This is a genomic window from Advenella kashmirensis W13003 (assembly GCF_000506985.1).
Taxonomy (GTDB): domain Bacteria; phylum Pseudomonadota; class Gammaproteobacteria; order Burkholderiales; family Burkholderiaceae_B; genus Advenella; species Advenella kashmirensis_A.
The window spans coordinates 864756-922014 of the sequence record NZ_KI650980.1 but is presented as its reverse complement, the minus strand read 5'-3'; the positions used below and the strand labels follow the sequence as shown (position 1 = coordinate 922014).

The 57259-nt window shown below is 54.7% G+C and carries 56 protein-coding genes and 1 tRNA gene (1 of these 57 running past the window's edge); 42 read left to right on the top strand and 15 right to left on the bottom strand.

The genetic code is table 11. The features are described from left to right. The first annotated feature begins 300 nt into the window (after positions 1-300). On the top strand, positions 301-1779 hold the full coding sequence (locus tag W822_RS38985; protein ID WP_024006146.1) for an MmgE/PrpD family protein: 1479 nt from the start codon (positions 301-303) through the stop codon (positions 1777-1779). 33 nt (positions 1780-1812) lie between these two features. Here the strand turns inward: W822_RS38985 and W822_RS38980 are convergent, their stop codons facing one another. Beyond that, a complete protein-coding gene (locus W822_RS38980; protein WP_024006145.1) occupies positions 1813-2718 on the bottom strand; it encodes a LysR family transcriptional regulator in 906 nt (301 codons plus the stop codon). 272 nt (positions 2719-2990) lie between these two features. Here W822_RS38980 and W822_RS38975 point away from each other — a divergent pair, with 272 nt between their 5' ends. The 15 genes from W822_RS38975 to W822_RS38905 all read left to right on the top strand — a co-directional run bounded on the left by W822_RS38975 (position 2991) and on the right by W822_RS38905 (position 17615). Then, entirely contained in the window at positions 2991-4298 is a 1308-nt protein-coding gene (locus W822_RS38975; RefSeq protein ID WP_024006144.1) for an acetyl-CoA hydrolase/transferase family protein, read from the top strand. Next, a complete protein-coding gene (locus W822_RS38970) occupies positions 4295-5077 on the top strand; it encodes an enoyl-CoA hydratase/isomerase family protein (RefSeq protein ID WP_024006143.1) in 783 nt (260 codons plus the stop codon). The genes W822_RS38975 and W822_RS38970 overlap by 4 nt, the downstream gene beginning before the upstream one ends. A gap of 91 nt (positions 5078-5168) precedes the next feature. Further along, on the top strand, positions 5169-6344 hold the full coding sequence (locus W822_RS38965; RefSeq protein ID WP_031243097.1) for an acyl-CoA dehydrogenase family protein: 1176 nt from the start codon (positions 5169-5171) through the stop codon (positions 6342-6344). Position 6345: 1 nt separating this feature from the next. Continuing rightward, a complete protein-coding gene (locus tag W822_RS38960) occupies positions 6346-7218 on the top strand; it encodes an HpcH/HpaI aldolase/citrate lyase family protein (protein WP_024006141.1) in 873 nt (290 codons plus the stop codon). Continuing rightward, positions 7215-8438, top strand: coding sequence for a CaiB/BaiF CoA transferase family protein (locus tag W822_RS38955; protein WP_253272307.1), 1224 nt, complete (start codon positions 7215-7217; stop codon positions 8436-8438). Before W822_RS38960 ends, W822_RS38955 begins: the two co-directional genes overlap by 4 nt. A gap of 8 nt (positions 8439-8446) precedes the next feature. Beyond that, entirely contained in the window at positions 8447-9004 is a 558-nt protein-coding gene (locus W822_RS38950; protein WP_024006139.1) for a DUF2889 domain-containing protein, read from the top strand. A 129-nt stretch (positions 9005-9133) separates the two neighbouring features. Beyond that, positions 9134-10096: a Bug family tripartite tricarboxylate transporter substrate binding protein gene (locus W822_RS38945; protein ID WP_024006138.1), complete on the top strand. Its 963-nt coding sequence runs from the start codon at positions 9134-9136 to the stop codon at positions 10094-10096. Between the two features lie 69 nt (positions 10097-10165). After that, positions 10166-10918, top strand: a complete 753-nt coding sequence (locus W822_RS38940) for an SDR family NAD(P)-dependent oxidoreductase (RefSeq protein WP_024006137.1) — start codon at positions 10166-10168, stop codon at positions 10916-10918. A gap of 39 nt (positions 10919-10957) precedes the next feature. After that, positions 10958-11944, top strand: a complete 987-nt coding sequence (locus tag W822_RS38935; RefSeq protein ID WP_024006136.1) for an SMP-30/gluconolactonase/LRE family protein — start codon at positions 10958-10960, stop codon at positions 11942-11944. Positions 11945-11963: 19 nt separating this feature from the next. Further along, on the top strand, positions 11964-13097 hold the full coding sequence (locus W822_RS38930) for a zinc-binding dehydrogenase (protein ID WP_024006135.1): 1134 nt from the start codon (positions 11964-11966) through the stop codon (positions 13095-13097). A gap of 70 nt (positions 13098-13167) precedes the next feature. Then, positions 13168-14322 carry an ABC transporter substrate-binding protein gene (locus W822_RS38925; protein WP_024006134.1) on the top strand — a complete coding sequence of 385 codons (1155 nt, stop codon included), beginning with the start codon at positions 13168-13170 and terminating at the stop codon, positions 14320-14322. 63 nt (positions 14323-14385) lie between these two features. Continuing rightward, positions 14386-15240 (top strand): branched-chain amino acid ABC transporter permease, encoded by an 855-nt coding sequence (locus W822_RS38920; RefSeq protein WP_024006133.1) that lies wholly within the window; start codon positions 14386-14388, stop codon positions 15238-15240. Then, on the top strand, positions 15237-16154 hold the full coding sequence (locus tag W822_RS38915) for a branched-chain amino acid ABC transporter permease (RefSeq protein ID WP_024006132.1): 918 nt from the start codon (positions 15237-15239) through the stop codon (positions 16152-16154). Before W822_RS38920 ends, W822_RS38915 begins: the two co-directional genes overlap by 4 nt. Beyond that, positions 16154-16918 carry an ABC transporter ATP-binding protein gene (locus W822_RS38910; protein WP_024006131.1) on the top strand — a complete coding sequence of 255 codons (765 nt, stop codon included), beginning with the start codon at positions 16154-16156 and terminating at the stop codon, positions 16916-16918. The genes W822_RS38915 and W822_RS38910 overlap by 1 nt, the downstream gene beginning before the upstream one ends. Beyond that, positions 16905-17615, top strand: a complete 711-nt coding sequence (locus tag W822_RS38905) for an ABC transporter ATP-binding protein (RefSeq protein ID WP_051401772.1) — start codon at positions 16905-16907, stop codon at positions 17613-17615. Before W822_RS38910 ends, W822_RS38905 begins: the two co-directional genes overlap by 14 nt. 12 nt (positions 17616-17627) lie before the next feature. On the opposite strand, the gene W822_RS38900 is transcribed toward W822_RS38905, so the two are convergent. Next, the gene (locus W822_RS38900; protein WP_024006129.1) at positions 17628-18596 is read right to left on the bottom strand and encodes a Bug family tripartite tricarboxylate transporter substrate binding protein; all 969 of its coding nucleotides are present in this window, start codon (positions 18594-18596) and stop codon (positions 17628-17630) included. A 61-nt stretch (positions 18597-18657) separates the two neighbouring features. Then, the gene (locus W822_RS38895) at positions 18658-19626 is read right to left on the bottom strand and encodes a Bug family tripartite tricarboxylate transporter substrate binding protein (RefSeq protein ID WP_024006128.1); all 969 of its coding nucleotides are present in this window, start codon (positions 19624-19626) and stop codon (positions 18658-18660) included. A gap of 211 nt (positions 19627-19837) precedes the next feature. On the opposite strand from W822_RS38895, the gene W822_RS38890 reads away from it, so the two are divergent. From W822_RS38890 to W822_RS38875, 5 genes are all read left to right on the top strand, one after another. Further along, on the top strand, positions 19838-21301 hold the full coding sequence (locus tag W822_RS38890; protein ID WP_024006127.1) for an aldehyde dehydrogenase family protein: 1464 nt from the start codon (positions 19838-19840) through the stop codon (positions 21299-21301). 94 nt (positions 21302-21395) lie between these two features. Continuing rightward, positions 21396-22850 carry an MmgE/PrpD family protein gene (locus W822_RS0123830; protein WP_172642801.1) on the top strand — a complete coding sequence of 485 codons (1455 nt, stop codon included), beginning with the start codon at positions 21396-21398 and terminating at the stop codon, positions 22848-22850. Positions 22851-22920: 70 nt separating this feature from the next. Next, the gene (locus W822_RS38885; protein WP_051401771.1) at positions 22921-23925 is read left to right on the top strand and encodes a Bug family tripartite tricarboxylate transporter substrate binding protein; all 1005 of its coding nucleotides are present in this window, start codon (positions 22921-22923) and stop codon (positions 23923-23925) included. A 126-nt stretch (positions 23926-24051) separates the two neighbouring features. Then, positions 24052-25518, top strand: a complete 1467-nt coding sequence (locus tag W822_RS38880; protein ID WP_024006124.1) for an aldehyde dehydrogenase family protein — start codon at positions 24052-24054, stop codon at positions 25516-25518. A gap of 50 nt (positions 25519-25568) precedes the next feature. After that, complete coding sequence (locus W822_RS38875; RefSeq protein WP_024006123.1) at positions 25569-26699, top strand: zinc-binding dehydrogenase; 1131 nt, start codon at positions 25569-25571, stop codon at positions 26697-26699. An 80-nt stretch (positions 26700-26779) separates the two neighbouring features. Here W822_RS38875 and W822_RS38870 read toward each other — a convergent pair whose 3' ends face one another. Next, entirely contained in the window at positions 26780-27784 is a 1005-nt protein-coding gene (locus tag W822_RS38870; protein WP_024006122.1) for an NADP-dependent oxidoreductase, read from the bottom strand. Between the two features lie 143 nt (positions 27785-27927). On the opposite strand from W822_RS38870, the gene W822_RS38865 reads away from it, so the two are divergent. Beyond that, a complete protein-coding gene (locus W822_RS38865) occupies positions 27928-28608 on the top strand; it encodes a LysE family translocator (protein ID WP_253272306.1) in 681 nt (226 codons plus the stop codon). 38 nt (positions 28609-28646) lie between these two features. Here the strand turns inward: W822_RS38865 and W822_RS38860 are convergent, their stop codons facing one another. The 8 genes from W822_RS38860 to W822_RS38830 all read right to left on the bottom strand — a co-directional run bounded on the left by W822_RS38860 (position 28647) and on the right by W822_RS38830 (position 34009). Further along, positions 28647-28916, bottom strand: a complete 270-nt coding sequence (locus W822_RS38860) for a type II toxin-antitoxin system HicB family antitoxin (RefSeq protein WP_024006120.1) — start codon at positions 28914-28916, stop codon at positions 28647-28649. Between the two features lie 219 nt (positions 28917-29135). Next, positions 29136-29396 (bottom strand): hypothetical protein, encoded by a 261-nt coding sequence (locus tag W822_RS38855; RefSeq protein ID WP_024006119.1) that lies wholly within the window; start codon positions 29394-29396, stop codon positions 29136-29138. Positions 29397-29432: 36 nt separating this feature from the next. Next, complete coding sequence (locus W822_RS46525) at positions 29433-29609, bottom strand: hypothetical protein (protein WP_024006118.1); 177 nt, start codon at positions 29607-29609, stop codon at positions 29433-29435. A 228-nt stretch (positions 29610-29837) separates the two neighbouring features. After that, positions 29838-29913: transfer RNA gene (locus tag W822_RS38850), tRNA-Thr, on the bottom strand. A gap of 118 nt (positions 29914-30031) precedes the next feature. Further along, complete coding sequence (gene infA / locus W822_RS38845; RefSeq protein WP_024006117.1) at positions 30032-30292, bottom strand: translation initiation factor IF-1; 261 nt, start codon at positions 30290-30292, stop codon at positions 30032-30034. 462 nt (positions 30293-30754) lie between these two features. Then, positions 30755-31978 (bottom strand): MFS transporter, encoded by a 1224-nt coding sequence (locus tag W822_RS38840; protein WP_024006116.1) that lies wholly within the window; start codon positions 31976-31978, stop codon positions 30755-30757. A gap of 56 nt (positions 31979-32034) precedes the next feature. After that, on the bottom strand, positions 32035-32898 hold the full coding sequence (locus W822_RS38835) for an amidohydrolase family protein (protein ID WP_024006115.1): 864 nt from the start codon (positions 32896-32898) through the stop codon (positions 32035-32037). 172 nt (positions 32899-33070) lie between these two features. Further along, on the bottom strand, positions 33071-34009 hold the full coding sequence (locus W822_RS38830; RefSeq protein ID WP_024006114.1) for a LysR family transcriptional regulator: 939 nt from the start codon (positions 34007-34009) through the stop codon (positions 33071-33073). A 177-nt stretch (positions 34010-34186) separates the two neighbouring features. Here W822_RS38830 and W822_RS38825 point away from each other — a divergent pair, with 177 nt between their 5' ends. The 15 genes from W822_RS38825 (at position 34187) to W822_RS38755 (ending at position 47898) form a co-directional block, all read left to right on the top strand. Continuing rightward, entirely contained in the window at positions 34187-34888 is a 702-nt protein-coding gene (locus tag W822_RS38825; protein WP_024006113.1) for a pirin family protein, read from the top strand. A 142-nt stretch (positions 34889-35030) separates the two neighbouring features. After that, the gene (locus W822_RS38820) at positions 35031-35684 is read left to right on the top strand and encodes a hydrolase (RefSeq protein ID WP_024006112.1); all 654 of its coding nucleotides are present in this window, start codon (positions 35031-35033) and stop codon (positions 35682-35684) included. Between the two features lie 12 nt (positions 35685-35696). Then, positions 35697-35969, top strand: coding sequence for a XapX domain-containing protein (locus W822_RS38815; protein WP_024006111.1), 273 nt, complete (start codon positions 35697-35699; stop codon positions 35967-35969). Positions 35970-36052: 83 nt separating this feature from the next. Then, on the top strand, positions 36053-38059 hold the full coding sequence (locus W822_RS38810; RefSeq protein ID WP_024006110.1) for an amidohydrolase: 2007 nt from the start codon (positions 36053-36055) through the stop codon (positions 38057-38059). 13 nt (positions 38060-38072) lie between these two features. After that, on the top strand, positions 38073-38522 hold the full coding sequence (locus W822_RS38805) for a DoxX family protein (RefSeq protein ID WP_024006109.1): 450 nt from the start codon (positions 38073-38075) through the stop codon (positions 38520-38522). After that, on the top strand, positions 38512-40131 hold the full coding sequence (locus W822_RS38800) for an MFS transporter (protein ID WP_024006108.1): 1620 nt from the start codon (positions 38512-38514) through the stop codon (positions 40129-40131). Before W822_RS38805 ends, W822_RS38800 begins: the two co-directional genes overlap by 11 nt. 361 nt (positions 40132-40492) lie before the next feature. After that, on the top strand, positions 40493-41038 hold the full coding sequence (locus W822_RS38795; RefSeq protein WP_031243081.1) for a MarR family winged helix-turn-helix transcriptional regulator: 546 nt from the start codon (positions 40493-40495) through the stop codon (positions 41036-41038). Next, complete coding sequence (gene ectA, locus W822_RS38790; RefSeq protein ID WP_024006106.1) at positions 41035-41601, top strand: diaminobutyrate acetyltransferase; 567 nt, start codon at positions 41035-41037, stop codon at positions 41599-41601. Before W822_RS38795 ends, ectA begins: the two co-directional genes overlap by 4 nt. Positions 41602-41687: 86 nt before the next feature. After that, a complete protein-coding gene (ectB, locus tag W822_RS38785; protein WP_024006105.1) occupies positions 41688-42986 on the top strand; it encodes a diaminobutyrate--2-oxoglutarate transaminase in 1299 nt (432 codons plus the stop codon). 5 nt (positions 42987-42991) lie between these two features. After that, positions 42992-43390 carry an ectoine synthase gene (locus W822_RS38780; RefSeq protein ID WP_024006104.1) on the top strand — a complete coding sequence of 133 codons (399 nt, stop codon included), beginning with the start codon at positions 42992-42994 and terminating at the stop codon, positions 43388-43390. Positions 43391-43415: 25 nt separating this feature from the next. Then, entirely contained in the window at positions 43416-44333 is a 918-nt protein-coding gene (thpD, locus tag W822_RS38775; RefSeq protein ID WP_024006103.1) for an ectoine hydroxylase, read from the top strand. Between the two features lie 316 nt (positions 44334-44649). Next, positions 44650-44907, top strand: a complete 258-nt coding sequence (locus W822_RS38770; RefSeq protein WP_024006102.1) for a hypothetical protein — start codon at positions 44650-44652, stop codon at positions 44905-44907. Continuing rightward, positions 44904-45398, top strand: coding sequence for an ATPase (locus W822_RS38765; protein WP_024006101.1), 495 nt, complete (start codon positions 44904-44906; stop codon positions 45396-45398). Before W822_RS38770 ends, W822_RS38765 begins: the two co-directional genes overlap by 4 nt. 208 nt (positions 45399-45606) lie before the next feature. Continuing rightward, entirely contained in the window at positions 45607-47049 is a 1443-nt protein-coding gene (locus W822_RS38760; protein ID WP_024006100.1) for an aldehyde dehydrogenase family protein, read from the top strand. Positions 47050-47145: 96 nt separating this feature from the next. Further along, complete coding sequence (locus W822_RS38755; RefSeq protein WP_024006099.1) at positions 47146-47898, top strand: glucose 1-dehydrogenase; 753 nt, start codon at positions 47146-47148, stop codon at positions 47896-47898. Positions 47899-48052: 154 nt separating this feature from the next. Here the strand turns inward: W822_RS38755 and W822_RS38750 are convergent, their stop codons facing one another. The 3 genes from W822_RS38750 to W822_RS38740 all read right to left on the bottom strand — a co-directional run bounded on the left by W822_RS38750 (position 48053) and on the right by W822_RS38740 (position 52675). Further along, positions 48053-48910: an aldo/keto reductase gene (locus W822_RS38750; protein ID WP_031243079.1), complete on the bottom strand. Its 858-nt coding sequence runs from the start codon at positions 48908-48910 to the stop codon at positions 48053-48055. 300 nt (positions 48911-49210) lie between these two features. Further along, the gene (locus tag W822_RS38745) at positions 49211-49762 is read right to left on the bottom strand and encodes an OsmC family protein (RefSeq protein WP_024006097.1); all 552 of its coding nucleotides are present in this window, start codon (positions 49760-49762) and stop codon (positions 49211-49213) included. A 72-nt stretch (positions 49763-49834) separates the two neighbouring features. Further along, positions 49835-52675, bottom strand: a complete 2841-nt coding sequence (locus W822_RS38740) for a valine--tRNA ligase (RefSeq protein ID WP_024006096.1) — start codon at positions 52673-52675, stop codon at positions 49835-49837. A gap of 181 nt (positions 52676-52856) precedes the next feature. On the opposite strand from W822_RS38740, the gene ndk reads away from it, so the two are divergent. From ndk to hisS, 5 genes are all read left to right on the top strand, one after another. After that, positions 52857-53264, top strand: coding sequence for a nucleoside-diphosphate kinase (gene ndk, locus W822_RS38735; RefSeq protein WP_024006095.1), 408 nt, complete (start codon positions 52857-52859; stop codon positions 53262-53264). A gap of 42 nt (positions 53265-53306) precedes the next feature. After that, positions 53307-54488, top strand: coding sequence for a dual-specificity RNA methyltransferase RlmN (gene rlmN, locus W822_RS38730; RefSeq protein WP_024006094.1), 1182 nt, complete (start codon positions 53307-53309; stop codon positions 54486-54488). Next, positions 54485-55003, top strand: a complete 519-nt coding sequence (locus tag W822_RS38725) for a helix-turn-helix domain-containing protein (RefSeq protein ID WP_024006093.1) — start codon at positions 54485-54487, stop codon at positions 55001-55003. Before rlmN ends, W822_RS38725 begins: the two co-directional genes overlap by 4 nt. Before the next feature lie 78 nt (positions 55004-55081). After that, complete coding sequence (ispG, locus tag W822_RS38720; RefSeq protein WP_024006092.1) at positions 55082-56383, top strand: flavodoxin-dependent (E)-4-hydroxy-3-methylbut-2-enyl-diphosphate synthase; 1302 nt, start codon at positions 55082-55084, stop codon at positions 56381-56383. A 59-nt stretch (positions 56384-56442) separates the two neighbouring features. Further along, positions 56443-57259, top strand: partial view of a histidine--tRNA ligase gene (hisS, locus tag W822_RS38715; RefSeq protein WP_051401770.1) — the 5' portion only. It continues 446 nt past the right edge of the window; only the first 817 of its 1263 coding nucleotides appear in the window; the start codon lies at positions 56443-56445; its stop codon lies beyond the right edge, outside the window.

Genomic DNA, 57259 nt, shown 5'->3' with positions numbered 1-57259 from the left:
ATCCTGTTATTTCAGGCACTTGAGAAGAGTATTTCAATTGCTGAACTGCAGTATGTATGGCACATGATGGTTTTCCCGAAATTGACCGCATAAATCACAAGCAGCATATTCAGAACCTCGACGGATTCTGAAAAGCGGGCACCGAGAATGCCAGCAACTGGCAGATGCGATAGGAAGCAGCAAGCACACCAGAAACTCCCGGGTAACGCAAAGTCGCGACGAGCTTGTTCGAGCTGTGATGACAGATAAGCGTCATTTGTGAAAAACAGAGACGCAATTGATTCTATCCAAAGGACATACATGAAAATCAACCGCAGAAGTTTATTACTGAGTGCCGCTGCGCTCCCTTTCTCCGTTGCCCATTCCGCTGGTGCGCAAACCTCCAAAATCAACAACATGCGGTCAGAATCGGATAAAACTAAATATCTGAATTCAGATGAGCGAGCGACTGCAACCGACATGGTGTTGGATGGAATTGGGCAGAGACGCTTTGAAGAGCTTCCCGCGGCAATCACACATGAAAGCAAGCGAGCATTGATTAACTGGTTTGGCTGTACATTGGGTGCCGCTCGGTCCGATCCGGTGGGTCTTGCCGCGCAGACAGTGGCGGCCGGAATGACGCCGGTATACGGTATGCAGACACTGACATCTGCAACAGATGCAGCATTTTTGACTTGTCTGAGTTCTGCCGTCTATGCCTTTGACGATACTCACGTCCCGACGATTACCCATCCAACCGGGCCGGTCGCTTCTGCATTGCTGGCGCTTGCGCACAATGGTCACAAAATTTCAGGAAAAGATTTTCTGACCGCATTGACGGCAGGGCTGGAAGTGTCGTGCAAATTGGCTAATGCCTTAACGCGCTATGCACCGAAACCCAACTTTGGCCTCTATTTGACGGGAATTACAGGGCCGGTAGGCGCAGCAGCGGCGGGCGCCATGGTGCTGCGTGCGAATCGTGCCGTGACAGGGTGGGCCATTGGCCTGGCTGCGACACAAGCTGCGGGTCTGCGGGCGACACATGGTGCCATGTCAGGAATGGTCGTGCCTGCATTCGCCGCCAGGGACGGTTTGCATGCGGCATTGCTTGCACAGGCGGGATTCACCTGCACCGCCGACGTGATAAGCGGCAAGCGCGGATTGATTGCCGCTTATGCGCCGGGTGCCGACTGGCGAGCGGCTTTCGCCAGCCTGGGTACGGATTTTGAAATTGAACGTGTGTCCTATAAACCGTATCCGTGTGGGGTGGTAATTCATCCATTGTTGAATGTTCTGAGCCGCGCAGCGTTGCCGACTATGACCAATAATCAAGTACAGGAGGTTCAGGTGCAGGTGAGCTCCAAAACAAAAACACTGGTGGATGATCCGCAACCTAAGGATATGTTTGCTGCGATTGTGAGTGCCCAACACTGGATTGCATTGTCAATTCTGGGTCTGCCATTGGGTATTGATGGTTTGCAGCAAAAGCAGATCGATGACCCCGAGATACGGGCGATGAGACAGAAAATAGCGCTGGTGGCTGATGATATGCTGGAGGTTACCGACTGTGTCATCACGATAAAGCACGCAGAACAGCAACAGCAGGTGCTGCGTGCAAGCAAGGAAGATCAGGCGGAAATGTCGCTCAGCGATTCGGCACTTCAGGAGAAGTACCTGAACCAAGGGCGTAATGCAATGGACGAGACCAGTCTGAAAAAATTACTCGCTCTGATTCTTGATATTGAGCAATCAAATGACATCGGTCGCGACATTGCCGCGATCGTGCAGCCCGTCCAGTGAACGAACAGCCTCCATGCTGAAGGCGTGACTACGCTACACCACTGAAGGTTTCAGACCCGGCCAGACCTGCCTTGCTGCTTCCATAAACCCGACAATCAACGGGTCCTTTTTACGGCTGGCCTGATGCGCAATAAACAGGGGAAGTTCTGTAGTGCCCAGCGGTGAAATGGTAAGAATACCTTCAGCTTCATCTTCAAGCGCGTGTTCCTCGCGCATCAGCATGAGGCCCATACCGGAAAGCAGCATGGAGCGGGCCAGGGAAGAGTTGTCAAAGCGAACGGCCGTATTCAGTTTCAGCCCGCGCGTTTCAAAAAGCCCGGCAAGCATGTCGGAATAGGCTCTGCTACTATCCATGGGCGTGATCCAGGGCATGGCGGCAAGCGTTTTCCAGTCCGCACTCTGAATCTGTTCCTTCCATTCGACCGGTCCCACAATCCGAAAGCTGATTTTTGTCAGTTCGTAATGGATCAGGCTTGGGTCCAGAGAAGGGCCCAGCATAACTCCCACGTCCAGTTCGCCAGTTTTGAGTTCCTGGCGCGTGCCAGCGGACTGCCTGGCGCGCAGATCAATTTGCACTAGCGGATGCAGGCGATGCATGGCGGCTACGATTTGTGCGACACGGCTGACACTTGGATCGCTGCTGGAGCTGACGACGAGCTTGCCTTCCATTTTGCCGCGCAGTTCGCGGGCAAACGCGTTAAATGCGTTCGCGTCATTCAACAAATCACGAGCCCGACCAAGCAGAAGCTCGCCCGCGCTGGTCAGTTTCAGACTTCGATTGGTTCGTATGAACAGCTCGATATCCAGATTTTCTTCTATGGCGCGCACGTGTGCGCTCGCGGCAGACTGACTCATATGCAGTCGCTCTGCAGCGCGGGTGAGATGCTCTTCCTCTGCGACTCCAACGAACGTGCGCAACTGAGCGAGATCAATCAGCATGAGGTCATGACTCCTGTATTTATTTTAATGATTCTATAAATATCAAATACTGGTCGTGCTGCACTGATTTCTGAGTCAGGTCTGTTGAAACACAAGCGAAATTTTCAGGGTTCGGAAAACAAGGACACGGCGTCCTAAAAATCGCCATGGACCAGTATGCGAACTTGATTCTACACTAAATCAAACTTGCAAAGCGTCCGATTCAATTGCCGTATGGCATGAGGAACCCGGTGTTTGCTTATTGATCCAGAACCAGAATTTCAAGAGCCATTATGTCCCACAAAAATCGTGCCACCGCCAGCGGGAAAGTGTCAAAGCAGTCGCTGGCGCAATTTCGTTTTGCGGATTATGTCCGGGCCGACGATGTGATTGGGTGGCCCCAAGGACCGGGAGAACCACGGGCATTAACGGAGAAGCTGGTTTCGCAGCGTGCCGGGCTGCCTCCATGTGCGCTGCTTTTCGGACTGAGTGTCTCTGACACGCTGGACCAGGGGCTATCTGACAATTTCCAGTTTCATGCGCTGAACGGCGCGGGTACGGCCCGCAAAGTGACGGGATGTGCCCGCATTTTTCCATCGCATGTCAGTGCGCTTCCACGGTTGTTCAGGTCGGGAGCGCTACGGATTGACATTGTCCTTATTCAAGTGGTTCCGATGCCGGGCGGCAAGTATTCGCTTGGCGTCATCGCTGATTTTATCCAGGCCATGATTGATCGCGCGCGGCTGGTCATTGCCATTGTCAACCCCGCACTGCCCAGGATGGGCAACGATGCGCTGGTTGACGCGGCCGATATCGACATTCTTGTCGACGGCGATGATCACATTCTGGATATGCCGGATCCGAAACCCTCCGAGGTGGAACGTCAAGTGGCGCTGCAGGTTGCTGCACTGGTTCCCGACCGGGCCACCGTGCAAATGGGTGTCGGAACGTTGCCGACCGCAGTGGCGCATGCGCTTTGTGATCATCGGGAGTTGGGCGTACACAGTGGCGTGGTTTCCGATGTGCTGGTCACGATGGTTGAAAAAGGGGTGGTCACGAACGCCCATAAGGGATGCGATGCAGGTCTGAGCGTGACTGGCGGCCTGTTTGGTACACAACGCCTGCGCGATTTTGCGCAACAGAGCGGTCTGGTGTCGTTGCGCAGTGCAGAGTATACGCATAGCCTGACAACTGCCGAGGCGCTGCAACGTTTTCATACGATTAACTCGGCGATTGAAATCGATTTGACGGGGCAGATCAATGCAGAGGTTGCTGGAAATCGTTATTTGGGCGCATTGGGCGGGCATGCCGATTTTGTCAGGGCTGGCACATTATCGCCGGGCGGGCGTTCCATTATCGCGATCCCATCCGCGACGTCGGACGGCAAACATTCCAGACTGGTCGCTTCATTGGGTATGCGGCCGGTGACCACTTCGCGCGGAGATGTGGACATCGTTGTGACCGAGTACGGCGTGGCGCATTTACAGGGTTGTTCCCTGCAGGAGCGGGTGCAGCGTCTGATCGCCATTGCGCATCCGGCGCACCGTGACGCCTTACTGGCGCAAGTACAGGAAATGAAAAAAGCACAGGGGTTTCAATGAGCAGCGAAATTGTTGTTAAGAATCTTGGCGAGCATGTTTATGAGATCTGGATGAATCGTCCGGATCGCATGAATGCGCTTGGCAAAGAAACAGTGATCGAATTCAGGCTGGCGATTCGCGATGTTGCAAGACGAAATGCGCGCGTCGTCCTGATACGGGGCAGTGGGCGTGGTTTTTGCGCCGGCGCCGATCTTAAGCAACGAGCCGAGATGAATTTTTACGAGCGTCTGGATCATAACGCAGGTATCAACGATGTTGTGAACGCCATAGCAGAGGCACGCTTTGTCAGCATCGCCGTAATGAATGGCGTGGCGCTGGGTGGCGGGCTGGAGCTTGCCATGGGATGTGATCTGCGTTTTGCAGCCAGCGGTATTTCTCTTGGATTGACCGAGAGCCGGGTCGGCGCGTTCCCGGGAGCGGGCGGCACACAACGGTTGCCGCGACTGGTGGGCGTCAGTCGCGCTCTGCAAATGATGCTCAGCGGCGAGCCCGTGAGCAGCGAGTATGCGCTTTCGATTGGGCTGGTCAACGAAGTTATCGAACAGGATCAACTGGAAGCGCGAGCCCACGAGTTCGCCAACCTGCTGGCAGGACGGTCTGCGCCGGCCATGGATCAAATCAAAAGACTGGTATATCGCGGGATAGAGCGACCGCTGGAAGATGCATTGCGCATGGAGCGAGCAGCGCTGCCTTCAATCCTCGGTTCGGCAGATTACGCTGAAGGCTTGGCCGCTTTTGCCGAAAAACGTCCTCCCACATTTACGAGTGTGGTCGAGTGATCTCTTTATCTATTACACATCGTTAAAACACATTGCCTCAATTGTGAGGGCAGAGATTTCAATATTTTATTTTCAAGCAGGGGAGTACAACATGACAAATCCGAAATTACAACTGACATCTGAACAGCGTGCGCTGGTGGGTACGGTGCGGGAACTGGCTCGCGACAAATTCCAGGGGAGGGCGATGGATTACCTGGATGGTACGTTCCCCATGCAGAACATGAAAGACCTGGCCGATATTGGAGTTCTGGGCATGTCTATTCCCGAGCAATACGGCGGTTCGGATATGTCTGTTTTTGATACTGCCCTGGTCATCGAGGAAGTGTCGAAGGTATGTTATGTGACCGCCATGGCCCTGATGGGTGAGGTCGGCGTACAGGTCCGCGTGATTACCAATTTTGCACCGGAAAGCATGAAGAAGGAGATTCTTCCCAAAGTGTGCACCGGCGAGGCGTTGCTGGCGGTCTGCATGACGGAGCCGCATGCCGGCACCGATGTACCCAATTACAAAACAAATACCACCATGAAGGGTGATCGTGCGGTGGTGAACGGTGTCAAGACGCTGATCAGCCGTGCAGATGAAGCCGAGTGGTTCGTGGTCTTCAGTCGCATCGACAACCAGCCGGGCCGTGATGGTATCGGATGTGTGCTGGTCAATCGCAATACGCCCGGATTCAGTGTGACGGCGCGATATCACACCATGGGTGGAGAGAACCTGGCCGAAATTCGTTTTGAAAATTGTGAAGTGCCGGCGGAAAACGTGATCCTTCGTGAGGGTGGATTCAAAAAACTGCTGTCGGCCTTCAATACGCAGCGCTGTCTTAACCCTAGCGTATCCCTGGGACTGGCCGAGGGCGCTTTCCAGGAAGCGATCAAGTATGTGCGAGATCGTACGATTTTTGGCAAAACTGTCGGCGAGTTTCAGGGTATTCGCTGGAAACTGGCCGAAATGTACCGCGATATCGAAGCCGGAAGAAGCCTGCTGTACCGTGCCTGCCTGACCGCCAATCCTTTTCCTGATCCGCATGAAGCGGCGATCGCCAAAATGTTTGTCAACGAAATGGCCATTCGCGTCACCAGTGAAGCACTGCAGGTGCATGGAGGTTATGGTTTCACCGACGAATATCCGGTCTCGCGGTTTTACCGCGGCGTGCGTTACGGTACGCTTGGTGGCGGCGCTACGGAAACGCTGAAAGATCTGGTCGGAAAAAAATTGATGGAAGATTTTGATCCGGTGGATGGCTTTCTGTCCCAGGGAACATTCTGATATGAGATCACTGCTTTTTATTCCAGGTCACGATGAGCGAAAGCTGCAAAAAGGCCTTGTTTGCGGAGCCGATGCATTAATCCTGGATCTTGAGGATGCCGTACCCGCAGCGGAAAAAGCACAAGCACGTGAAGTGACCTGCGCCTTTGTTCGTGCCCACCGTGAGCTGCCGATTTTTGTCCGCGTCAACTCGCTGTCGTCCGGTCTGCTGCAGGACGATCTGGCGGCGGTGGTGGCTGCGCGCCCCTATGGCATCATGTTGCCCAAATGCGAGGGGGGCCAGGACCTGGCCACGCTGGATGCGGCCCTGACCAAGCTGGAAGCAAGTGAACAGATTCAGACCGGCTCTATCGTGGTGCTGCCGGTGGTGACCGAAAGCGCGATTGCTGTTCTCAATTTACCCACCTATCCACGACAGACCGAAAGCCGCCTGTGGGGCATGCTTTGGGGCGGCGAAGATCTGGCAACCGATATGAGCGTACCCGCCAATCGTTGCGAGACAGGGCAGTACACGGCATTGTTTCAAATGGCGCGCTCCATGACCTTGCTCGCCGCCGCTGCGGCGCGTGCGGTTGCGGTGGATGCCGTCTATACGAATTTTCGGGATACCCAGGGACTGCGTGCGGAAGCCGAGCAGGCTCGACGCGACGGTTTCAAGGCCAAGGCCGCGATACATCCTGACCAGGTTCCGATCATCAACGAAGTATTTCAAGTGTCATCGGCAGAACTGGATTATGCCCGTCAGGTGGTGGCTGCCTTCGAGGCAGCACCCCAGGCCGGTTCCGTTTCCATAGATGGGCAAATGGTTGACCGACCCCATTACGTGGCTGCCTGCCGCCTGCTTAACGTGGCAGTCAGCGCAAATCCATTATGAATGAAAGAGGCAGCATGCAGAAAGCACCGCAAAAATTACCCCTTGATGGCATTGTTGTCATCGACCTTTCGCACGTCTACAACGGGCCCTATGCCACCTTTCTGATGGCGATGGCCGGCGCAGAAGTCATAAAGGTTGAGCCGCTTGGCGGAGAACATCTGCGCAGTCGTGGAGATATGGGCGGGGCCGATTTGCCTTTTGCCATGCTCAACTCCAATAAAAAACCGGTAACGCTGAATCTGAAAGAGGCGGCTGGTCGTGCGTTGTTGACCGAGCTGGTCCAGCGGGCTGATATTCTGGTTGAAAATTTCGCACCAGGTGTGATGGATCGCCTGGGTGTCGGGGCCGCGCAGCTGCTTGAAATCAATCCGAGGCTCATTTACGGATCAAGTTCAGGCTATGGCAAATCAGGTCCGTATCGTGATTATCCGGCGATGGACCTGGTTATGCAAGCTATGTGTGGCGTCATCGATTCCACAGGCTACCCCGACCAGCCGCCGGTGAAGGCCGGCGCGGCGATCTGTGACTTCATGGCGGGGATCCATTTGTATGGAGCCATCATGACCGCCTTGTATGAAAGAACACAAACCGGCCAGGGCAGGGTGGTTGAAGTATCCATGCAGGACGCGACATTTGCTTCCCTGGCTTCCAACCTGGGCATGTTGCATGCCCGGGGTGACGCGGCACCGGCACGTACGGGCAACCGTCATGGAGGGCTGGGCATTTCTCCCTATAACGTGTATCCGACAGTGGATGGCTATGTGGTGCTCAATGCCCCCGGTGATCGACACTTCTACGCCATCCTGGATGTCATTGGATGTCCTGAACTCAAGAATGACCCACGCTTTGCAAACCGTTCGGCGCGTGTCGCCCATACGGCAGACGTCGACAATCTGATTGAATCGTGGACACGGAAAATGAAAAAAGATGAGGTTGCGGAGCGGATGCTCAACGGCAAAGTCCCTTGCGCGCCGGTACGCAAGTTGCAGGAGGTGCTGCAGGACAAGAATATGCACGCGCGGGGCAGTTTGCAGACCGTTGATCATCCTTTGCTGGGTAGCGTCGTGTTGCCGGGTTCGCCGCTGGTTTTCGAAGGCGTGGAGCGCAGGCCGATAGAACCCAGCCTGCCGCTTGGGGCCAGCAATGACCAGATTTTTGGAGAGTGGCTGGGTCATTCTGCGGAAGAGTTGGCTCAACTGCGCGCTCAGGGCGTGATTTGAGGGACGTGATGCCATTGCCCGACTCTTCTTCACGGGACATTCTACATACCCGCTCCATTACCATGCATGGCTATCTGCGCTCGGACGGGCTGGTGGATGTTGAGGCTCACATGCTGGATCGCAAACCTGAGGAGTTGGTCTTCGCCGACGGCCGGCGCCTTGCCCCAGGGGAACCGCTGCACGATATGGCGGTCCGTCTGGTCGTTGATCAGAATCTATGCATTGTCGATGCCGTTGCCTGTATTGATGCGTCTCCCTATCGGGTGTGTGCCGAAGCTGCATTAGCAGTCAGAGAAGTGATTGGTTTCACCATTGGCCCGGGGTGGTCGAGCATGCTCAAAAACCGGTTTACGGGGCGCCGCGGATGCACGCACCTGAGCGAATTGCTGCGGCCGCTCGCAACGGTCGCCATCCAGGCGCTCTGGCGGATGCGCAAAGACGCACCAGAAAAGACGGACGGGCAGGGACGGCCGCTGAAGATTGATAGTTGCTATGCGTACGCAGCGACAAGAGAGGTGGTTAAGATGCGCTGGCCTGGGCATTTCAAGGAGGAAGGCACGCCATGAGTGGATTGTGTCTGGGCCAGGACGCTTGCGCAAGCGTAGCGAAGGAGTCTCCCTGACGGTATTTCCATGTTTACGCGATTCTCAAAATAAGCCATTTACCGGCAGTCATACAGAAACAGGAGGCAAGATATGAACACTTTTTTCAAGGCACTGGTGCTGATGGTCCTCAATGGGATTCCCATTTTTGCTCTGGCTGGGGCCTTCCCTGAAAAACCGGTCGAAGTCGTCATCTCGAGCACACCGGGCTCTACATCCGACGTGCTGACACGCTTTATTGGTAAAGGATTCACGGAGGCGACCGGCCAGCCGCTGGTCGTGATCAGCAAGGCCAGCGCGTCCGGTCTGGTGGCCTCCAGCCAGGTGGCACGGGCGCGCCCTGACGGGTATACCCTGCTTCTGGGTGGGAATACGACGATGGCGGCTAACGTGCACTTGTTCAAATCGTTACCCTACGACCCTGTCAAAGATCTGGTTCCGGTCACATTGGCGACCATCAATCCCCTGGTTCTGGTTGTTCGTGCCGACCTGCCGATCGGATCGGTTCAGGAACTGATTGATTATGCCAAGGCGCGCCCAGGAGAACTCAATTATGGTGCGGGCAATTCCGGAGGGAAAGTCTCTGTCGCGCTGCTCAAATCCCTGGCAGGCATGGATGCGACGGAAATCTCCTACAAAGGCGCGTCCCAGGCGGCGCTGGATCTGGTGGCCGGCAGGTTGCAATTTATGATTGTTGATCCTGTCGTAGTGGACTCTTTTATCAAGGAAGGCAAATTGCGTCCGCTCGCAGTGACAACAAAAGAGCGACTGGGTTCGATGCCGGATGTGCCAACCATGGAACAGGCGGGAGTCAAGGGCTACGAATACGCTTCCTGGCTGGGCTACTTCGCGCCGCAGGGCACACCTGGAGAAGTGATCTCCAGCCTGCGCGATGCGCTGATTAAAGCCATCAACTCAAAAGAAGCAACGGATTACTTTGAACGCATGGGCATGATCAAAAAAACATCAACCCCGGGAGACTTGACCGCGTTCGTCAAAGATCAGATTGCAACATGGGGAAAACTGGTCAAAATTGCCGATCTGCAACCGCAATAGTGCTCATGCGTAGCGCTGTGCTCGTGCCGTGATGAAAGGTCGAACGTCATTTAAAAATAGGAGAGACAAATGGACTTGATGCTTGAAGGGCGCCGTTGTCTGGTGACAGGTGCAAGTGCGGGCATAGGCGCTGCCATTGCCGAAGGGCTTGCTCGAGAAGGCGCCACTGTTGTAGCCACGGCGAGACGGCAGGATGTTCTGGATCAATGGGCTGAAGGGCTGGAAGCCGCGGGAGTGCGGCGACCATTGACGGTCACTGGTGATATGACAGACGCAAGGCAAATTGGCCGTATCGCTTGCCAGGCGGCTCAACTCGCTGGTCCCATCGAGGTGCTGATCAATTGCGCCGGCGGCTCGCGTCCTGTCACGCTGGAGGACGGCGAAGAGGTATGGGAGGAAGCCATGTCCCTGAACTTTACAGCGGGCCGCCGACTGGCAGAACACGTGTTGCCAGCCATGAGAGAGGCACGCTGGGGTCGTATCATTAATATCACCGGTTTGATGGAACCCCATTTTCTGAATGCAGCGCTGGCAGCCAAGGCCGCCCTGCATTTGTGGGCAAAAGGCTTATCAAGGGATTTGGCTAAAGAAGGCATCACGATTAATAGCATTGCACCTGGGCGAATCGAAAGTGAACAGGTTCAACGTCTTTATCCTGAATCTGAGCGCGCCGCTTTTATTGAACGTTACATTCCTGCCGGCTATTTTGGTGAGCCAGCCGATCTGTCCAATCTCGTGGTGTTTCTTGCATCACCGTTGGCCCGGTACATTACGGGCACCCTGATTCCGGTCGACGGTGGCATGAGCCACAAGGGAGCGTGACCAATGGAACGGATCGAACACCACGGTGGACGAAATGAGATGAGAAATATTTTAAGCGACGACCCTGAAGATTCAAATGTGCAATCTCGCCTTGACTACACCGAACGCACCCGTGGACTGGCGCCGATTCCTCCGTCGGAACGCACGTTGCCGACGGCCGTCGCCGAGCCGTTTTTTCAGGTTTCCGACGGTTTGGTGGCACTCGAAGGCCCGGCCTTTGACCGTGATGAAAACTTGTTGTTTGTCGACGTCTACGATGGAAACGTGATGAAGCTGACACTGGACGGTCAGCTTTCCACACTTTATACCGACAAGGCCTTATGTCCGGCTGGTGTGGCTGTCCATCGTGACGGTCGCATTTTCCTCGGTGGTATCGGAAATCTGTCGTCAGGTGCCATTGTTAGTATCGCCGCTGATGGCTCTGACCCGCAAGTGATTGTGCCACCCGCTGCGGGTTATGTAGTGGATGATCTGGTTTTTGACCGTCACGGGGGAATCTACTTTACCGATTTCAAGGGAAGCAGTACCGAGCCTTGTGGCGGTGTTTACTATGTCACGCCTGATTTTTCCATGACTATTCCGGTCATTCCGGATATGGCATCTGCAAACGGCGTGGCGCTCAGCCCAGACGGTCAGGTTCTGTGGTCGACTGAGTTTTGCAACAGCCGCCTGCACAGGGTGGAACTCGCCACGCCCGTTTTACCCAGGCCGTTTGGCACCTCGGTGCCGTATCGCTTCACAGGCCGGGCGCCGGATTCGATGCGCACCGATTCCGATGGCAATGTCTATGTGGCCATGTATCTGCAGGGGCGTGTGCTGGTATTCAATCCCTTCGGTATCCCTATCGGTCAGATTCTGCTGCCGGGGCAGTGGAATAACCATTTTCTCAAGTTGACCAGTATGGCGTTTCGTCCTGGATCGCGTGAAATGGTCATTGTTGCGCGTGACGAAATCGGTGGTAAGGGTTCCATGATCTTTCGTGCAGAAGGCTTGGCTGAAGGAACCCGTATGTATTCACATCAATGACGTCAGGGAGATAAACGCAATGCGAATGCTTGCAGCTGTGATGTACAACCAGGGTCTGCCGGCTCCGTATGAGCAAAGCCAGCCCTTTCGTATCGAAGAAGTGGAGCTGGAAGGTCCGGCCGACGATGAGGTCCTGGTCGAAATACGGGCTGCGGGCCTGTGTCATTCCGATCTGTCCCAGGTAGCCGGGCTGCGCAAACGCAAGCTACCCGTGGTCGGCGGACATGAGGGCGCCGGCATCGTTCGAGAAGTGGGGCGTAGTGTCAAGACTCTTAAGGAAGGCGATCATGTGGTCATGGTGGGCGTGTCCGATTGTGGGCATTGCCAAATGTGCATTGAAGGACGCCCGGTGCTTTGTAATAGCGTTGCCTGGTCACGTTCCGAGGGTTTGTTGCCTAATGGTAATCGCAAGCTCAGCAGGCAGGGTGTACCGTTGAATCATTACAGCGGGGTGTCGTCATTTGCCCAATACGCGGTCACCATGCCTCAGACGCTGATTAAGGTGGACGCTAGCGTTCCACTGGATATTGTCGCCATGTTCGGTTGCGCCGTGGTAACCGGTGCCGGCAGCGTCTTTAATGCGGCGCGGGTTCGGCCGGGGCAGAATGTGGTGGTTTTCGGGCTGGGCGGCGTCGGTCTGAATGCGGTCATGGCGGCCAAATTGTCTGGCGCCGGCCGGATTGTCGGGGTCGATATTCATGAGGGGAAGTTTGCGCTTGCACGGGATCTTGGCTGTACCGATTGCGTACTGGCAACGGACCCTGACATTGTGCAGCAGATCCAGGCATTGACCCACGGCGGCGTGGACTTTGCATTCGAGGTTTCTGGTAGTAAACCCGCTATGGAGACTGCCATTGCAGTGACGCGCAAGGGAGGAGAAGTGATCGGTGTCGGACTGGGCGCTTCTGGTGATCTGTATGCCTATGATCATGCCCGGTTGGTGAGCGAGGAGAAAGTCATTCGGGGGTCGTTTCTGGGCAGTGGTGTGCCGGCTCGCGATCTGCCGGTCTATGTTGATTATTTTCGGGAGGGCAGACTCCCCGTTGATCGCCTCAAAAGCGGCACCATGGGATTTGAGCAGTTGAATCGCAATCTGGATATGCTGGCCAAAGGAGATGTCGTACGCCAGATTTTATTGCCGCATGGCGCTTAGCGTGATTATTTCGCGAAATCGCAATACTTAATAATGATTACGATGAACGTCGTTCATCAAGGAGAGAGACATGAGATATCGCAACGCATTACGTAGTGCAATTGTAGCGCTGGGCCTGTGCGTCATGCAGGCATGGGCCGCCGAACCCATCAAAATCGGCGTCATTGCCGCGACCACGGGCGGCGGCGCGCCCTGGGGGCTGGCCGCTGTACAGGCGGTCAAGATTAAGGCAAACGAAGTCAATGCACAAGGCGGTCTTGACGTTGACGGAGAGCGACATCAGGTGGAGGTGATTGCCTATGATGATAAATATCGGGCGGCGGATGCCGTTTCAGCCTATAACCGCCTGGTCAGGCAGGACGGCGTCAAATACGTTTATATCATGGGCTCTTCAGGCACGCTGGCCGTCAAAAATCAGGTTGAAGACGATCAGGTGATCGGCCTGACCACATCCTTTTCGGGCAAGGCGATTGATGCCGATACGAAATTCATGTTTCGCGTCTTCAGCATATCAGCCAACTATATTCCGTCTCTGATCGACTGGCTCAAGGAACATTATAAGGAAAGACGCGTTTTTCTGGCCAATCCCAATGACGAAACCGGCTGGGATCAGGATCAGTTGACTGCCAGGCTGTTTAAAGAAAGAGGCTATGAGGTCGTAGGGCGGGATCTCTACGAACGCAATCAAAAAGATTTCCAGCCACTATTTACAAAAATTATGGCTACCAACCCGGAAATCATTGACCTGGGCAGCACCTCGCCGGCAACGGCCGGCATCATGATCCGTCAGGCGCGGGATATCGGATTCAAAGGCAGATTCCTGAAAACAGGCGGTTCGGGACCACGCGACATTGTCGCCGGAGCCGGCAAAGAAGCCGCAGAAGGCATGATCAGTACGCTTTACGCTGATCCGAACAATGCCGGCTATCGCCGTCTGGCCAACGAGTACAAAAAGGTCTATGGGCAGGAACCCAATGAGATTCTTATCGCCTACTACGATGCCACCAGCATCCTGATGCGCGCTATTCAGAAAGCAGGAGATATCAATGATACTGCCAAGGTAGCGCAGTCTTTCGCCAGTGTGCTGCCCATGGACTCAGCCCAGGGCGGCAGTATTACGCTTGGTGGAAAGCAGATGTGGGGTGTGGATAACCAGTTTCTCACGCCGATGTATATCGCGGCCATCAAGGACGGCGAAGCCGTAGTGGTGGGTAAAGCCAAATAATCTGCCACAGGCCGGCCCATATACGGTCGGCCGCAACTGCCATTGACGGGGGGACACGCTTATATGATCGAACAAATCATTGTCAACGGTATCCTGGCCAGCCTGATTTATATTCTGATGGCGCTAGGTTTTACGCTGATCTTCGGAATCATGCGCATCGTAAACTTTGCGCACGGCGAATTTTATATGATCGGCGCGATGGTCATGCTCATGCTGTTCGGCGCCATGGGTTTGCCGTATTTTCTTGCTGTGTTGCTAGCCGGTCTGCTGAGTGGGTTGCTGGGCATCGTTGCAGAGCGGATGCTGTTTCGGCCATTGGTGGGTGATGAATTGGCCGGCATGATCATGTCGCTGGCGATCGGCATTATTCTTCAGTCTGCCATTTTGCTGATGTTCGGTCCGGCCGAGCAGTCGGTCACAAGGCCCTTTTCTGGAACCTGGCATCTTTTCTCAGCTGCCGTGCCCTGGGATCGTACTGTTGTTGCCATCTGTGCACTGCTGATTCTGGGGGGGTTCTATTTGTTCATGAAATATGCGCGACTGGGGCTGGCCATGCAGGCAGTCGCTCAGGATCCCGAGACAGCCAGCCTGGTGGGCATCGAACCTGGCACCGTCTATGCCTCGGCTTTCGGACTGGCTTGCCTGATGGCAGGCCTGGCCGGTGCACTGATGGCTCCTGTTTACACAGTTGGCCCTTATATGGGAGAGCTGCCCATGCTCAAGGCGTTTGTCGTGGTAATCCTGGGCGGGCTCGGCAGCCTGCCCGGTGCAGTATTGGGCGGGTTGTTGATCGGCCTGAGCGAATCGGTCGTGACAACGCTGTTCAGTTCGACCATTGCGCTGATTGTGTCATTTGTTCTCGTGCTGATGATTGTCGTAGTGCGACCTACTGGCTTGCTCGGAAGGGGAGCGCGATGAGAAACCGTTACCTTTATTTGATATTGCTCGTGCTTGCCCTGGTACCTTGGTTCTTGGACAATCGCTATGTCTTTCACGTTGCCACGATGATTACGATTATGATTCCCATGGCGTTGAGTATGAATCTCATGCTCAAGATCGGCCAGCTGTCGATTGCCCAGCCAGCCTTTATGGGAATCGGCGCGTATGGCAGCGCACTGCTTGCGATGCGTCTGGGCGTTCCACCGGCGCTGGCGTTGCTGGCGGGCGCGCTCATTGCAACCGCTATCGCGGTTGTGGTCGGGCCGCTGTTCCTTCGCATCAAGGGCGTGTACTTCGTGTTGCTGACGTATGCATTCAGCCAGATTGTCAACCTGGTCTTTCAGGAATGGACCGCACTGTTCGGCGGAAACAACGGGCTTTATGGGATTCCGAAATTTTCGATATTCGGCGTTCGACTGACGCAAAGCCCGCATTATTATGCGCTCGGTTTGCTGCTGCTGGCGCTGTTCTATGCGTTGATGCGCAGGATCGAACGTTCGGACATTGGTGCCATCTTTGAATCACTGAATGAAAATGAAATGCTGAGTCGCTCCATGGGGTCAGATGCTCCCGGGTGGCGGATTGGCTCGTTTGCATTGAGCGCGTTCATTGCCGGCGTCAGTGGAGGCGTATACGCCTTTTACATCGGTTTTCTGTCTCCGGAGACGTTTGGTTTCCTGATGTCCGTGGATCTGATTGTTGTTAATGCAATCGGTGGCGTTGCATCGGCTTTGGGGCCTGTGGTGGGAGCCATTCTGATTCTGCCGCTGCCGGAGCTGCTCAGGGATGCGCGCGAGTATCAACTGCTCATCTATGGCGTATGCCTGGTTGTATTTCTGCTGTTTTTCAGGCAGGGGCTGGTGGTTTTCCTGCAGCGCAAACGGAGGACGTAATGACAGACGTGTTATTGAAGCTGCATGACGTCACACGCCGTTTTGGCGGCCTGACCGCTGTTGCCGGCGTGAGCACAGATATAAACAAGAGCGAAATATTCGGCATTATTGGGCCTAATGGCGCGGGTAAAACCACGCTTTTCAATGTCATTGCGGGTTATTTTCCGCCCAGTTCGGGAAAAGTTGTTTTTGATGGAACCGACATTTCAGGGCAGTCGAGCGACAGGATCGCGCGCAGGGGCATCGGGCGCACATTTCAGGCGGTGACGGTCTTTCAGGATCACACCGCCAGAGAAAATCTGCGTCGCGCTGCCATGGTGTCCCGCCGCTACAATCCACTCGTGTATTTTTCCAGTCGCAACGCCGGCGATGGATCTGAGGTTATACAGAAAATGGCGCAATTCACGGGTCTTGAACCGGTCCTGGACAACCGCGCAGGCAGTCTGTCTTATGGCCAGCAGAAGATGCTGGGCATCGGCATGGCGCTCATGGGGCGGCCCCGGTTATTGCTCATGGATGAACCGGCTGCCGGGTTGCATACGTCGGAAAAGAAAGAGGCGGCACAACTTATCCGGCGATTGCGTGACGAGCTGGGTATCACGATTGTACTGGTCGAACATGATATGCCGCTTGTAATGAGCGTATGCGACCGGATCCTGGTGCTCAACCGGGGCACGCCATTGGCACTGGGCAATCCGGCCCAGATCAAGGCGGATCAGACCGTGATTGACGCTTATCTGGGGGAAGAGTATGACTTTGCTTAAGATCACAAACCTGTGCGTGTCCTATGGGAGCGTCAGCGCCCTGAGTCATGTTTCCGTCTCCGTTCCTGAAAGCGGCGTGGTGGCGATTGTGGGGGCTAATGGTGCAGGCAAATCAACATTGCTCAAATCCATCGCCGGGTTGACCCGGCCGGTGGCAGGGCAAATTGTGATGGACGGAAGTGATATCTCGTCATTAAAGCCTCACGAACGACTGGACCGGGGGCTGGCGCTATGTCCCGAAGGACGCAGGCTGTTTCCGGAAATGACGGTATTTGAAAATATCAGGGTAGGCGCCTATCGCAATCGTGACACTGCGAAATTTCGCCGGCGCCTGGATATGCTGTATGCCATCTTTCCCCGTATCGCAGAACGCCGGCGGCAGCTTGCCAGCAGTCTGTCGGGTGGCGAGCAACAGATGGTGGCCATTGCCCGGGCCCTCATTAGCCAGCCCCGGATTCTGATGCTGGACGAACCGACGCTGGGTCTGGCACCCAAATTGATTCATGAGGTCGCCAGGCTGGTCAGGACGGTCAGACAGGAAGGTATTGCAGTTGTCATGGTTGAGCAGAATGCCAAACTGGCACTGAAAATCTCCGATTATGGCTATGTCCTGGAGACAGGGGAGCTTCGACTGGAGGGCGCCAGCAGCGAATTGCTCCAGAGCGACCATATCGTACGCGCTTATCTGGGAGGGTAAGTGGACGGCGTGTTAATTGACGGCCAGCCCTGCATCCCGGGACAGAGTGCGCCACAGCACGATTTGTTCGCGGACGAATCGTCCGAAATGTTGCGGATCAGATGCCGTCGCGATCATGCCCAGCCGGGACAAATAAGATTGGCTGGCGGCGCTGTTGAGTGTCGTCATCACGACCTCACTCAGTTTTCTGGTGATGTCGGCTGGCAGTCCCGCCGGTCCGAACAGGCCACTCCATGACTCATAGCGATACCCGGCCAGCCCCAGTTCGGCCAGGGGGGCTACTTGCGGCATGGAGGCCAGGCGCTGCGGCGAGGTTAGTCCCAGAACGCGAATTTGACCGGACTTCACAAAGGGTTCAATGACCAGAGGATCGACCATCATGAAATCCAGCCGTCCGGCAACCAGATCCGTGGTGGCCTGGGGCATGCCAGGATAATTCACAGCCTGTGCCTGTATGCCGGTTTGAGCCTTAAGTAGCTGCGCAGCAACGAGGCTGCCGGAATTGCCCGTGCCATAGTTCAATTTTCCAGGATGGGCTTTGGCGTGGTCGATTAGTTCCGCGACCGTCTTGACCGGCAGCTTGGCATTCACCACGAGCAGTAGCGGGTTGGTCGTGACCTGACTGATGGGCGTGAAGTCCTTTATGGGATCGTATCCCAGGTTCTTGATGAGGTAGACGTTGGCCGCATGCGAAGAGTTTGTTCCCAGAAACAGGGTATGACCATCCGGCTTCGCATGAATGACGGTACGGGCGGCAATGACGCCCTGCGCGCCGGGTTTGGATTCAACCACAACGGGTTGCCCGAGCGCGCTGCCGAGTTTTTCTCCCAGGTGTCGGGCCAGCATATCCGAGGTGCTACCGGGTGGAAACGAAATGACCAGGCGCACTGGGCGAGACGGAAAGGTGGGAATTTCGGCCCGAGCGCGGACCAGTGGAAGTGCCGCCGCAGCAAGGAGCAGATTTCTGCGTTGGAGAGTCATGTTCTGGTTCCTTCAATGTGATCGCTGTTGAAAAGGCTGCACTGTCTGGTTCGCTGGCAGGTTATTGGGCGACCAGCCCGGCTGCTTTTGTAAGACGACCCCACACCTGAATTTGATCTTTCACGTAATCGGCAAAGGCCACAGGCGGCAGATCGGCGGCAATCATGCCGATGCTGTTCAGATATTGCTGCGCCGGCTCGCTGGCCATGGCTTTGGAAAAAGCGGTATAGAGTGTTTGCGTCACCGCGTCTGGCAAGCGAGCCGGACCGAACAGGCCAATCCAGGAAGCGTATTCATAGTCCGGTAGTCCCTGATCGGCTATCGGTGCAAGATGAGGAAACAGGGGCAGTTTCTGACGTGAGGTCAGGCCCAGCATACGGACTTGTCCGGCCTGCACAAACTGTTTGATGATCATGGGGTCCGTCACCATGAAGTCGAGCCTGCCGGCCAGAAAATCGTTGACCGCAATGGCATTACCTGCATAGTTAACTGCCTGTGCGTCGAAACCGGCCTGTGTGGTGAGCAGATGCGTTGCAACCAGACTGCCGGTATTGCCTGCGCCGTAGTTCAACTGACCCGAATGAGCCTTGCCGTAATCAATGAAGGCTTTGAGCGAATCAATCTTGCTGTCTGTTCTGACACACAATACGAGGGGGTTGGTCGTAAATCGCATGATAGGCGTGAAGTCTTTGATCGGATCGTAACCGGGTTCACGAAACAGATAAATACTGGCGGCGTGGGTGGAATTGGTGCCCAGCAACAGCGTATACCCATCGCTGGCCGCTTTAGCCAGGGCGCGCGACGCCACCACCCCCTGGGCGCCGGGCCGGTTTTCGACGACGACAGGCTGACCCAACGTACCACTGACCGACTCACCCAGGCGGCGGGCAATCATATCGGAGCTGCCCGGTGCAAAAGGGGCGATGATCCGGATCGGCTTTCCAGGGAAGTGCGTCTGTCCCCATGCGGTGTTTGCGGTAACGGCCACGGCGGGCGCCGTGACAAGAAATTGTCGGCGAGTCAGACTCATATCATGTCTCCATTTTTTTAAAATAGTGCGATGAGATCGCCTCAATGTCCATGGCGTTTTCCGGGATGCGGCGTCCTGTTTTGCGAATCAAACCCCTATCATTCTTGTGTTTCGGTAATCGGGATACGGTCAACTGAAATTTGACATGGACGTCGCTGTCATGAATTCTTAAACTCAATGAAACAGATCAACGCCAGGAGGAACATTGAACATGTCGACGCAACAGCAGCAGATCAGGGCAGTAAATACTGTTCATACCGCGCTTTTTATCAATAACAAGGATCGGACGGGAGAAGGCGAGTCTATAGCGGTCGTCAACCCGGCAACGGAATCGCTTGTTGCCGAAGTCGCCGGTGCATCTGCTGCCCAGGTGGACGAGGCGGTCGACAGCGCCGCGGTGGCCTTTGAAGATGAGCGCTGGAAAAATCCTCAGTTTCGCAAAGAGGTTCTGCTGCGTTTCGCTGATCTGGTAGAGGAGAATCGGGAGGCGCTCATGGATACGCTCATCGAGGAAATCGGAACGCCGGTGAATCTGACATCCAATCACATTGATACGCCGGTGGCGTTTTTGCGCTGGTTTGCACACCAGGCCGTGTGCGATCGCACCCGTCATCTGGGTTTCAATGTGACAGGTACCGCAGTCAGTACGGTTGTTTACCGACCGGTGGGGGTCGTTGCCGCGATTACGGCGTTCAACTATCCGCTGTTGATCGGCCTGACAAAACTGGGCGCTTCATTGGCAGCGGGCTGCACTGCCGTGCTGCTGTCTTCGCCACAGGCTCCCCTGGCTGTGCTGCAACTGGGCGAACTCGTTCGCCGCGCCGGTTTTCCTGCGGGGGTGATCAATATTCTGGCAGGGGGGGCACAAGTAGGAGAAAGGCTTACCACACACCCGCGCGTGGCTAAAGTCAGTTTTACCGGTTCGGTCAATGTCGGACGTCGGGTCATGCAGCAGGCAGCGGACGGCCTGCGCAGTGTCGTTCTGGAGTTGGGTGGAAAATCTGCAGCCATTCTGTTACCCGGTGTGGATTTCAAAAAATACGCCTATTCCCTGCATGCCCGTTACGCGCGCAACGCAGGGCAGGGTTGCGGCTCACCCACACGCATTCTGGTGGAAGCGTCACGGTATGACGAGTTTGTTGATATCAGTCGCCAGGCGTATTCCCGTCTTAAAGTAGGGAATCCCCGTGATAAGGAAACGTTGCTGGGGCCGGTGATCAACGCTGCGCAGCGTGACCGGATCGAAGCAGGTATTCAGGCCGCAGTGCAGGAAGGCGCGCAAGTCATTGCGGGTGGCGGACGCCCCGACATCGCGAAAGGATGGTATGTGAATCCGACGTTGATCGGTGGTCTGGATAACACGGCAACACTGGCCAGAGAGGAAATCTTCGGCCCCGTATCGGTCGTGCTGACCTATCGGGATGTGGAAGAGGCTATTGCCATTGCCAATGATTCGCCGCTGGGACTGAAGGCGTATGTGTTTGGCGAGACTGCGCAATGTCTGCAGATTATTCCAAAACTGAACGTGGGTACTGTTCAGATCAATGGTGGCAGTCCATTGCGACCGGATGCGCCTATGACTGGATATAAGCATAGTGGTATCGGATCCGAGTGGGGGGAAGACGGCTTGCGTGAATTTCTGCGTCCGCAGCACATTGATTGCCCTGTGGCCTGATTTTCCCTGAGTGCATGGTTATTTGTTTTTGGTAGCGTTCCCGATGTGTTATTTGGTCGCGCGCTGACATTCTGATTTCATGAGACAGAGAGAAATGACAACTGTATTAAAGCAAATGCGTACCAGCGATCCTCACCTTGCGGAACAAGTTGGAAGTGACTTTTCTTCGGTTCTTGCTGATTTCATTTGTGGTTTGAACCCTGAAAGCCTGCCGGAAGACGTCAGGCGGGCGGCACGGGCAAATATTCTTGACACGCTGGTGTGTGCTGTCGCCGGCTCCAGTGCTCAGGGCGTCGAAGAGGTCCGTGATCTGGTCACCGGCTGGGGCGGGGCGCCACAGGCTTCTGTCCTGGTATTTGGCAACCGGATACCTGCCCATCAGGCTGCGTGGATTAACGGCATGATGGCGCATGCACGCGATTACGACGATACACATGATGCGGCGGTGTTGCATGCCGGTGTGTCTGTGGTTCCTGCCGCCCTGGCCGCAGCGCAGCTCCGTGGTCAGATCAGCGGTGCCGAACTCATTGCAGGCGTGGCGGCTGGCCTGGAGACGATCAGCCGGCTGGGCATGGCGACGAAAGTGGGCATTATCGAAAGTGGTTTTATGTACACCTCCCTTTTTGGCCACTTTGCGGCAACCGCGGCTGCGGCGACGATTTTGCGTTTGGATCGCAGTCAGATTATCAACGCACTGGGCATCGGCTATTCCCAAGTGGCGGGCAACCACCAGGTTACGCGGGATGCCGCGCTCACCAAGCGTATGCAGCCGGGTTTTGCCGCGATGGCTGCACTGGTCTCAGTACAACTGGCTCAAAAGGGCATTCGGGGCGCACAGGCGACATTCGAAGGTATTGACGGCTTTTTCCGTGTCTACCTGCATAATCAATACGATCCTGCCGTTCTTCGCGATGGTCTTGGCGCGCGATATGCGTTTACCCGGCTCAGTTACAAGCCCTATCCATGCTGCCGTTTCAACCATTGCGGCATCGAAGCAGCACTAGAACTGCGTGAAGAGTTGGGCGAATGTATCAAGGAGATCGTGCGTATCCGGGTCGGTTTGAATCGACAGGCATATCAGGCCGTATGCACGCCTATTGAGGTGCGCCGGTCACCCCAGACCGTGGTGCAGGCCCAGTTCAGCATTCCCTATACCGTTGCCGCTGCCCTGGTAGACGGGCAAGTCGGCCTCGGACATTTTGCTGCGGACCTGCATCAGCGTAAAGACATTATTGCCCTGGCGCAAAAAGTGGAACCCTATGTAGACGAAGAAATCGAACGCTCCCACGGACGTAATGTCTCGCCGGTTGTCATTGATGTTGAACTTGCCAATGGGCGTACGAGTCGTCAGCGCGTTGATATTCCTCTGGGGCATCCGGACAGACCCATGTCGGAAGCGATAGCGGCGGCAAAAGCGCGCGACTGCTTCAAAGCGGCTGCCTGTCCACTTGCGGACAATGCGCCAGATGCCTTGAGCCGCCTGATCAACGATCTGGATGCCGTGGATGACATAGAAAAGGTATTGAGCGTTGTGACGCAGACAACCTGAATTTATTAATGAAAAATGGCCTGTTTCAATAGAGCCATCAAAAAGAAGACCTCATAAAGGAGACATAGATATGACAGATATTGCCCGTGCAGGTACGTATCGCAGAACAAAAATATTGCGGATACTGGCCGCCGTGACGGTTGCCTTGCCACTGCTGTTTAGCGCGCGAGCCCAGGCCGCATGGCCGGATAAGCCAATCAAAATAGTGGTTCCCTTTGCGCCCGGTGGCAGCAATGACATTATGGCACGCCTGATCGCAAGCAAATTGGGTCCCCGCATGTCGACCTCGGTGGTCGTCGAAAACAAGGGTGGATCGGGTGGAACAATCGGTACCGAATACGTCGCGCGATCCAGGCCGGACGGCTATACCTTGCTTTTTGCCTCAACCTCCATCACCACCAATCTGGCGACCAGCAAAGTGCTGCGGTATGACCTGGAAAAAGATCTCGAACCGATAGGCACCATTGCCACGAGTCCGTTTGCCGTGGTAGTTGCCAATGGCGTACCGGCAAAAACCTTTAAGGAATTCGTGGACCTGGCGCGTGCCAAACCGGGCAGTATCAACTACGGTTCGGCCGGGGTCGGCGGTATCAATCACCTTGGCACGGCACTGCTTGCGCACGAAGCAGGAATCACGCTGACGCATATTCCATATAAAGGCATCTCGCTGGCGTTTACCGATCTTGCCGGCGGCGAACTGCAAATGTTGCTGCCGACGGTCGCCTCTTCAGTGCAACAGATCCGCGACGGGCGGATGCGCGGTCTGGCGGTGACCGGTGCCAAACGCTCGCCTTTGCTCCCGGAACTGCCAACTGTATCGGAAGCCGGCTTGCCGGGATTTGAGCTGGAAGCGTGGTTTGGACTTCTGGGGCCTGCGGGTATGCCTGCCGAAGTTGTTGAGCGTCTCAATCACGAACTCAATGCCGTGCTACAAAGCGAAGAAGTCCGGAAAATGCTGGAGCATGAAGGCGCCACGCCGACACCGGGCGGTCCCGATGTGCTCGGCAAATTGATCAGTTCTGAAATCGTGCGGTGGAAGAATCTGATCAAGGAAGCGAATATCAAGGTGCAGTAATCCGAGCAAAAATACTAACCACTAACCACCTGCGCAGGCATCGGTCGCCTGTCCATGTCCGTTGTCCGTGCGGACCCTATGTTGCCGCCATGTTGCCGTTAACTGCGGCCCGATCAGGAGATTGATTTGAGCAATGCCAGACACGAAGACCCACTCAGAAACAGCGATTCAAGGGAAGCACCACAGTTCATTCCCCTGATCATTGGACATGAGCGCAGGGAATCACAGCAACAACATGAAGTCCGCGATCCCTATCGTGGCGACGTCGTGGCCTACGCCCCCATCTGCAGCGATGCTGACTGTGATGCAGCGCTTGAAGCTGCATTTCGCGCCAAAACCGCCATGGCGGCTATGCCTGGTCATGAGCGGGCGGCTCTATTGCGCCAGGCGGCGCTGAATGTCGAAGCAATTGCTGAGCCGGCGGCACGGGCCATGACGCGTGAAAGCGGCAAGGCACTCAAGGATAGTCTGGTCGAAGTCAAGCGTTCTGCCGATACACTGAGGCTGTTTGCTGAAGAGGCGGTGCGCATACAGGGAGAGCATATTCCCATGGATGCCACTGCGATCAGCGCGGGAAAGCTGGGGATGCTATTACGGTTTCCGGTGGGGGTGGTCGCCGCCATTACGCCGTTTAATGCACCGGTCAATCTGACCGCCCACAAGTTGGGGCCGGCCCTGGCTGCGGGCAACAGTATTGTGCTCAAGCCTTCACCCAAGGCGCCGCTGTCGTTCCATCTGTTTGTGGAAGCAGTGGCCGCAGCCGGATTTCCGGCAGGTGCGATCAACACGGTATATGGTGACAACGCCGCTGCGCAGATTGTCAAAGACCCACGGGTGGATTTTGTCAGTTTTACCGGTTCTGTTGCGGTAGGCAAGTTGATTCGAAATTCAGTCGGTATGAAACGGGTGACGCTGGAACTTGGGGGCATCGGTCCTACATTTGTACACCGGGATGCCGACATGGAAGTGGCTGCGCGGACATGTGCACGCAATGCCGTGGCGGTCACCGGGCAAAGTTGTGTGTCGGTCCAGAACGTTTTTGTTCACCAGGACCTTTACGAGGTTTTTTCAGAGGCGGTATGCCGGGAACTGGATACGATTCGCTTTGGCGACCCCATGAATATGAATACCGATGTGGGTACGTTGATTGACGAAGCGGCAGCTGTGCGTGTGCAGACCATGATTGATGACGCCATCGGTCAGGGGGCCAGGCCTTTACGTACCGGACCGCGCAATGGCTCACAATTGCCGGGCACGGTGCTGGCGAATGTGAACGACACCATGGACGTTATTGCGAGGGAAATATTCGGTCCCGTCATGTCTATCCGGCCCTATCGGGAGATTGAGCCCCATTTCCGGGCGATTAGCGAAAGCCCTTACGGGCTGCAGTGCGGAATATTTACCAATTCGCTTGATCTGGCGCTCTCGGCGGTCAGGAATATCCGGACCGGAGGCGTGATTGTGAACGGTACGTCGCGCTGGCGATCCGATCAGATGCCTTATGGCGGCGTCAAGGACAGCGGCATGGGCCGTGAAGGATCGCGCTATTCCACACAGGATATGACCGAAGAGCGTTTTGTCGTCTTTAACTGACGGCAGAAAGTCGTATTTCAATTGATATATGTGAATGAGGAGAATGTTGAATGAAAATGACCGCTGCAGTGATGTATGAGCAGGGATTACCCACACCGTATGCCAATAGCGGCCCGTTTCGGATCGAAGAAGTAGATCTGGAAGGGCCGGGAGAAGGGGAAGTGTTGGTCGAGGTGCGTGGGGCGGGTCTCTGCCATTCGGATCTGTCTCAGGTCGCGGGCCTTCGCAAACGTACCCTGCCTGTTGTTGGTGGCCATGAAGGGGCGGGTATTGTGCGCGAAGTGGGCAAGGGGGTAACTCAGTTCAAGGAGGGCGATCACGTTGTGATGACCCTGGTGGCCGGTTGTGGGTGCTGCAATTTTTGCGTTGAGCAGCGCCCTGTGCTTTGTAACGGGGTGACCGCCTCCCGTTCGCAGGGGCTGCTTGCCAATAGTGCGCGCAGGCTGAGTCGAAACGGACAGCCTATTTATCACTATAGCGGGGTGTCGTCTTTCGCGCAGTACGCCGTCACGCTGCCAGGTTCCCTGATCAAGGCGGATCCGCGAGTGCCTCTGGATGTGGCCGCAATGTTTGGGTGCGCTGTCCTGACGGGTGCGGGAAGCGTCTTTAATGCGGCCCAGGTGAGGCCAGGGCAACGGGTTGCGGTCATCGGTTTGGGAGGGGTCGGTCTTAACGCCGTAATGGCTGCGCGAATTTCAGGAGCATCAGAAATTATTGGTATCGATATTAATGAAAGTAAGTTTGCACTTGCCAAGGAACTCGGTTGTACGCATACGCTGTCCGCCACTGCTCCAGATCTGGTTGAACAGGCAAGGGCGCTGACGAATGGCGGGGTCGATTTTGCCTTTGAAGTGACTGGACACAAAAATGCCATGCAGTCGGCGATTGCATTGACCCGCAAGGGAGGGCAGGTTATTTGCGTAGGGCTGGGGGCTTTTGGTGACATGTATCAATATGATCATGCCTCTCTGGTATCCGAAGAAAAAGTGTTGCGGGGATCGTTAATGGGAAGCTGCATTCCTGAACGGGACTTGCCGCGCTACCTGAAGTTTTTTCAGGACGGCAAGATGCCGGTCGACAAACTCAAAAGCGGCACGATGGGTTTTGACGAACTCAATCACAATCTTGATTTGCTTGACCGCGGCGAAGTGGTTCGCCAAATTCTGTTGCCGCACGGCTAATCCGTGCATATTTCAGTTTTGTAGCTATGAAACAGGCAAGTTACGCAACCGTTGGCGGATGCGTAACTTTCGCACTTGCCTTACAGCCGAATCAGCCGCTTACCCAGGTTATCGCCGCGATACAGTTCGCCAATCGCGCCGGGTGCGGTATGAAGACCCTCTGTGACATCTTCACGATAATTCATCTTGCCCGCTCTGATGAGATCTTCAAGCTGTTTGACGTACGTCGGGTAAGTATCCTTGTGATCAAAAAGAATAAACCCCTGCATGCGCGCCCGACGTGTCAGCAGAATGCGATTAACACGCGGCCCGACAGGTGGTGGATCCCAGCTGGGAATGGAAGCAGTTCCGCAAACAATGACCCGGGCTCCGATTGCCAGATGCTGCATGACTGCATCGGAAATCGCGCCAGCCGTGTTGTCGAAATAAACATCAATGCCGTCGGGGCATTGCGTTTTCAGGGCTGCGTCGATGTCATCCGTTTTATAGTTTATGACATGATCATAATTGAATTCTTCAAGGCAGGTCCGTAGTTTTTCGGGTGAACCCGTCAGCCCGATGGTGCGACAACCCAGCGCCTTGGCAAGCTGTCCGACGCACGATCCAACGCCCCCGGCAGCGGTGGACACGGCCACGGTCTCGCCGGCTTTGGGTGCGCCCAGTTTATCCAGTGCAGTCGCAGCCGTGACGCCATTCAGGCCCAATACACCCAGATACAAAGAAGCAGGCAGATCGGTCGCTGTGATTTTCTGCACCACCGCCGCCGGCTTGATGGCCGCATAGTGCTGCCAGCCAAACCAGCCCATGACACGATCACCTTCCATGAAAGCGTCTGTGGTGGATTTGATGACTGTGCCGACGCACAGTGATCGCATGACATCGCCCACGCGGACACTGGCGTAATTATTGGCGTCGGCGAGCCAGCCGCGCATGGCGGGGTCTACTGAAAGCCATTCATTACGAATGAGCAATTGACCGGCCTCCAGTTCCGGCACAACCTGTTTTTCCAGTTGAAAATTCTCGGGGGCGGGGATGCCGGTGGGTTTTGAGACCACACGGATCAATTCGTTTTCCAGGCTGCTCATAAGACCTTCGCGTTGAATGTTAAGAATCTCCTATGTTAAACCCGGTCCGGCCCAATAGTCGCAGTCTTTCATTCAAATGTGATTTTTTCGAATGTACCAATATCGAGCGCTCTAATAGATACCGCGGCAAAATGATATGCTGTATGCAATTATTATTGGCAATCACGATTGCGGGTGCTTTCATGTTTGATATTGTTCACTTTCCACTTTTTGCAATTTCTGCCCTGGCGCTTTCCGTCACGCCCGGGCCGGATCTGGCATATGTCGTCGGGCAAAGCATCGCCAATGGTCGCCGGGCTGGCGTCGTTTCTGCAGCCGGGGTGGCAATCGGCGGCTGTGCCCATACCCTGGCAAGCGCAGTCGGTCTGACCGCGCTGCTGGCCGCATCGCCTATGCTGTTTACGATGGTCCGTTTTCTGGGCGCCGTTTATCTGATCTGGCTGGGAATCCGCATGATTGCAGGTAGTATGCAGCGTCGTAACGGTGGGGCTGTTGTCAGAGTACCCGTACCGGTTGCCAATACGCATTCGCTCTTGCTGCGCGGTTTTCTGACGACAATTACCAATCCCAAGGTGTTGTTGTTCTTTATTGCCTTTTTCCCGCAGTTTGTCACCGTGGGTGGTGAAAATCAGGCCGTTTCTTTTTTGCTACTGGGTCTGGCTTATGCGTTAATCGGGTTTCTGAGTGATGCCGCCTTTGCCTGGCTGGCGGGAAGCGCAGCAGGCGCCGTGTCGCGTAACGAGAAAATCCGTGTCTGGATTGACCGCGTCGTGGGAACTGCGTTTATTGCACTTGGTCTGCGTATCTGGTTGAGCAAGCGTTAAGGTGTGCGTGTCGGGTGTCAGGTTAAATAGCGTACTTTCTACTCCAGCATTTCATTCATTAACAGAACTGTTGCAGTTACCGGGGCAGGCAGAGTGATTGTTCGTTGGTCTGTTTGGGGTTTAGAAGGAAGCGGAATTTTACGTTTTTCTTCAAAATAAATTCCAAGCGCAGCTTCCAGCGCATCCTCTGCGTTTAACAGAGCCTCTTGCTCGTCGTCTCCCACTGAATTCGCTTCCGGAATATCAGGAAAGCCAACTAAAAACGTACCATTATCGTCTGGTGTTAACGTGACTGGATAAATTAACATGCGACTTACTCCATCATAGTATGCAGCACCTTGTGCGAGTGATTGGACGAATTTGACTGGAAAAATTATGGCGAACCTCCAGGCGCACAATTCAAACTCATGATCACTGAATCCGGTGTACAAGCACCTATTGATCCAGCCGAATCGTTTTGGGCTGAAAAACGGGGGGAGATTAGCTTTACATGGATGCTCCCCGGGTAAAGGGTAGCGCGCTTGCAATTATTCCGGCATGTCTGACAGTTCAGCGCCAATCGTACGCATGCGGCGATAGATGCGCTCAAGCTCCGCTGGTGTAAGGGATAGATGGGCGGCAAGGTGGAAAAGGTTTGGGTAAGGCATAGACTTTGGGTCGGACCCGCCTGTGTATTTGCGCCAATGTTGCTCACCGACACAAGCCAGGGCGGCCATCTGTTTTCCCGTATAGTCAAGGTCAATTTTCAGGTGCTGTAAATCGTCGGCGCTTGGGGGGGTATATTCCATAAATGAAAAACCCCGCTATGGCGGGGTATCAAGTCCTTAAGTAAAAAGTTTGCTCAGGGCGATGATCGTTGTGGCCAGTGCAGCTCCTACCATCAGAGGGTGCCAGTTACGCTCGCGCTGCATTTTGGCGGCTTCTGCGTTCAGCTTAACGGTTTCAGCCATCAGCTTGGCGATTTCCGCTTCTGTCTTGACTATGTTCAATGTTCTTTCCATTCAGGGCTTCCTTTCGGGTTCTCGGACTGCGCGATGGGCGTTATCCATGCGTGTTATGTTAGCGCTTAATGCGCTAAGTATCAAGGATCGTGTTCATCCCCCGTTTATGGGTAGAGCCCTTAGGCGTAGAATAGAATACACAGCGGGTTAACTGTAACCGCTGTGTATTTTTGGTTGGTTTTGCAATCTGTTAGAACCACTAACTTATTGATTTTTATTATTAAAATATGGTGCCGATAAGAGGAGTCGAACCTCCGACCTTCGCATTACGAATGCGCTGCTCTACCAACTGAGCTATATCGGCGTACTGACGAAGTCGGAAATTCTAACACAAATTTTCTATTTCGGTCATGCGGGCAAATTTACGATAAAAAAATCTGCCGGCAGGATACTGCCGATTGCCGGTGTTGCGGCACCGGGCTCTAGCGGCGGCGTGGACGGGCAGGACCCGTGGGTGCGCGGCCAGCGATATGTCGGAACGTAATACGACCCTTGCTCAGGTCATAGGGTGACATTTCCAGCGTCACTTTATCACCCGCCAGAATGCGGATGTGATGCTTGCGCATCTTGCCACCGGTATACGCGATAATAGGGTGTCCATTATCCAGCGTGACCCGGAAGCGGGAATCGGGCAATACTTCTGTGACAGATCCACTCATTTCAAGTAGTTCTTCTTTTGCCATATAGTGTTCTCCTGTAAAAATGATAATCAACGGCAGGCGCAGTGGCAGACATCACGCAAATAGCGCGAACCTTCAGACCACGGCAGGGTGCCGGAAGATGCAAATGCGGATGCCAGGCGCTTTCGCAGAAAGCTGAATCTGCATTACCGGACTAAAGGCGATAACACAGCCGTGAAAAAATGATGAAAAGGCGCAGAAAACGGTGCTTCTGCTGTCATCAAGTGAGGGAAGTTAACCGTTTGGGAAAGGTATGGTTCACAAGGTCATACCGACGGTGAGCAGGACGCCTGTATGGAGGCTGTCAGCAAGCGCAGCGTCCACGGCGTGTTGGTTTGTGTTCTTATAGGTGGATTTCACGTTGTTTATTATACACTCAAACACCTAATTTCATAAAATGTGTTGCATTTTCGGAACAGATTTGTCTCATTTTGCATGATTCGTATTCAGGTACGCCGGTTTCCCTCAGTCCACCAGTTCCTTACCTTTGGTTTCCGGCAGCAAAAAGGTCGTGAGCAAGACCATCACATATGCGCCGGTGGCAAATGTCGCAATTGCACCGGCCAGGCCCATCGATTGGCTTAGGTAGCCTACCAGTCCGGGGAAGAGTGCCCCGACCCCACGTCCGAAGTTGTAGGCGAACCCCTGGCCATTGGCCCGGATGGCAGACGGAAACAATTCCGTCAGATAAGCGCCGATGCCGCTGAAGATACCCGAGGCGGCAAAACCCAATGGAAAGCCCAGAATCAACATTTGTGTATTGGTCAGGGGCAGCTCGGTGTACAGATAGATGCAAATGCCCGACAGAACCGAGAACAGGACCAAATTGGCCTTGCGCCCGAAACGGTCCGCAAAGTACGCACCGGCAATATACCCGCAGAATGAGCCCGCGATAATCACCAGCAGATAGCTGCCGGTCCCCATAATGGAGAGGTGTCTCTCTGTTTTCAGAAAGGTGGGTAGCCAGGTGGTAATGGCATAATAGCCGCCCTGTACACCCGTGCAAAGCAGCGCGGTAAGCAGGGTTGTTTTGATAACGCCAGGTGCAAAGATCCCCCAGATATTAGAGACGTTTTTTTGTTCCAGAACCTTTTTCTTGAAAATTTCCGGCTCAGGGACATGGCGGCGGATGAAAAGGACGAGCAGGGCAGGCAGCACCCCAATCCAGAACAGACTGCGCCAGGCCAGATCCACAGGCAAAATGGAAAACATCAGGGTGTAGACCAAGGCAGCGACGCCCCAGCCGATGGCCCAGCCGCTTTGCACCGTACCGACGGCCTTGCCGCGATGTTCGGCGCGAATAATCTCTCCCATGAGCACTGAACCCACCGCCCACTCGCCACCAAAACCCAGTCCTTGCAACGCCCGCAATACGAAGAACTGCTCAAAATTCTGCGCAAAGCCGATCAGCACGGTGCAGACGGAAAACCAGAGAATGGTGATTTGCAGAATCCGTACACGCCCATAGCGATCCGCCAGAATCCCGGCACCCCAGCCACCGATAGCCGAAAACAGCAGTGTGATGGTACCCAGAACACCGGCTTCAGCGTTGCTGATGCCCCATAGCTGAATAATCGCGCTAATGACAAATGTGAACACCATGAAGTCAAAGGCATCGGTCGCCCAGCCGCCAAAGGCCGCAATAAACGTATTCTTTTCTGTCCGGTTCAGCTGTCGATACCAATTCATGATACTTCTCCCTTGGAGCGGTTCACTTCAAGTATGGTCTGCAAAGAGGTACTACGTCAGGATGTAAAACCATATAACGTTGCCGGGTTGTCCACCAGAATTTTCTTACGTATGGCAGCTTGCGGCGCCCATGTTGTCAGCTGGCTCAGTAAATGACCGGTATCGGGCATGCGCGTGATGGAGACATGTGGCCAGTCGCTGCCCCAAAGCATGCGGTCTTCGCTGGTGGCTATCAAGGCTTGTGCCCAGGGCACGACATCTTTGAATTCGGGGAAGTCTTCGCTGATGCGGTAGGCGCCAGAGAGCTTGACCCACCAGCCGTGATGTTCAATCAGCTCCTGCATGGCCCGAAAGCCAGGGTGATTTGTGCCTTCGGCGACGGGCATATGGCCCATGTGATCAATCACGCCCGGCACCGGCAGTTTTTTGAGCCGAGGCAGCAGTTCAGGCAGTTGCCGTGCGTCCAGCAAAAACTGCATATGCCAACCGTAATCGGCAATTTTTCGGGCAAGCGTTTCCATTGCGTCAAAACCGGTGCCACCGCCAAACAGAACGTTGATCCGCAGTCCGCGTACGCCGGCTTCGTGCATTTCGCGCAATTGTTGGTCAGTGATTGTCTCGCGAACAACGCCAATTCCACGCAAATTGTGTGGATGGCGCTTCAGTACTTGCAACATATAGCGGTTGTCATCACCGTACACGCTGATTTGCACCAGCACGCCGCGTTGCATGCCTGTTTTCTCTAGCATGGATAGATAGCGTTTTTCCGGGGCGGCCGGCGGCGTATAGCTGCGGTTCGTGACAAAGGGATAGGCGTCGGTGTCGTCGGTCACCACATGCGCGTGTGTGTCGCAGGCATTGGCAGGCAGTGAAAAGCCCGCAGGCGCGATGTGTTCCAGGGGGGCAAGGCAGTATTCCATCCACACTCCAAAGGAGAAAAAAGGATTGGTATCGGCAAATGATAGCAATGTCGATCGTGAGTGTCCAACATTCTGTTGCCGCAAGACCGCAATCGCTCGGACATGCCCGGGAAATATTTGCGCAGAAACAAGACGGTATCGTCAACGATCTGGTTGGCGATACCGTGGTGTATTACGGTTCGCCAATATCGGGAATGATTTGCGCCCATGGCTGATTCTCAAATTGTACAACCAAGTAATCTATCAATGCCTTGACCCGTGCTGGACGGTTGCGTCCGGGCGGACTTGCAAGATGTAAGGTGATCGGTTCTACCTCCCAATCATCCATCACGGTTTGGAGCTCTCCGGATTGGAGCCCTTGCCATGCAATAAATTCGGGTTGAAGCGCCAACCCGAGGCCGGCATTCAATGCGGGTACCAGTGCGTCGGCGTTATTGACCGTTAAGGGGCAAGGTACGACTTGAGAAAAACGGCCATGCCGCTTATGTTGAAAATGCCAGCTTCTGCCGCCGCGCGAATAGCTATAGTGCAGCGCTTTGTGATGAGCCAGATCTCTGGGATGCTTGGGCCGACCGTAGCGCTCGAAATATGCGGGAGCGCCGACAAGCAGAATGCGTACCGTGCACAGACTTCGCGCAAGCAGGCTGGAGTCGACCATGTGAGAGATTCTCAGGGCTAAATCAAACCGATTGGCGATCAGATCCACTTGGTCGTCGCTAAAGTCTATATCCAGCCTGATATCCGGATGAGTCTTCATAAACTCGGGCAGCATTGGAGAAAGCCGAGGGATTCCAAACGACATGGGTGCTGATATTCGGATAAGCCCGCTTAAGCTTCTTGCTTGCTCAACAACTTCGGCTTCGATTGCTTCGCCTTCCTCAAGGATACGAGTTGCCCGCTCCAGGGCAGCGTAACCACTCTCAGTCAATGTCATGTGGCGAGACGAACGATGGAACAGGATCGTTTTCAAACGCGCTTCAAGTCGCGTGATGGCTTTGGAAACCGTCGCTTGTGATAGCGAGATTTCGGCTGCAGTTTTCGCAAAAGAACCCGTTTCGGCTATTTTGGCGAAAATCGCCCATGCTTCAAAATCAGGTAGATTTTTCGACATTTCTGAAATTCTTTTTGAATAAGGCTAGCTGATGGAAAAAATTATATCAAATGATATTTCAATTGCAATTGTTCAGCATGCAAGAAATGGAAAGTCTGAAATTACGTTCTTGATATTCTCAATATATGTGGTGTTTCCTATACTTTCTTCCGATGATACTGTTATTTGGGGAACACAATGATCGAACGCCGTCCTTTCAATAGTTTGGGTGCCGCCAATCACGGATGGCTTGATGCCAAACATCATTTTTCCTTTGCTCAATACTATGATTCCACTCGCATGGGGTGGGGCGCATTGCGCGTATGGAATGATGACACGATAGCAGCTGGCTCCGGCTTTCCACCACATCCGCATGCCGATATGGAGATTATCACCTATGTTCGGGATGGCGCAATTAGCCACGAAGATAATCTGGGTAACAAGGGTCGCACAGAGGCGGGTGATGTACAGGTGATGAGTGCGGGTACCGGTATCCGGCACTCGGAATATAACTATGAGTCCGACACCACTCGAATCTTCCAGATTTGGATTGTGCCTAATCGGCGCGGTGATCCTCCTAGTTGGGGGGCGAAACCCTTCCCAAAGGATGACCGATCAGGTCAATTTGTGGTCTTGGCCAGCGGGGAGGGAAACGAGGACGCATTGCCTATTCGCGCCGACGGCTCTGTATTGGGTGCAACGCTTAAAGCTGGTGAAAGCGTGGAATATTCATTTGCCGATGCGCGGCGCTATGGTTATCTGGTGCCGGCTACCGGCAAGATAGAAGTCAATGGCGTTGAGCTAGAGGCGCGTGATGGCGCGGCCATCAAAGATGAAACAGTCCTGCGGATTACCGCAATAGAAGACGCCGAGCTGATTCTTGTCGACACGGCGGCCTGATAAAAAAACAAGAGCGGACAGGGTGGCGACAACCTCTGCTCTTGCGCCCGGACGACTTCCATAATGTTTGCAGATTTGAGTCGCAAGTTTGTCGCGTTTATCCAATGTTTTCTTCATCCACCATTGATTGCAGGAGTTAGATATGCCTATTAGCGCTACCCCGACGCCAAGTCCTTTGTTGTTGACGCCCAAGGACCACGTCTTGATCCTGATCGACTATCAATCGCAAATGGCTTTTGCGACCCATTCAATAGACATTGTCAGTCTACGCAATAATGCCAGCTTGATCGCCCAGGGCGCATCCGGGTTTGGCGTGCCGACCATCCTTACCACTGTCGCGGAAAAAAGCTTCTCGGGACCGATGTTCGAAGAGGTGACTACACCTTTCCCAGGTCAGGCGTTGTTGGATCGCACGTCAATGAATACTTGGGAAGATGCAGCCGTTATCGATAATGTAAATAAGATTGGCAAGGACCGTATCGTGCTTGCCGGTTTGTGGACCAGCGTATGTATCGTGGGGCCGGCGCTGTCTGCATTGGCACAAGGGTATGAGGTTTACTTTATAACCGATGCATGCGGCGATGTATCGATTGAGGCGCATGAGCGGGCTGTGGACCGTATCGTGCAGGCAGGTGGTCGCCCCATGACTTCCTTGCAGTACTTGCTGGAGTTGCAGCGCGATTGGGCGCGAACCGAGACCTATGATCTCACGACAGGCATTGCCAGAAAAGTAGGAGGTGGTTACGGAATCGGCATCAACTATGCCAAGTCCATGTTTGGGGCACAAGAGGGATAAAGGAGAAGGCCAATGAAACCGTACCTGATTTCGTTGGCTGTCGGCATTTTAGTGGGTGTGATCTATAGTCTGATGAATGTGCGATCTCCGGCACCACCCGTCATCGCGATTCTTGGGCTATTGGGAATGCTCATTGGTGAGCAGCTCATTCCTGTCAGTAAACAGTTGCTGACAGGAAGCTCATTCCTGGCGGCCTGTGATAAGGAACAGGCTACCAGTCATGTATTCGGCCATTTACCTGGCCGGCATGCTCCGCCGAAAGCCACTGAAAAAGAGACCTCGTGAACCTGCGCCGGCGGTTAGATACAGCGCTGCCGGACTATTTTCTGAAAGTACGCTATTTCATTCACAGCCTGAAGGAAACCCGTATGACAAATCGCCGTCAAATTCTTGGAGTGGCTTCGAGTGTAGCGTCTGCCGTGGCATTCGATACGTTGTTCGGACGTAGAGCATTGGGCCGCGTGATCAGCAAGGGAGCAGCAATCGTGAAAGATCCAGATGTTATTTTCCATAACGCCAGAATTACGACACTTGACCGCGCAAAACCGACCGCGAGCGCAGTTGCCATTAAAGACGGCACATTTCTGGCCGTTGGAGAGGATGAAGAAATTTTGCGTCATGCCGGAAGGCAAACGCGCATTATCGATCTACAGCGCCGGTGCGTGTTGCCGGGCCTATTCGATAATCATACCCACGTCGTTCGCGGCGGCCTGAACTACAACATGGAGTTGCGCTGGGATGGTGTTCGATCGCTGGCCGACGCGATGGATATGTTGCGCCGCCAGGTGGCACTGACCCCCGCACCGCAATGGGTGCGCGTGGTAGGGGGCTTTACCGAGCATCAGTTCTTTGAAAAGCGTTTGCCGACCATTGATGAAATCAACGCCATTGCGCCCGACACACCGGTATTCCTATTGCATCTATATGATCGCGCCTTGCTTAATGGCGCCGCACTTCGTGTCGTAGGCTATACCAAAGATACACCGGATCCACCCGGTGGCCAGATTACGCGCGATGCCAATGGCAATCCCACGGGCTTGCTGCTGGCCAAACCCAATGCGACCATTCTTTATGCGACATTGGCCAAGGGGCCCAAACTGCCGTTTGAGTATCAGCTCAATTCGACGCGACATTTTATGCGCGAATTGAACCGGCTGGGGGTGACAGGCGTGATCGATGCGGGCGGCGGGTCGCAGAACTATCCGGAAGACTACGCTGTGATGCAGAAGCTGGCAGAAGAAGGTCAAATTACCGTGCGCCTGGCCTATAACTTGTTTACGCAAAAACCCAAGGAAGAGAAAGATGATTTCCTCAAATGGACCTCCAGCGTGAAATATAAGCAGGGCGATGACTATTTTCGCCATAACGGGGCAGGAGAAATGCTGGTGTACTCGGCTGCCGACTTCGAGGATTTTCGCCAGCCCAGGCCCGATATGCCAGCGCAAATGGAAGATGAATTGGAAGAAGTGGTGCGCATTCTTGCGCAAAACAAATGGCCCTGGCGCTTGCATGCCACCTATGATGAAACCATATCGCGGGCGCTGGATGTGTTCGAGAAGGTGAATAAGGACATACCCCTGCAAGGACTGAATTGGTTCTTCGACCACGCAGAAACCATTTCTGATGAGTCCATTGACCGAATTGCAGCGCTGGGCGGTGGTATTGCCGTACAACATCGCATGGCTTATCAGGGAGAGTATTTCGTCGAGCGTTATGGCGTTGCGGCCGCGCAGGCCACTCCTCCTGTAGCGCGCATGCTGGAGAAGGGAGTGAATGTCTCTGCCGGCACCGATGCAACGCGAGTGGCCTCATATAATCCTTGGGTGTCCCTTTCCTGGATGATTACCGGTAAAACCGTGGGCGGACTGCGCCTGTATCCGGAAAGAAACTGCCTGGATAGGGAAACGGCGCTGCGCATGTGGACAGAAAAAGTCGCCTGGTTTTCCAACGAGGAGGGACGGCGTGGCCGCATCGAGGCGGGTCAGTTCGCCGATATGATTGTGCCGAACAAAGATTTCTTTAATGTGCCGGAAGACGAGATTTCCTTTTTGACCTCGGACTTGACAGTTGTTGGCGGTCGTGTTGTTTATGGCGCAGGCGAGTTTACCGAACTCGATGATAATGCCTTGCCTCCTGCCATGCCTGAATGGTCGCCGGCACGTCTGTTCGGCGGCTATGGTGCATGGGGAGAGCCCGAAGGCGCAGGCAAGCATTCGTTGGGACCGTTGCGCTATCAGGCGATTGCATCTTGCGGGTGCGCCAATAGCTGCGGCTTACATGGGCATGATCATGCCCGCGCCTGGGCAGCGAAGATCCCCGCCTCGGATCTGAAAGGATTCTTCGGCGCGCTGGGTTGTTCATGTTGGGCTGTGTAAAGAGGTGACTGTCATGCGTACATTCGTTTCGGTCAATCGTCGTCTGACCCGATCAATACAGCCGCTACTGGACATTCCTGCAATACATACAGCGGTTTTGCTAGCGCTGTGTGCACCGTATATCCAGGGAGGTCTGGTCAAGCTTTTTGATTTTCCGGGGGCGATTGACGAAATGACACATTTTGGATTGGTACCGGCCCCTGTTTTCGCGGTGCTGGTGATTGTGCTGGAATTAGTTGCCTCCGCAATGATTATTTTCGGATTGTTCCGTTGGCTGGGAGCATTGGCACTGGCGGCATTTACTCTGCTGGCAACATTATTGGCGTTACGTTTTTGGGAATTACCAGCTGGGAACGAACGATTTATGGCTGCAAATTCGTTTTTCGAACATATTGCGATAATTGGTGGTCTGCTGCTTGTCGCGTGGCTCGACATAAGAAAAGGGGACTTTGATGAACGTTGACAAAAAGCCATCGGCGAACCAGTATTCCAACAGTTTTGCACCCTTACGGCAAACCTTGTTCGCGGTGCTGTGGGTTGCCACTGTTATTGGCAATACCGGCAGCTTTGTACGCGATGTGGCCAGTTCCTGGCTGATGACCGATCTTTCAACATCGCCCGCCGCTGTTGCGTTAGTACAAGCAGCTGCAACGTTACCCATTTTTCTTCTGGCTATACCGGCAGGGGTGCTTGCCGATATTCTTGACAGACGAAAATTTCTGATCGGGATACAGCTTTTATTGGCTTGCACCAGCGCGTGCCTGATGCTGTTGCAAGCGGCAGGCTTGCAATCGATCGCCTCTTTAGTGGCGTTGACTTTTCTTGGGGGTATCGGCGCGGCGCTGATGGGGCCGACCTGGCAGGCCATCGTACCGGAACTTGTCGATAGAGAGAATCTTAAAAGTGCAGTCGCACTCAACTCGTTAGGGATCAATATTGCCCGGGCCGTAGGGCCGGCCCTTGGCGGTTTGGTACTTGCCAGCCTGGGCGCCGCGTTTACCTATGGTATCGATGTGATTAGTTACCTCTTCGTTATTGCCGCCCTGATCTGGTGGCCCAGGCCGGTGACGCAGCAGGATGAACTTTCTGAAAAATTTGGAGGTGCATTCAGGGCCGGACTGAGGTATGCGCGCGCCAGCCGTGATTTGCATATTGTGCTGTTGCGCGCTTTCCTGTTCTTTGCGCTGGCAAGTTCGGTGTGGGCATTATTGCCGTTAGTGGCACGCGGCGTGTTGGGAGGCGGAGCGGGATTTTACGGCATGTTGCTCGGTGCTGTGGGGCTAGGCGCGATCATTGGCGCTATTTTTATTCCGAAAATACGTGATCGCCTTGGAGCGGATGGGCTGCTGCTGTTAGCCGCCTTTGTGACCGCATCGGTCATGGTGTTTCTGGCTTTTGCGCCGGCGCAGTGGATGGCGGTGGTCGCATTGCTATTGCTTGGTACTGCGTGGATTAGTGCCTTGACTACATTGAATGGTGTGGCGCAGGCAATTTTGCCCAACTGGGTGCGCGGGCGCTCGCTGGCGATCTACCTTACGGTATTTAATGGCGCTATGACGGCGGGCAGCCTGGCCTGGGGGGGTGTTGCTTCAGCAATCGGCGTGCCGCTGACGCTGGTGGCGGGTGCTGTTGGTTTGGTTATTGTGGGGCTCGTAGCGCATCGTATCAAATTACCCGGCGGTGACGAAGATTTAGTGCCTTCCAGACATTGGCCCGAACCGCTGACCGCCGCGCCGGTGGAAAACGACCGGGGACCCGTGCTCATTTTGATCGAGTATCGTATCTTGGTAGAAGAGCGCGGCGAATTCCTGAAGTCTCTCGCCAGACTCTCGTTTGAGCGCAGGCGTGATGGTGCCTATGCATGGGGTATTACCGAAGATGCATCCGACCCCGAACTGATACTTGAATGGTTTTTGGTCGAATCCTGGGCAGAGCACCTGCGTCAACACCATCGAGTCTCTAAGGCTGACGCGGATGTTCAAGCTGAGGTGTTACGGTTTCACAAGGGGGAGGGAAAGCCACGAGTGCGTCATTTTCTCTCCTTTAACCATCCTCTAAAAGGGCGAGTTTAGTCGAGTACATTTCGTTACTTTTCTTAGAGTGAAATTGCGAGCAGGATCCTGCGTAGATCTTTCCCGTGATATCGCTCTAACCTGCGCTTTCGCATGAGATTCCTGTGCTGAAATTCGCCAGATAAAATGGCTTCTAATTTACTGATGTTGTCGTAATATCAGTATTTTTTATCGTAAATAGACAGAGATTGATAAAAATAATAATGACTGCCTATTTGCTTTCGACCGACTAATTTCTCTTTCTAAACCAATCTTTATTATTCATATGATTATGGTATCAACGTATTTGACACCAATTATTTGATCGCATATGATTAGTGCTGAAATGATTTTTAAGAGAAATGATTTCTCTTCAAACAGGATGAGTAAAACAATTAATATGCACACTCAATATGACATTCGAATTCTCAGCGCCTTGCGCCGTATCACACGGGCCATCGCTGTTCATTCCCGGCAGCTGGCTGCCTATAACAACGTGACCACGCCCCAGCTGATCTGCCTGGGTGCCATTGTAGAAAACGGCCCCATTACGGCAACGGAAATCAGCCGCAAAATTCATGTCAGCCCCAGCACGGTGGTTGGCATTCTGGATCGCCTGGAAGATAAGGGCTGGATCCGTCGCGAGCGCGGCAAGGAAGATCGCCGCATCGTGTTCATTACGGCCACCGAGGCTGGTGTTGAACTGGTTCGGGTTACGCCGTCGCCTATTCAAACGACGATGTCGGACGCATTGAAAGACCTGCCCGAAGCCGAGCAGGCTGCGATTACGACGTCGCTCGAAAAAATTGTCATGCTGATGGAGACGCACAGTGCCGTGGCTCCTGAAGTTTCCAAAGAACCCGCGTCGCCAATTCTGGATGTTCCGATTGTCGATGCCTCTCACCCAGAATCCGGAATTTTGATTTGATTGATACTGTCCTGCCGACCTCCAGAACGAATACGCAACGTGCTCAGGCAAAGGGGGCACCTGGTAAACAGGCGCACTTGCTGAGAATACCCGCCAGAGATGATGGTTATCCCGTCTGGCAATTGGTATCCCAGTGCCCGCCGCTGGATCTGAATTCGGTGTACAGCTATCTGCTTTTGTGTGAGCATTTTCGTAATACCTGCGTCGTTGCCGAGGCCAATGGACAAATCGATGGATTTGTTTCTGCCTATCTGCCCCCGGATCGGGACGACGTTCTGTTTATCTGGCAGGTCGCCGTGCACGAGCGTGGACGCGGCCATGGACTGGGTCGGCAAATGCTGCTCAGCCTGCTGGACAGGCCTCATCTGGCGCATATTCGTTTTCTGGAAACCACCGTTGGTCCGGACAACGCTGCGTCCCGTCATATGTTCGCTGCGGTGGCCCACAACATGGGCACCGGCATCGATGAAAGCCCCTTATTTGAACCAGAATTATTCGGGCCCGAAGCGCATGATGACGAACGACTTCTGAAGATCGGACCGCTCAGGCGAATGCCGGGCTGATCTTCTGCCAACTTCAGGGCGTATCCGGCGCCCGAATGCCATTAACGGCATTGTCCTTTTAATGTTTCAACATATAGGAAAAAATCATGGATTTAGAAATTTTCGACCGCATGGAGTCTGAAGTGCGTGGTTACGTACGTTCATTCCCCGTTGTATTCAATCAGGCCAAAGGTTCTGTACTGACTGATGAATCAGGTAAGGAATATATTGATTTTTTCAGTGGTGCAGGTACTCTGAACTACGGCCACAACAATCCGATTCTCAAGAAAAAGCTGATTGAATATTTGAATACCGATGGCGTCGTCCATGGTCTGGACATGGCCACATCGGCAAAACGATATTTCATGGAAACGTTTGAGCGTGTGCTGTTGACCCCGCGCAACATGAAGTACATTCTGCAATTTACCGGGCCGACCGGTACCAATGCAGTTGAAGCTGCACTGAAGCTGGCGCGACAGGTCAAGGGCCGTTCCAATGTGGTCTCGTTCACTCATGGTTTTCATGGTGTGAGCGGTGGCTCGCTGGCTGTCACGGCAAACGAAAAGTTTCGGGATGCCGCCGGCGTATCGTTGCACAACACGGCCTTTATGCCGTTTGACGGATACATCGGCCCTGATGTCGATACCATCGCTTATTTTGAACGCATGCTGGAAGATCCCAGCAGCGGGCTGGACTTGCCGGCCGCTGTGATCGTCGAAACGGTACAGGGAGAAGGCGGTGTTAACGTTGCCAGCTGGCGCTGGATTCGCGAGCTGGAAAAACTGTGCCGCAAATTCGACATGCTGCTGATCGTCGACGATATTCAGGTGGGTTGCGGACGCACCGGCACCTTCTTCAGTTTTGAAGCGGCCGGCATCAAGCCCGATATCATCACACTGTCCAAATCGCTATCGGGCTTTGGCCTGCCCATGTCACTGGTGCTGATCAAGCCCGAACTCGATGTGTGGAAACCGGGTCAGCACAGTGGTACGTTCCGCGGCAATAACCTTGCATTCGTGACGGCCGCTCAGGCGCTGGACAGCTATTGGAGCGATGACAGGTTCGAGAAAGAGACGCGACGCAAGGAACGGATTGTGCGCGACTGGCTTGAAAATCTAGTACATAGCTTTCCCGAAGCGGGATTTAGCGTGCGTGGACGCGGCCTGATCCAGGGACTGGTCAGCGAGGATAAACCCGAACTGGCAAACAAAATTGCCAAGCAGGCTTTTGAGTACGGACTGGTGATTGAAACATCCGGTGCTCAGGATGAGGTGCTGAAGGTCCTGCCGGCCCTCACTATCGAGGACGCGCAACTGACGCACGGTCTGGAATTGATCGAGCGCAGCGTTGCAGAGGTCCTCAAGCAGGAAGGTAAGAAAACCAAAGTTCTCAAATTTGGAGCGTAAGTAATATGATTGTAAGAAATGTGAAAGACGTCATCGGCACCGATCTGGAAGTGAAAACCGACACCTGGCTGAGCCGCCGCGTGCTGCTGGCCAAGGATGGCATGGGATTTTCCTTTCACGAGACCGTGATCTTTCCCGGCACCGAAACCCATATCCATTACCAGAATCATCTGGAAGCCGTATGGTGTGTTGAGGGCGATGGCGAGGTCGAGACCATTGCAGACGGCAAAAAGTATGCACTTGGCCCCGGTGTGGTCTACGCCCTGAATGAAAACGACGAACATTGGCTGCGAGGTGGCAAAGAACCGCTGCGTGTGATCTGCGTATTTAACCCGCCTGTGACCGGCCTTGAAGTTCATGACGAAGATGGCGTGTACCCGGCCATGACCGAGGAAACCGCCTGAACTGTAAACCGACAAGGAGTACAACATGGTCGTAACCGACATTTATGAATCACGAACCAGCGGTACTGCCGCGATCATCGCGAGACAGGAACCGGTTGTGTACGAAGAGGGCAGCTATGCCAATGCATTGTCTGCCGAGCAGGTTGCCTCGTATGAACGCGATGGCTTTCTGGTGATGGACAATCTATTCAGCGAGCAGGAAGTCAAGGCGCTGATGGATGAAGTGCATGCCATGTCAAATGACAGCAAGATCGCCGCCAGCGATGAAGCGATTACGGAGCCCGGCAGCAATGCCGTGCGTTCCATCTTCAGGGTGCATGCCCTGAACAAGGCGATCGATCGACTGTCACGCGACCCCCGTCTGATCCATGTGGCCCGCCAGATTCTGGGCTCCGAAGTATATTTGCATCAGTCGCGCGCCAATATGAAACCGGGTTTCAAGGGCAAGGAGTTCTATTGGCACTCTGATTTTGAAACCTGGCATACAGAAGATGGTATGCCACAAATGCGTGCCCTGAGTTGTTCTTTGTTATTGACAGATAATAACGAATGCAATGGCCCGCTCATGGTCGTGCCAGGTTCACATCGACAGTTCATTTCGTGCCGTGGCATTACGCCTGAAGATAATTACAAAAAATCGCTGAAGATACAGGAGTATGGTGTGCCTGATCCGCTGAGCCTGGAATTGCTGGCCGAGCAGGGCGGCATCAAAGCGGTGACCGGCAAGGCCGGTTCAGTGGTGTTTTTCGATTGCAATACCATGCACGGCTCAAACGGCAATATTTCGCCCTGGCCACGTGCCAATGTATTCATGGTTTACAACAGTGTTGAAAACACTTTGAATGCACCGAAATACGGCCTGGCGCCGCGTCCGGAATATATTGCGACTCGCGAGAAAATGGCGGTGCTCGAACCGCTGGATGCGCTGCAGGAAGTTGCCTGACAGTCAGTGCCAGTAATGTGATTCGGTATCTGAAACGCATTCTGGTTCGACGTCAGTTCGGCGCTGTTGCCTTTACGGCAGGAACGCCCCAAAGCCCCGGTTGCGACGAACCGGGGCTTTTTCTATTATGCGCATGTCCATTCGACAACTGCAGAACAGACTACGCGAGGATGATATCAGCTGATGAATTGTCTATAATCTCCGTATAAGGTATAACACTAGTGTCTTTTCGATTCGACGCAGATGACAATCGTGCACCCAGGCGCATGGATTCAATTGAAACGGGTCTGGTCACAATAGTGTGTTGAGGTTATGTATGGAAATGAAGCTTGAAAATCTGGAAGCCATGACAGACGTGGAAGAACGGGTATTCTGGAGAATGTTTGATGTGCAATTGGTCCGCGATGACGGTGCCGCCGCACGGGGTCATCTTCAGGCCGGTCGCCCCGTGTATTACCGGGAGGACACTACCCCAAGCGGGCTGGTCATCAAGGAATTTCCCAATGGACGTCGGGAGCTTGTGCGCTTTGTCAACGGTGTTGAACAAACGGTGAACAATGCTTCAGTAACATGAGTGCGCCAAAACTCTGGGTCGTGGCCGGTCCGAATGGGGCGGGCAAGACAACCTTGACACGTCGTCATTTGACAGGTCACCTGCCGGTTGTCAATCCGGACGATATTGCGGCTGAAATAGATCTGGGCCATTCGGAAATTGAACTCATGCGGTATGCCCGCAAACGGGGTTTCAAAGTCATACTTGTTTTCGTGGGCGTTGACGACGTCGGGCTGCTGATGGTCAAATCCCGCATCGCAGAGGGTGGACACGCCGTTTCCCCTGAGGCCATTGAACGTCGCTACCAGCGCAGTATGGACAATCTTGAGTGCGCATTGCAGATTGCCGATCGCGCCTGGGTATTCGACAATAATCGTAAAAGAGGGCGACGCACGCTGCTAATCCGTGAAGGTCATCGGTTAAAGTACGTCGGCAAGTCCTTGCCAGCCTGGGCGTTGCAGGCCATTCCCGTTGAACTGCGTCGTCGCGAACGTCATATCAAGCACAAATAGCTTTTCTCCACGTCTCACACTCCTGTCTCCTATTTTGATTCTCGCCACATTTCCCGCATAGATTCTATAAATAAGGGTAATCACGTACAGCAGATCAGGCGGCAACCGTGTCTAATAATCGGCTTCAAACACGATGATGCGTGGCCTTTTGGGTCATGCGTATCGTATCGGCCTGATTGAATTAAACCCCTATAAATGGAGACACTGTATGCCCAGCATGATTATCAACGGCGCGCTATGCGATGCCGCGTCCGGCAAGACACTGGATGTGGTTTCCCCCGTGGACGCACAGGTTTTTACGACAATCCCGCGTGGCGACAGGGTCGATGTAGATGTGGCCGTGCAGGCGGCACGTCATGCACTGGACGGTGCCTGGCAGAAGGTGACGGCATTGGAGCGGGGCCGCCTGTTGATGAAATTGAGTCAATCCATCCTGGACCATTTCGACGAACTGGTCGAACTCGAAGCGCGGGATACGGGTAAGCCGCTGGTGACCGCCGAAAATGACATCCGGGTCATGGCGCGTTATTTCGAATTCTATGCAGGCGGCGCCGACAAAGTGCATGGCCAGATCATTCCTTACCTGAATGACTATACGGTGCAGGTGTTGCGTGAACCGCTGGGGGTGACGGCGCATATTATTCCGTGGAACTACCCGGCGCAGATGTTCGGTCGCAGTGTCGCGCCTGCCCTGGCGATGGGGAATGCCTGCGTGGTGAAACCGGCAGAAGACGCCTGCCTGTCTGTGCTGCGTGTAGCAGCGATGGCCCAGGACATCGGTTTTCCGCCGGGCGTGCTCAACGTGGTCACGGGCCTTGGAGAGGAAGCCGGTGCCGCATTGGCGGCGCATCCGGATATCAATTTTGTGACCTTTACAGGATCCAATGAGGTCGGGATACTGGTGCAACAGGCGGCGGCGCGTCATGCCGTCAAGTGCGTGCTGGAGCTGGGTGGCAAATCGGCTCACATCGTATTTGACGATGTGAATATGCAGCTTGCCATTCCCGCTGTCATCAAAAGTATTCTGCAAAATACCGGCCAGACCTGCACGGCGGGCAGTCGTCTGCTGGTTCAGCGCGGCGTCTATGATCGTTTTATGCAGGAACTGACTGCGGCGTTCTCGCAAACCCGCGCAGGGTCGCCTTCGGCCAACCCCGACTGCGGCCCGCTCATCAACGCGAGTCAATTTGCACGCGTGAACCGCTATCTGGATCTGGGCCGGCAGGAAGGGTTGCAGGTCCTGGCCGAAGGCAGCATCGACAGCGATGTACCCGAGGGCGGATATTATGTGCGTCCGACCTTGTTCGGTGCCCGTTCACATGACAGTGTGTTGCTGCAGGAGGAGATTTTCGGGCCTGTGCTGGTGGCCGTGCCGTTTGACACCGAGGCCGATGCGGTCAGACTGGCCAATGACACCCGCTACGGTCTGCTGGGCGCGATCTGGACAGAAAATGGCGGCGTACAGCAGCGTGTGGCCAAAGGCATCAAATGCGGACAGGTGTTCATTAATGGCTTTGGTGCCGGCGGTGGCGTAGAACTGCCGTTCGGCGGGATGAAGGGCAGCGGACATGGCCGTGAAAAGGGATTCGTGGCGATGGAAGAAATGAGTACGACCAAGACGGTTGTGCACTTTCACGGACAGATGCAATAAGGACACGACCGCCTGCCGTCGCTATATCACCCGGGATCGCTTGTCTGGCATGCGACAGGCTGCAGCATCAACATCACATTATGACAAGGAGACAGCATGACAGTATTGAAGGATAAAGTGGCCATCATCACCGGCGCGGGTAGTGGCTTTGGCGAAGGGATCGCCCGCGAGTATGTGAAGCAGGGTGCGAAAGTGGTCGTGGCGGATATTAATGAATCTGCCGCGCAGCGGGTGGTCGGGGAGCTGGGCGCGCAGACGCGGGCCTTCACCGTGGATGTATCCAGGGGCGAGCAGGTGAATGCACTCGCGCAATATTGTCAGGACACGTTTGGCGCAATTGATATTGTCATCAACAACGCCGCCATTACGCACAAGAACCAGCCCATGCTGGACGTGGATGAGGACACCTTCGATCGCCTGCTGGCCATCAATGTGAAGTCCATTTATCTGATGACGCAGGCAACGCTGCCGGTGATGCGCAAGCAGGGCAGGGGCGTGATTCTGAATATCGGTTCGACTGCGGGTATCAGGCCGCGACCCGGACTGTCCTGGTACAACGCCACCAAAGGGGCAGTCAATCTGTTGTCCAAGTCCATGGCGGTCGAATTGGGGCCGGAAAATATCCGGGTCAATGTGATCTGCCCGGTCATGGGTGTCACGGGCTTGTTCGAACTGTTCATGGGTCAGCCCGATACGCCGGAGAATCGGCAGAAGTTCATGTCGACGATTCCCATGGGACGGTTTTGCACGCCCGCCGATGTGGCTGCCGCCGCGGTGTTCCTGGGCAGTGATGCCGCCGCCTTTTTTACCGGTGTGGAATTGCCGGTAGATGGCGGTCGCACCATTTAATGCAGGATGTCGATACCGAACGCGGGCGGGAACGTGGATAAAGATAAAGCCGATTTCATGGGAGAAACGGCTTTATGCTTTATTTTTTCCGAAGGCCGGATTTGGAGCGCTGCGTGAACCAATCGAACAGTTGAGCAATCGGTCAATCGATCATTCAATCAGGGATAGGCATGCTCATCAGTTTTGCAATCCATTCCGGGTCCTTGGGATCGCCCGCGCTGCGCTGGTTGGTATCCAGCGCATTGATTGCGGCCATTTGCCCATCGCTCAGCTCAAAATCATAAATCTGGAAATTGCTGTGAACGCGGCTAGGCTTGCTGGAACGTGGAATGGCCAGGGTGCCGCGCTGCAGATGCCAGCGCAGAATGACCTGACCCACATCTTTTCCGTGAACCGTGGCGATGTCGGTCAGGGCCGGATTCGACAGCAGACTGGCATCACCGCGCCCCAGCGGTGACCAGGCTTCGAGCAGAATGTCCTGTTCGTTCATATACGCCAGCAGCTCACGTTGCTGGAAGAGCGGGTGGGTCTCTACCTGGTTCAGCACCGGCTTATTATTGGAGCTGGCTGCGAGTGCTTGCAGATGGTCGATTTCGAAATTGCAGACGCCAATGGCTTTGGTCAGTCCTTCTTCCTGCAGTTTCTCCAACGCCTTCCAGCTTTCCCGGAATCCTTCAACGGGCCAGTGCAACAGGTACAGGTCCACGTAATCCAGTCCGAGTTTGCGCAGCGATTTGTCAAAGGCGCGCAGGGTTTGTTCGTAGCCGAAATCGGTGACCCATACCTTGGTGGTCAGATGATAATCTTCGCGCTTGAACCCCGATTCGCGCAGCGCCTTGCCGACAAACGCCTCGTTCATATAGCGTGCTGCTGTATCGATGACGCGATAGCCGCTATCCAGCGCCTGGGTGACGGCCGGCACGCAGACCTCTTCCTTGTCCAGCTCCCAGGTTCCGAAACCCAGCGATGGAATAGTCTGGCCATTATTCAAAGAGAATGCTTTCAATGACATTTGTGGTTCCTTGTTCGACGATGATGATGGAGAAGCTGCTGACCTGGAAGGCGTGCGTAGAATATGACAGTGATACTGGAAGTGTTTGAAGAATATGATAGTTACCATACCAAAAACAGCTGCAGTTTGTGCGGCGATTGATTCGGCTGGATAGAAAATTCTGTGACAAAAGAAAACAGCACTGCCAGATATTGCTGTGCAATTCGGGGAGTGCTGTTTATTATTTCACCGAAGCGAGACGTTCTAAGTGCTGGCGCCGCCGGTCTGATCGGCAGGGACGCAAGGCACTTTATGACCGGGTCAGTCTTCCTTCAGCCCAATTTCAAACGCAATCGGATTGCGCATGGTATTGGCAACAGGTGAGTAATAATTGGCGTGTTGAACGATATCGTCGAGTTCTTCGCGTGTTGCATCGCCTTCGATATCCACTTTGACGCGAATGGCCTGAAAGCCCATTTGGCCGGGTTCGCGTTCGGCGCCGCCGGCACCCCAGGCAGCACTATTGCCGATATCGCCTTCAAGAAAGACTTCGAGTTTGCTCAGTTTGACATTGCGCCAGGTGGCAACGGCGGTAATACCCACAGCGAGACACCCACCCAGAGCAGACAGAACGACTTCACCAGGAGCAGGCGCTGTATTTTCGCCCATCAGGTGGTAGGGCTCATCGACAACAACAGCGGGGTGGTTGGGGTCGCGATTGGTCAGGTAGCTGAGTGTACGATATTGGCCAACGGAAATGGTCTGGACCTTGTTGGTGCCACGACGATCGGGATTGCTGCGGCCCATTTCGGAAAATTTTTCCAGACCCGCCCGGTCAATCGGGCGCAAATATTTTTTCTCTTCAGTACTCATATGATTCCCTTTTCGATGAGTGTCGCAAAGACGGGGAACCCATATCATCGACATATGGGATTACCCCGGAAATTATTGCAATTTGGCCTGTTGCGCGCGGATGCCTTCCAGGCGTTCGGTAAATTGCGCCAGGCGCGCTTTTTCCTGTTCAATGACATGACCAGGGGCGCGTGCCACGAAGCTTTCATTGGACAATTTACCCTGCGCCTTGGCAATCTCGCCTTCCAGGCGTGCCGATTCTTTGGACAGCCGCGCCAGTTCCGCGTCCTTGTCGATTTCCACGTTCAGCATCAGGCGTATATTGTCCAGAATTTGAACGGGCGCGCCCAGATCGGGCAGGGCCTCTACCACTTGCACCTCACTGAGTTTGGCCAGGGCCATCAGATAGGGTGCATTGCGATTGAGCATGGCCGCATCGCCTTCTGCAAACAAAGGCACTTTCTGGGCGGGTGAAAGATTCATTTCACCACGTAATGCGCGGATTGCTTCGACCTGGGCCTTAAGTGCGGTGACCTGTGCTTCGGCGGCCTCATCGATCAATTCACTGTTGCTTAGCGGGTAAGGTTGAACACTGATGCTGGCTGTCGCATCGGCCGATTTTTTGCCGGCAACGACTGCGACTTTTTGCCACAGGGCTTCCGTAATAAATGGAATGACAGGATGCGCCATGCGCAAGATGGTTTCCAGTACACGAATGAGTGTGCGGCGTGTGCCATTCTGTTGCGCCTGATTGCCGCGCTGAATCTGTACCTTGGCCAGTTCCACATACCAGTCGCAGTATTCGTCCCAGACAAATCGGTAAATTGCGTTTGCAATCATGTCGAAACGATATTCATGAAACCCTTTCTGAATATCGGCAAGCGTCTGTTGCAGACGGCTGGTGATCCAGTGGTCGGCGAAGGACAGTTCATTGTCTTTGTGGCTGACCGCTTCTGCATCGGGCACATTCATCAACACAAACCGGCTGGCATTCCACAATTTGTTGCAGAAATTGCGGTAGCCTTCGCAGCGCTTCAGGTCGAAATTCATGTTCCGCCCAAGGGTGGCATAGGCTGCCATGGTAAAGCGCAGGGCGTCGGCGCCGAAGGGGGCGATCCCGTCGGGGAACGACTTGCGGGTGTCTTTTTCGATCTTGCCGGCCTGTTTCGGATTCATCAGTCCGGATGTACGCTTTTGCACAAGCGTATCCAGGTCAACGCCGTCGATCAGGTCGACCGGGTCCAGCGTATTGCCCTTGGATTTGCTCATTTTCTGGCCGTAGGCGTCCAGGATGAGGCCGTGCACATACACATGACGGAACGGCACCTGACCGGTCAGGTGCATGCTCATCATGATCATGCGCGCGACCCAGAAAAAGATGATGTCAAAACCCGTGACCAGGACATTGGACGGCATATAGCGCTTGAAATCGGCTGTTTCAGCGGGCCAGCCCATAGTCGTGAATGGCACCAGCGCAGAAGAGAACCAGGTATCCAGAACATCGTCGTCGCGGCGCAAGGGGCCTGTGATGCCAGCCTTTTTGGCCTGGACCAGAGCGTCCTGTTCGGTACGGGCGACAAAAATCTGGCCGTCTTCGGCGTACCAGGCGGGAATCTGGTGGCCCCACCAGAGCTGGCGGGAAATACACCAGTCCTGAATGTTTTCCAGCCACTGGTTATAGGTGTTGCTCCAGTTTTCCGGAAAGAAGCGGACTTCTCCGTCGCGCACGACGTCCAGTGCGACGTCGGTGATGCTTTTGCCGGGATTGTACGTGCCTTCGGGGGCAGGCTTGCTCATGGCGACAAACCACTGATCGGTCAGCATGGGTTCGATGACCGATTTGGTGCGATCGCCACGGGGCACCATCAGCTTATGCGGCTTGATGCTTTCCACCAGTGACTGGGCTTCCAGTTCGGCCACAATTTGCTTGCGCGCTTCGAAACGGTCCAGGCCCTGGTATTGGGCAGGCGCTTCTTCGCTGATTTTGGCATCCAGGGTGAGAATGCTGATCATGTCCAGGCCATGGCGCTGGCCAACGGCATAGTCGTTGAAATCGTGCGCGGGGGTGACTTTGACCACGCCGGTACCGAATTCGCGGTCGACATAGTCGTCTGCAATGATAGGAATCGCCCGGTCACACAGGGGCAGTCGCACCGATTTGCCGACCAGATGACTGTATCGTTCGTCTTCGGGGTGGACCATGACGGCCACGTCGCCCAGCATGGTTTCGGGCCGGGTCGTGGCCACAACCAGATACTCCAGCCCATCTACCGGTTCGGTCAGTGGATAGCGGATATGCCACAGAAAACCGTCTTCTTCCTGGCTTTCCACTTCCAGGTCAGACACGGCGGTGCCCAGTACCGGGTCCCAGTTGACCAGCCGCTTGCCACGGTAGATCAGGCCCTGTTCGAACAGGCGCACGAAGGTTTCTATCACGCCTTGTGACATCTGGTCGTCCATGGTGAAATATTCACGGGGCCAGTCGGCTGAGGCGCCCAGGCGTCGCACCTGGCCGGTGATGGTGTTGCCCGATTGTTCTTTCCATTCCCAGACGCGTTTGACAAAGGCCTCGCGCCCCAGATCGTGGCGGGAGGTTTTCTGGGCGTCTAGCTGGCGCTCGACGACAATTTGGGTGGCAATACCCGCGTGGTCGGTGCCTGGCACGAAAACCGTGTCACAGCCCAGCATGCGGTGATAGCGGATCAGCCCGTCCATAATGGTATGGTTGAACGCATGGCCCATATGCAGGGTGCCGGTGACGTTAGGGGGCGGGAACTGGATGGTGTAGGGTTCGCCACTTTCCGGTGCGTTCGTGGAGGTGTGGCGCCCGGCCCGGAAGACGCCCATGCGTTCCCATTCCTGGTACCAGGTGCTTTCCAGTTCTTTGGGTTCAAAACTTTTGGGCAATTCGTCGAAGGCAGGTGTTTGAGTCATAGTGTCAGCAGTGGATTGGCATGCGGCGTCTGACGCCGGACCCGAAAGGTCAGCAAAATGGTGAGTCTTTATCGAAAACCCTTATTTTAAGGTGTAGCGCGTGGTTTTTGCATGTTAAAATGGCCAGTTAGTTAAAACTACGCTGAAGTAACTGTTTTCATTGAATATTTGGAGTAATTAAATGGCTGTTGAACGTACGCTCTCTATCATCAAACCCGATGCTGTTGCCAAGAATGTAATTGGCGAAATTGTTTCCCGCTTTGAAAAAGCCGGCCTGAAAGTGGTCGAAGCCCGCATGCAGCAGCTGTCCCAGGCCGAAGCCGAGGGCTTTTACGCTGTGCACAAAGAGCGTCCTTTTTTCAACGATCTGGTCAAATTCATGATTTCCGGTCCTGTTTTCATCCAGGTTCTGGAAGGTGAAGATGCCATCGCCAAAAACCGCGAACTCATGGGTGCAACCGATCCCAAGAAAGCCGAAGCCGGTACGATCCGCGCCGACTTCGCCGACAGCATCGATGCCAACGCCGTACACGGCTCCGATGCGCCAGAAACAGCTGCCAACGAAATTGCCTACTTCTTCAAGAAGTAACAGCTTCGCTGCACTCTGTTCTCCTATCCGTAAAAGGCTTGTATGACAACGACCAATCAACGCATCAATCTCTTGGGTGTCGAGTCCGATATGCTCGCGAAGCAGGTGGGTGCGTGGGGTAACAAGCCTTTTCGCGCGAAACAGCTGCTGCGCTGGGTACACCAGCGCGGCGTCTCCGATTTCGACCAGATGACAGACCTGGCCAAGGCCTTCCGCAGTACGCTGACGGAACGCTGCACGCTGGAAACGCCATCGGTCATTACACAAAAGGTCTCCAGCGACGGCACACGCAAGTGGCTGTTCGATGTCGGCAACAACAATGCGGTCGAAACGGTGTTCATTCCCGAAGACGACCGCGGTACCTTGTGTATTTCCAGCCAGGCCGGCTGCACCGTGGCCTGCCGTTTCTGCTCCACAGGCCATCAGGGCTTCAACCGCAACCTGACCACGGCTGAAATTATCGGCCAGCTCTGGAAAGCGCGTCACGACATCATGCAGGATATGCCCGCTGCGCGCCTGGCGGCAGGCCAGGGCGAGGGGGCGGTCGCAGCAGCGGCACACGACCAGGACCTGCGCGTGATCAGCAACGTGGTCATGATGGGTATGGGCGAGCCACTGCTCAATTACGATCAGTTGCTGCCGGCGCTGCAACTCATGCTCGACGATAACGCCTACGGCCTGTCGCGCCGTCGCGTCACGGTGTCTACTTCCGGCGTGGTGCCCTTCATGGACCGTCTCGCCCACGATTGCCCGGTCGCCCTGGCCGTGTCGCTGCACGCGCCCAATGACGCACTGCGCGATCAACTGGTGCCGCTGAACCGCAAATACCCGCTGGCCGAACTCATTGCCGCCTGTAATCGCTACCTCGAATATGCACCGCGTGATTTCATTACGTTCGAATATGTCATGCTCGATGGGGTGAATGATTCCGACGAACATGCCCGTCAGCTCATCGATATCACGCGCCAGGTTAAGTGCAAGCTGAATCTGATTCCGTTCAATCCGTTTCCGGAATCCGGGCTAGGACGCTCAAGCAATGCGCGCATTCGCCAGTTTTCCAGTCTGCTTGTTGATGCCGGCGTAATTACAACGGTGCGCAAAACGCGAGGTGAAGATATCGACGCCGCCTGTGGTCAGCTGGCGGGCGACGTGAAAGATCGCACCCGCATCAGCGAACGCATGCAGGCCTTCAAATCCATCCCCATCACCGAGATTTCTTCATGACCAACGAAACAGATATCGCTGTTGATAGCCCCAGTCAAGTGCAGGCACCCGTCCAATCGCTGGGCGAGACGCTCGCCTCGTTACGCACGGCACGGGGTCTGACGCTGGCCGAGATCTCCAGTCGCATCAAGTTTTCCGAAACGCAGTTGCGAGCCCTGGAAAGCCAGAACTGGGCCTCCCTGCCAACGGGCTTTATGCTGCGCGGGATGGTCAAAAAATACGCCCAGGTTCTGGAAACCGACGAGCAACCGCTGGTGCAATTGCTGGGCCAGCAGCCCGGCATTGAAAGTGGACAGCAGCCCGCAGCCAACACCGCTGCCGGCACAAATATCAACCTCAAACGCAGTACCGACTACGAAATTCGGGACAGTCGCTCCGGCCGATCCAACGGCACCGGCTTATGGCTGTTCGTGATTTTGCTCGTACTGGTTGTTATCGCCGTCTACGGTTTCACCCGTGGCTGGTACACCTTGCAGGATATCGGGCTTGAAAGCCTCCAGCGCTGGTTTGAGTAAGGGACCGGCCGGTACCGCATTGGCCAAGGTGCCCTGGGTGCGTCGCCAATAACCAACCTGTTTAAGACAGACACAATCATGACCATCGAAGAACAAACCCCTTTTCCTGTTGGCTCGCTCGTGCGTCGTCAGACCCGTGGCGCCCGTGTGGCATGGGGTGACCGGCAGGTGCAAATCGGTGGAGGGGCGCCGGTTGTCGTGCAGTCCATGACAAATACGGACACGGCCGATCCGATTGCCACTGCCATCCAGGTCAAAGAGCTGGCCATGGCCGGCTCCGAAATGGTCCGCATCACCGTCAATACGCCGGAAGCAGCCCGGGAAGTGCCTGCCATCCGTGAACAATTGGATCGGATGGGTGTATCAGTTCCGCTGGTGGGCGATTTTCACTATAACGGCCATAAACTGCTGACCCAATTTCCCGATTGTGCCCAGGCGTTGTCCAAATATCGCATCAACCCCGGCAATATGGGCGGGGGCAAAAAGCGCGATGACAATTTTGCCCAGATGATTGAAGTGGCCTGTCGCTATGAAAAGCCGGTACGCATCGGGGTCAACTGGGGCAGCCTGGATCATGAACTGATGGCGCGCATGATGGACAGCAACAGCCAGCGCAGCGCGCCCTGGGAGGCGTCGGCGGTGATGCGCGAGGCGCTGGTGGTGTCTGCCATTTCCAACGCACAGCGTGCCGAGGAATTGGGGCTGTCCGGTGACGCCATCATTCTGTCCTGCAAGGTCAGCCACGTACAGGATCTGATTTCCGTGTACCGCAACTTGTCCTCCCGTTGCGATTATCCGCTGCATTTGGGGCTGACCGAAGCGGGCATGGGCAGCAAGGGCATTGTTGCTTCTACGGCAGCGCTGTCGGTTCTGCTTCAGGAAGGAATTGGTGATACCATTCGGATCTCGCTGACGCCAGAGCCTGGCGGAGATCGTACCCGCGAGGTTATCGTGGCCCAGGAAATCCTGCAAACCATGGGTTTGCGCGCTTTTACGCCAATGGTGGTAGCGTGCCCCGGCTGTGGACGCACCAGCAGTACGTTTTTCCAGGAATTGGCCGATAGTATTCAATCCTATTTGCGCAGGCAGATGCCGTTGTGGAAGGCGCAATACCCGGGCGTCGAAACCATGAATGTGGCGGTGATGGGATGCGTCGTGAACGGACCGGGCGAGAGTCGTCATGCCGATATCGGCATCAGCCTGCCGGGTACGGGCGAAGTGCCTTCGGCGCCGGTATTTATTGACGGAGAACGCAGCGTTACCCTGAAAGGGGATACGATTGCCGACGAATTCCAGGAAATTGTGCGCAATTACGTTGAAAAGCGTTACGGCGCACCGGGTTTGGCGGCATCCGAACGCAATGGTAATAATTTGAACTGACAAGAGTAACAATTTTGAGTAACACACCTGCATTCCAGAAGGTCACCGCTTTGCGGGGAATGAACGACATCCTTCCGGGCCAGTCGGCCCGTTGGGAAGAGCTGGAGGCCAGTCTGCGCCAATGGCTGAGCCTATATGGCTATCAGAATGTGCGCACCCCTGTGCTGGAGCAAACCCGCCTGTTTGCCCGTGGCATCGGTGAAGTCACCGATATTGTCGAGAAGGAAATGTACACCTTCAGTATGTCGGCAGACCGGGAAGACCTGATGACCATGCGCCCGGAATTCACGGCGGGGATCGTGCGGGCGGCCATTGAACACAATATGCTTTACGAACGGCCCCAGCGCCTGTATACGATGGGACCGGTGTTTCGTCATGAGCGTCCCCAGAAAGGCCGCTATCGCCAGTTTCACCAAATTTCAGTCGAAGCCCTGGGTTTTGCCGGGCCGGATGTCGATGCCGAACAGATCATCATGCTGGCACGACTCTGGAAACGTCTGGGAATCAATGATATCCGGCTGGAACTCAATTCGCTGGGACAACTGCAAGAGCGCCTAGCCCACCGGGAAGCGCTCATCGCGCACCTGGAAAAGCACAAAGATGTGCTGGATGCCGATGGACAACGGCGCATGTACACCAATCCTTTGCGCGTGCTGGATACCAAAAATCCGGCCATGCAGCAGATGGCCAACGAGGCGCCGCGGCTTTTCGACTTCCTGGGGGATGACTCCAGGGCGCATTTTGATAATCTGTGCCAGCGCCTGGACGATGCCGGCATTACCTATACACTCAACCCGCGGCTGGTTCGCGGGCTGGATTACTATAATCTGACCGTGTTCGAATGGGTGACCGACAGACTGGGCGCCCAGGGAACGG

Bases quoted from the DNA above. Each gene is read 5' to 3' on its own strand.
- W822_RS38920 (WP_024006133.1), top strand. From the start codon at position 14,386: ATGATCGAACAAATCATTGTCAACGGTATCCTGGCCAGCCTGATTTAT.
- W822_RS38870 (WP_024006122.1), bottom strand. From the start codon at position 27,784: ATGAGCAGCCTGGAAAACGAATTGATCCGTGTGGTCTCAAAACCCACC.
- W822_RS38885 (WP_051401771.1), top strand. From the start codon at position 22,921: ATGACAGATATTGCCCGTGCAGGTACGTATCGCAGAACAAAAATATTG.
- ndk (WP_024006095.1), top strand. From the start codon at position 52,857: ATGGCTGTTGAACGTACGCTCTCTATCATCAAACCCGATGCTGTTGCC.
- W822_RS38830 (WP_024006114.1), bottom strand. From the start codon at position 34,009: ATGTCGAAAAATCTACCTGATTTTGAAGCATGGGCGATTTTCGCCAAA.
- W822_RS38890 (WP_024006127.1), top strand. From the start codon at position 19,838: ATGTCGACGCAACAGCAGCAGATCAGGGCAGTAAATACTGTTCATACC.
- W822_RS38960 (WP_024006141.1), top strand. From the start codon at position 6,346: ATGAGATCACTGCTTTTTATTCCAGGTCACGATGAGCGAAAGCTGCAA.
- W822_RS38795 (WP_031243081.1), top strand. From the start codon at position 40,493: ATGAGTAAAACAATTAATATGCACACTCAATATGACATTCGAATTCTC.
- W822_RS38975 (WP_024006144.1), top strand. From the start codon at position 2,991: ATGTCCCACAAAAATCGTGCCACCGCCAGCGGGAAAGTGTCAAAGCAG.
- W822_RS38915 (WP_024006132.1), top strand. From the start codon at position 15,237: ATGAGAAACCGTTACCTTTATTTGATATTGCTCGTGCTTGCCCTGGTA.
- W822_RS38970 (WP_024006143.1), top strand. From the start codon at position 4,295: ATGAGCAGCGAAATTGTTGTTAAGAATCTTGGCGAGCATGTTTATGAG.
- W822_RS38965 (WP_031243097.1), top strand. From the start codon at position 5,169: ATGACAAATCCGAAATTACAACTGACATCTGAACAGCGTGCGCTGGTG.
- W822_RS38835 (WP_024006115.1), bottom strand. From the start codon at position 32,898: ATGGAATACTGCCTTGCCCCCCTGGAACACATCGCGCCTGCGGGCTTT.
- W822_RS0123830 (WP_172642801.1), top strand. From the start codon at position 21,396: ATGACAACTGTATTAAAGCAAATGCGTACCAGCGATCCTCACCTTGCG.
- W822_RS38855 (WP_024006119.1), bottom strand. From the start codon at position 29,396: ATGGAATATACCCCCCCAAGCGCCGACGATTTACAGCACCTGAAAATT.
- W822_RS38935 (WP_024006136.1), top strand. From the start codon at position 10,958: ATGAGAAATATTTTAAGCGACGACCCTGAAGATTCAAATGTGCAATCT.
- W822_RS38765 (WP_024006101.1), top strand. From the start codon at position 44,904: ATGAGTGCGCCAAAACTCTGGGTCGTGGCCGGTCCGAATGGGGCGGGC.
- W822_RS38760 (WP_024006100.1), top strand. From the start codon at position 45,607: ATGCCCAGCATGATTATCAACGGCGCGCTATGCGATGCCGCGTCCGGC.
- W822_RS38945 (WP_024006138.1), top strand. From the start codon at position 9,134: ATGAACACTTTTTTCAAGGCACTGGTGCTGATGGTCCTCAATGGGATT.
- W822_RS38930 (WP_024006135.1), top strand. From the start codon at position 11,964: ATGCGAATGCTTGCAGCTGTGATGTACAACCAGGGTCTGCCGGCTCCG.
- W822_RS38865 (WP_253272306.1), top strand. From the start codon at position 27,928: ATGCAATTATTATTGGCAATCACGATTGCGGGTGCTTTCATGTTTGAT.
- W822_RS38900 (WP_024006129.1), bottom strand. From the start codon at position 18,596: ATGACTCTCCAACGCAGAAATCTGCTCCTTGCTGCGGCGGCACTTCCA.
- W822_RS38940 (WP_024006137.1), top strand. From the start codon at position 10,166: ATGGACTTGATGCTTGAAGGGCGCCGTTGTCTGGTGACAGGTGCAAGT.
- W822_RS38875 (WP_024006123.1), top strand. From the start codon at position 25,569: ATGAAAATGACCGCTGCAGTGATGTATGAGCAGGGATTACCCACACCG.
- ispG (WP_024006092.1), top strand. From the start codon at position 55,082: ATGACCATCGAAGAACAAACCCCTTTTCCTGTTGGCTCGCTCGTGCGT.
- W822_RS38825 (WP_024006113.1), top strand. From the start codon at position 34,187: ATGATCGAACGCCGTCCTTTCAATAGTTTGGGTGCCGCCAATCACGGA.
- W822_RS38725 (WP_024006093.1), top strand. From the start codon at position 54,485: ATGACCAACGAAACAGATATCGCTGTTGATAGCCCCAGTCAAGTGCAG.
- W822_RS38750 (WP_031243079.1), bottom strand. From the start codon at position 48,910: ATGTCATTGAAAGCATTCTCTTTGAATAATGGCCAGACTATTCCATCG.
- W822_RS38985 (WP_024006146.1), top strand. From the start codon at position 301: ATGAAAATCAACCGCAGAAGTTTATTACTGAGTGCCGCTGCGCTCCCT.
- W822_RS38955 (WP_253272307.1), top strand. From the start codon at position 7,215: ATGAATGAAAGAGGCAGCATGCAGAAAGCACCGCAAAAATTACCCCTT.
- thpD (WP_024006103.1), top strand. From the start codon at position 43,416: ATGGTCGTAACCGACATTTATGAATCACGAACCAGCGGTACTGCCGCG.
- W822_RS38840 (WP_024006116.1), bottom strand. From the start codon at position 31,978: ATGAATTGGTATCGACAGCTGAACCGGACAGAAAAGAATACGTTTATT.
- rlmN (WP_024006094.1), top strand. From the start codon at position 53,307: ATGACAACGACCAATCAACGCATCAATCTCTTGGGTGTCGAGTCCGAT.
- W822_RS38820 (WP_024006112.1), top strand. From the start codon at position 35,031: ATGCCTATTAGCGCTACCCCGACGCCAAGTCCTTTGTTGTTGACGCCC.
- W822_RS38895 (WP_024006128.1), bottom strand. From the start codon at position 19,626: ATGAGTCTGACTCGCCGACAATTTCTTGTCACGGCGCCCGCCGTGGCC.
- W822_RS38780 (WP_024006104.1), top strand. From the start codon at position 42,992: ATGATTGTAAGAAATGTGAAAGACGTCATCGGCACCGATCTGGAAGTG.
- W822_RS46525 (WP_024006118.1), bottom strand. From the start codon at position 29,609: ATGGAAAGAACATTGAACATAGTCAAGACAGAAGCGGAAATCGCCAAG.
- W822_RS38770 (WP_024006102.1), top strand. From the start codon at position 44,650: ATGGAAATGAAGCTTGAAAATCTGGAAGCCATGACAGACGTGGAAGAA.
- W822_RS38905 (WP_051401772.1), top strand. From the start codon at position 16,905: ATGACTTTGCTTAAGATCACAAACCTGTGCGTGTCCTATGGGAGCGTC.
- W822_RS38950 (WP_024006139.1), top strand. From the start codon at position 8,447: ATGCCATTGCCCGACTCTTCTTCACGGGACATTCTACATACCCGCTCC.
- infA (WP_024006117.1), bottom strand. From the start codon at position 30,292: ATGGCAAAAGAAGAACTACTTGAAATGAGTGGATCTGTCACAGAAGTA.
- W822_RS38745 (WP_024006097.1), bottom strand. From the start codon at position 49,762: ATGAGTACTGAAGAGAAAAAATATTTGCGCCCGATTGACCGGGCGGGT.
- W822_RS38980 (WP_024006145.1), bottom strand. From the start codon at position 2,718: ATGCTGATTGATCTCGCTCAGTTGCGCACGTTCGTTGGAGTCGCAGAG.
- W822_RS38755 (WP_024006099.1), top strand. From the start codon at position 47,146: ATGACAGTATTGAAGGATAAAGTGGCCATCATCACCGGCGCGGGTAGT.
- W822_RS38815 (WP_024006111.1), top strand. From the start codon at position 35,697: ATGAAACCGTACCTGATTTCGTTGGCTGTCGGCATTTTAGTGGGTGTG.
- W822_RS38925 (WP_024006134.1), top strand. From the start codon at position 13,168: ATGAGATATCGCAACGCATTACGTAGTGCAATTGTAGCGCTGGGCCTG.
- ectB (WP_024006105.1), top strand. From the start codon at position 41,688: ATGGATTTAGAAATTTTCGACCGCATGGAGTCTGAAGTGCGTGGTTAC.
- W822_RS38800 (WP_024006108.1), top strand. From the start codon at position 38,512: ATGAACGTTGACAAAAAGCCATCGGCGAACCAGTATTCCAACAGTTTT.
- W822_RS38910 (WP_024006131.1), top strand. From the start codon at position 16,154: ATGACAGACGTGTTATTGAAGCTGCATGACGTCACACGCCGTTTTGGC.
- W822_RS38810 (WP_024006110.1), top strand. From the start codon at position 36,053: ATGACAAATCGCCGTCAAATTCTTGGAGTGGCTTCGAGTGTAGCGTCT.
- W822_RS38805 (WP_024006109.1), top strand. From the start codon at position 38,073: ATGCGTACATTCGTTTCGGTCAATCGTCGTCTGACCCGATCAATACAG.
- W822_RS38740 (WP_024006096.1), bottom strand. From the start codon at position 52,675: ATGACTCAAACACCTGCCTTCGACGAATTGCCCAAAAGTTTTGAACCC.
- W822_RS38860 (WP_024006120.1), bottom strand. From the start codon at position 28,916: ATGTTAATTTATCCAGTCACGTTAACACCAGACGATAATGGTACGTTT.